The following is a 44,259-nucleotide window of genomic DNA, read 5'->3' on the forward strand; positions in this document are numbered from 1 at the left end:
AAACAAGCTATGAAATTAAACGACAAAAGCGGCCAACTTAATTGACGCGCATAGGACAAGCTAGTTGACGTCTAACACTAACTTAGCTTGATATAGATGAATCTGAAAATTCGACTTCTTATCACTATAGCTTTGTCATAATCGAATAACAGTGCTCTAACACGTTAGTGGACAAAAGCGAGCTAGATTTCTAGTTTTAATTCGTGAGTTTCAGATTAAAATTTTTATGGATTAACATCTAAAGCTGGTGCGCCGTAGATGTCATCTGGATTTTTTGTTAGTTTTTTTACCTAGACGTCTAGATTTAAGGTTGTCTCGTACAGTCTTAAGCATTTCTCGCCTAGATTCTGTTACCCATGATTCTTGAGATGAGTCATATTTGAGAAAATAATCTGTGAGGCCACCCTTTATTAATGTGAATTGATCTCTATAATTATCAAATTCATCAGGAATATCACTCCTATATGGGTCATAAACTACAATGGTTCGAGACTCGCATTCCAGCCATTGTTTTAGCGCATCATTGATATGCTCATCTCCGAAGCTGTAACCTATAACTGTTAGCTGATCTATGAGGTTGAGTTGTTGCTTGAAAAATTGTAATAGTGATACAGGAATTATTTGATCGAATAGACCTTTGAACTTATGAGCACCAGACAGTAATGACCGTCTTAAAAATTGAAGTTCCCCTGAACGGTCATGAACACACAACTCATTTGTAGTTCTAACACCATCTCTTTGAAGTATCTCGAGATTTCTATCTTCTACCTTTCTTATCTCAGCATAGTTTGAACCGACGAAACTAGTCTCACCATATGACTTTAAGAAGAGATTTTGATCTTCAGCAGCAAATACATCTAATGAACCATGTAGTTTAATGAGGTTTATACCACACTCATTAGGTTTGAAAAAATCTAGGTCTCCATTTTCCAACTCAAATGATGTAACTGCTTTAAATTTAGCGATATGATTGTAATTAGTTTCTCTTTTATAAAATCCATCTTTATACGGAATTTTGTAAAAATCTAGAATTTCTTCAAAAACTATATCGTGATTTAGGGAGAAGATATTTAAAACCCTTTCTTGATTTATTAAAGATTTTATTCCGTAATAGTCTTTTATTTTCTCAGATAAAAATTTAAGTGTGTTAGATTGCTCTTCCAATAGCAACAACTGTATACATTCTATTAGTTGAACAATTACTCCGTGTATTCTTTGGTTATTAGCTCGAGCTTCAATGTGTTTTTTTTCGAGCAAACCGACAATTTGCTCATAATGGAGATCTTCATTGCTCAAGATTTCAATAAAAAATGACTTTAATTCATCATCCGTTTCAAAGTTAAAGAGCTTAGAGTCAAGTCGTTTAAGAATATTTTCTCTAAGAGTCTGAGTAAATTCCCATACTAAAGGCATTCCTACTTCATACGAAGCTCCTGCTCCTATAAACACACCTCTCATCATCTGACGTTTACTCCGATTTATCTTAAAACTTAACGCCCGCGTCACGGGCCGATATAACAGTCGGACTTTTGTAACAGCAATAAGGGTGAAAGTTGCCGAAGGTCATGTGTACGCGCTTGTATACGCCCAGCATGGGCATGAACTAAGGAGGCGAAAGTCCTCTTCTGGAAGGTCACCGTTTAAATAACAATATGTTATTTAATATTAAATACTAGCGAATGGCAAGGGCTTATCCGCGAGGATTGGTCTGAAGGAAGCCGCTAGCAAATTTGCGAGTTGATGAACAAGAACTTCATATGAGGCGTGGGCTAGAGGTGAGTTGGCACAAGACGAAATCACCAAAAGATGGGACATATATAACTTCTCGGCTGAAAGTAGCTACACCACATTAGTTTTTCTATAGATAAAGCTTTATTCGCACTATTTCCCTTTTGAACTGCGAAACACACTTTGGGGCATAAATGAGTCAATCCCTTAGCCCGTTTCTGGACAAAAACTTGTCAACTACACTGCTAATTTAGCTCAAATTAGTTAATAGAATAATGGCAAAACCTATAATTGATTGTCCAGTAAATGTCATCCACTACACTCCGCGCAAACTAGCCAAGACTGGCGATATTGTTGCTTCTTCTATTTGGCTAAACACATCATGTTTGTGTTTAGTATGAAAAAAATACTTTTCTTTAAAGTCATCAAATGACCATGCTGGCTGCATATTACCTCCAAATTCTTACGCTTGGCATAAGGTGCTCTATGCCACACTCACCAAGACAGTTGAACTCCAAACCAAAACCGCCGAGAGTAAAGCGTTACCTTAATGCCTTTGTTATCTCTCTTTTTCTTTAGATGAAAATTCAAGTTCTTCGTACAAGCTTTGTAAGCATTTATCGATGTTAAGCATTGCAGCCTCATACATAGGAATTGTACTTTTCACTAGTTCCAAATCATCCTGATTCCCACAAATTGCAAGCTCCATACTACACATCATTGAACAGTTACTATGTAACTCAATAAGTATCGCCATCAAGTATTAGTGAAATATCAAAGCATACTCACTAATAAAGAATGTAACTTTCGGTTATTTTTAAGATTGAAAGAGGAGTGACGCCCTTCTTTCAAGTCATAAATAACCACCTAAGTTTCGTCTTACCTAGTAACGGCTACTAGATTGGATGCTGTAGCAAGCTATTGATACAAATGGAAGCATGTTTACCACCGTATACACCTACCCTTTTGGGATAGACTAGAAATGCAGGCTATTATAGCCTCCCAACTTACTAGACCGTCACTAGGCATTTAAGCATAACTCCAGTTTTTGTTAGATTTATTGCTTTAACCGCACAATGGGAAGCGCGCGATCTGCCCCGTCACCCGAATATTTTGAGAACATAACCTTTTCACCAATAATAGGTTTTTTCCCATACATACTATCAATATGATAAAAAACATCACTTTGATCTGGAACGGTAATAAACCCCCATTTTCTATAATTAATATCTTTTATGGTGCCAATATAACGTTGGCTGACTTGGTAACAAAGAAAACTACATTTATCAACTAATTGATCAGCTGTAGGCCGCTCACTTACATTAACTATTAAGCAGGATTTAATGAGGGATATTAACTCTGTTGATAGATAACTGAACTGTGGGTTAGATGTTAAAAATGCAGGAAAAGGATCATATTTACCCTCAACTATATGCCTAACAGCACGAAGTCCAGAACCAAAAGGTTTTTGCCCTGTTAATAGTTCATACATCATTGCACCTAATGACCAAACATCAGCCTTTAAACCAACTTCTCTTGGAGTTTCAATTGCTTCTGGTGCCATATAAGGTAATGCACCAACCGCAGTAGCAGATGTACTATTCGTAATATCTCCGCCCTCTACGGCTTCAACGATTTCTTCTTCTGCCATCTTAGCTATACCAAAATCGGTAATTTTTAAAGCTGTTAATTGATAACTTCCACTAACCATAATATTAGTGGGTTTTAAATCTCTATGTATAACTCCAGCATGATGTGATGCTGCCAACCCTTTAGATAAATGATGAAAAATTCGAGCAACTAAAAATGGGTCTAAATAGTCAAGATTCTGCAAAATTGCTTTAGATAAATCTAAGCCATCAACTAATTCTTCAACTAAATATGGCCGATCATTCTGCTCTAAATAATCCAATGTTTTCGCGATATTAGGGTGATTTACTTTAGCAGAGACAATTGCACTTCGATGAAAACGTTTTTCCGCAGTTGAGTCTTTAGGAGTTTTCAACGCTACATATCGGTCAAGTATTACATCATGAGCTTTATACACAAATTGCATCCCGCCTTCGCCAACGAAGTCAGTAATATGGTATCTTGAAGCTATCCAATCTCCTGCATTATGTGGTCCATTCATAGTGCAACCTCCGGATTAGAAACATCAAATGTAATAAAACTTCGCTCGCTATAATGACGATGTCTCGCGCCTATACCAACAACACAAGCTCCAGGTATTTTTATATCCTCTGTTACATATCGATTATTCACGTACACTTCACCCAACACATTTTTTAATAGAAAATCAAAGCCATCGTAGTAAAGTTCAAAGGAACCAATTTTACCTAGCCCTAACTTAGCTGTTCGAGCCTTAAAATTAAGGATATGGGGAACACCATTTATTACGGCAAGAGCTTGATGTTTATCAAAAAGAAGATATTTACTTATCTCATCCCTAACATCTTTCATTGTTGGTCTATTGGCTGGCTCTGTAGATAAACACTTTTCAAAAAGTATAATCAATTGTGGGTAATCGTTAAGTAATTCGCAATTAAAAGCATTATCGGGTAAGGGTAAGGGTGGAATTTTAGCTTTCAATTCTTTGGGTAAATCTTGCGTTGCTAAATATAGTGCTGTTGCACCAAAAGCATATACATCAATAGCGGATGTAAATGAGACCTCATCAATTTTAAACTGTTCTGGAGCTGAAAAGCCTATAGTGCCTTTAAACCCAACAGTTCTGGCTTCTCTACCTATATTGCGCGCCAAACCAAAATCAAAAATCTTCAGAATACCTTCAGCATCCAATTTCATATTGTTAGGCTTGATATCTCTATGAATCAGCCCTGCAGAATGAATATCTGTAATACCTGAGGCCACCTGCCATAATATTTTCAATAAATCTAAAGAATTTAGACTTTTAAAATTGATATCAAATAAATCACACCCGTCGATATATTCCATAACTATAGCGAATGAGACATCTATATTTTCAATAATATCAAAAGCCTGTACTACATGCTTTGAACGTAATTTCATTAATGCCGATATTTCGTCTTTAAGCCTATCTAATTCAGTTAAATCTTTAATCGTTTTTATAGCTATTTTTCGCTGTAAGTGGGTGTCATGGCAAAAAAACACATCACTAAAACCACCGCTACCACTGCTACCATCAGGAATATATCGAGGAGGAAGAACAGGTATTGAACTGCTAGTCATTAAAATCAATCCTTAATTGAGGCTTTTTCTTTGGAGAATTATCTTTCTCTGCCTTTTTACTTTTCCGTTTTTGTTTTACTGAAGCTTTAACAAGTACATCCTCAGGCGTACTATTATCACTAACTAAATCAACGTCAATATCAGATTCATTCAATTCTTCATTAGTTACTAAAGAAGGAGGGTCAACTTGCTGACTCTTTTCTATACCTATAAACTGTACATCACCATATGGATCCCAGAGTTGCACTGTTCCCGTCTTAACATTGTCAGATGAAGATGAAATTGAAGAAATATCAGACAAAGTTATAACAGTAGAATTATCGTGCCCACCACACCATTTTGCTACATGAATGAATCGCTTTGACAATTCTAAGGAAGACGCATTTTGAACTAACATTGACTTCAATGTATTATCATTCAAGTAATGGACACCATCACTTGTGATAATCATTTTTGCTATTGTATTAGGTGATGGCATATCGAGTAAGTGAGGTTCAATATCTCTTCCTATACCAACAAATTGTAATAGTTTATTACTTAACTGCGATGATGGCTCTTGTTGGTTTAATTGACCCGCGATGGTGTCATCAACAGACACCTGATGCATGTCATGGTTGTCACTTACATAAATACGGCTATCACCGACGTTTATTGCCTCAAAATGCCCATCACTATCCATGATAAAAGCAGATAAAGTTGCACCACCTTTACCACTATACTCTTGAAAAACATCTCCATTAGCCAATTCGACCGCTTTAACTAAACGTTCTTTTACGGGTATTTTTCTATTTCTAATGCAACTAGATATAAAAGAAGCAACAGCCAGAGATGCACACCCCCCCCCTTCAACCATTCCGCCCATACCATCACATAAAACACCGACTAGAAAAAATTTATTCGTAGAAACTTGAGCTCTTAATATAACAGCTCTATCCTGATTTTCTTTTCGAACATTCCCAATATCAGAACCAATAGCAACAGGTAAACCTATGACATCTCTTACGCCAACCGCCGGTACCCTTCTGGAAAGCCAGTCTCTTATTTGTAGCTTAATTGCATCTTGTTCCATCAGTTAATATCAACCATGCTGTGTAAAGTCAGTTTTATCGTCTTAATATACAGTATGAGACTACACTTTAAAATTGATACTACAAGTAGTTAAATCAATTAAGACAATGATTTTTAACTCACTAAAACATAGATAACAATCGAACATCATGGCCGAGACATAACTATAATCAATTTGATTTCTCTCCATGTCCAAATCAACGGCCTTACGGTCAAAGGTTCTAAATTTTCTACTTTATTAACGTACGACAAAAGAAAAAGGCTACGATAATCCGTAGTCTTTGTTGTATTTATAAGTTCAATCGCCGTTCTAATTCATCTAAATTTGCTGTGGTCAAATAACGGTTCATATTCAAACTCAGAAAAGTGCTGTAGCAGTAAACGTAGGAGCTTTGGGGCATAAGCGAGCTAGCCGCTCATCTAAACGCCTACAAACCAACTGATTGACAACGGCTCTCGACCACTGTATTTGCATTCCCCTGAAGGTTTTCAATACGTTTTGACCGCTTACACTCCCACTTAGAAACTGGATCTTGTTTGTCCCAAACTTTCATTAATTGACTTTGTTGTTTACTCATTTTGTACTTAGGATATGTCTGTTCCATATACATGTGTGTTCGAGCTATAACGCCACGAGCAGCTATCGGTGGTTGTGCCTTACGATCATCGATACGCATATCACAACTACCAAAGTCAGACACCGCTGAGGGCAGCATAGTAAAGTTGTAGTTGCTGCGTAGTGCGTTTACTGCACCGATGGCAGGGAAAAGATTGTGCATATCGGCTTGCATATATCGATACTCTGTATTCATCTTCTCAGCACACTTACGTCCCTTAAACGACTTACCTTTGTTATCGACACAACTCTTGTGACCATCACGCCACTCACTGAAGGCTCTGCCAAAGTTCTCCGCCGGAACTACATGTTCCCACTCAACCCGTTTTGCCCGTTTAATGTATTTAGAAGTAACAAAACCTGTAGGTGCTTCGATGTTCTTTTTAGCGTCAAATTTAGCACCACAGTAGATGGTTACGCGGTGATCTTGATAGACCTCCCGCTCGAGCATCTTTTTTGCTTTGTTGAATGAATCATTAGATGTATTTCCTGCTGCAATGGCTGTAGAGCTGAGAGCCAGTAGAAAGAGTGGTAGACCAATTTTGAGGAGGTTCATTGAGAACTTCAAGCTAAGGAACAGTGACTAGATAATGCCTGATTTATCTAGTCAGACCAAGCATATGAGTAATACTAACAGTGAAAACATTAATCAAAGCAAAAACCTAGTTAGCACTTAATGCTGGGTACACTTAGCCACTTGTGCTCTATTCCTTGTCGTATTGCATTTAAGTGGTTGAATTAGAGGTTATGGATTTCATGCCGACCTTAAGCAAATGATATTTGTATATTTATCAATTCTGTTTTAAATTACGTTCAAGTTTTTATATGTAATGGAGTACATAAAACATGAATAAGTTAAAGGAATACCCACGCCCATCTAGACCATCAAACCCTTCATCTCTTGAAATGGCTGTTTACAATTTTGAGTTGTTAGCTAAAAAATATTTCGATAAGAAAGCGACTTCGAATCCAAGTGAAGCTTTACTTGAACAACTAAATAATGATTTTCGCCACCTTCAAAGAGAAAAGGATCGCATTAGTTCCATATCAATAGCTCAGGCTGCTTTAGCTGAATACAGAGATCAAGCTAGTAAAGCGACAATAGAAAAATTGACTAATGAAGAGCATCACCCTACAGATAAACTAGCTCAATTTTTAAGGGCTATTGGTGAACCTAAGCCAACGGTTAATCATGAAGCTCATCATATAATTCCTGGTGTCGGTAGGTTTAATCAATTTGCAATTTTAAGTGCTAGATTGAATTTCCATTTAGTAGGGTTTGGTATCAATGACCCAATTAATGGCACATGGTTAATAAACTTTATGAAAAACAAAAGTATAAACTGGGCAACTGAGAGTGCGCCAGTACACCGAAAGCTTCATCGCTATAACTACGAATCTTGGATAGGTATAAATCTTGGCGGGCAGAGAGTACCAAATAAAGAACAGTTTTCTAGAAGGTTAAGTAGTATGAAAACTCATATAAAAACAGGCACGTTACCAAGTACTATATTTGATGCCAAAGATGAACAGTGGAAAGGACTATGAGCGCATACTATTTGAAAAAGCCTAATGGCTCATATGATTTAGTTGATTTAAATACTGTAACAATGACTAATCAAATAGTAAGTAATACTGACCTCACCTTCGAGGTCGTGGTAAGAAAACTAATGGCATTACCCTATGATAATTCCAATATAGCGGACTTGTGGGATGGTGAGTTTGACTGCAATTTTATTCCACAAGCACGAAAGCAAAATTTTGACATAAATGTACTTGGAAATTTTCTATTATTGACTCAATCAGCATATCTATTTCTCGGCGATAAAATCCATCCCTATGGTGAATTTGTAAAGGTCAATGCTGATGGAGAGTCTTTAATGTTATTTAATCCTCAAGTTTTTGCGAATGAAGATCCAACTTTATGTGAAATGAACTATATAGATGGCTTTGAAGACGGTCTTAAGTCATTAGCTTTTTTGAATGAAGATATTCAAAATAAGCTACTTTTTAAGTCAAAATTACAAGGCGGCTATTCTATATATTGCAATGAGGCTTTTAAGAGATTATTTATTAATTCAGAGCTTGAAGGCTTAAACTTTGATAGCGATTTATTAAATCCGTTCTAGTATTTGTTTGTTTTATATAATGACTAACAGTATTGAGCAAAGTTCTTTCGGGTAAAACCTCGTTAACACTTAATGCTGGGTACACTGAGCCATTTGGTTGTGTATTGAGGCGTTAGCAGGTCACGGCGCATTGACCACTTGTGCTCTATGCCTTGAGCTGCTAGAAACATCGTATCACTGCCATAGCGTTGGTTAATGTCATCTAGCGTATGCATCAAAGCTGGATTAGCTTTAGGAGGGTTAAACAAATCGAATTGGTTATGCTTTTCGCTGGCTAAATCGATAAGCCCTATACCGATTTTGTAATAATGTATGCCTTCACGAAAAAGCTTTGGGGCGGCTTCACTCATAGCTTTGGTTAGCTCAACAGTGCAGTTAGTTGGACATGGGAAATGCACAATAGCTTTGTAGCTTACTGGTCGTTCATCATGGGGTGAATTACTGGCAAAAATCAGCATAGTCTTACAGTTTGAGCCTTGCTTACGTGCTTTACTCGATGCGATAGCAACATGCTTACTCAATGCTTGCTGTAACGACTCAAAATCAGTGATGCGCTCACCTACGCTTCTAGTCGAAAATATCTGCTTTTTATCTGCCCTCACCTCATCCCATACTTTACAGGCTTGGCCGTTAAGCTCACGAACGGTACGTTCTATTTCAATACTAAATTGCTTTCTTGCCAGTGTCGGCGGCATAGACGCGAGTTGAAACGCTGTACGGATATTCATTAGCTCAAGCTTCTTACTTATTCGACGTCCTATGCCCCAAACATCCCCTACAGCAAGCTGCTTTAAAATAGCTATACGCTCTTGCTCATTACTAATGAAACAAACCCCTTTATAGCCCTCAATCTTCTTAGCTGCATGGTTGGCGATTTTAGCAAGAGTAAGTGTTTCACCAATACCCACACAGACTGCTAGCCGCGCTTCTTTCCACACAGCACGGCGGATTAACTGGCCTTGCGTAAGGAGGCATTTGATAGCTGGATAACAGTTCTTAAAAGAGAGGAAGCTTTCATCAATAGAGTAAACATGTTGCTCAGGGGCAAAGCGGCCAATGATGTCCATCATTTTGCTAGATAAGTCAGCATAGAGTTCATAATTTGAGGAACAGACAATAACTCCACGTTGAGCGCATAAGGCTTTAACTTGAAAGTAAGGTAGAAACTTCCCAATGCCAGCTTCTTTAGCTTGACGATTAGCAGCAACAATCATCCCATCGTTGTTACTTAGCACAATAACTGGCTTACCGCGCCAATCTGGACGAAACACTTGTTCGGCACTGCAATAGAAGCTATTAGCGTCAACTAGAGCAAACATCTAATTACCACACAACAGAGGGCTTTGACGGTGGCAACGAATAGAACGTGTGACTACGCCTTCAATACTAAAATCATCGTATTCATGAATAATGACAGGTTGGTATTGCTGATTAGAAGAAAGGAGAACACGCCGCTTGGTATCTAGAATCTTACAGACAAACTCGCCATTAAAATTGGCAACGATGACATCGCCGTTTCGAGCAGTCTCATGACGATCAACAATGATCATATCACCATCAAAGATGCCGACGTCTTGCATCGACTCGCCTTGAGCAATACCTATAAAGGTTGAGCTTGGATGCTCAATCAGTAAATCATCCAAGCTCATGCCTAGCTGACTGTATTCAGCTGCTGGACTTTCAAAACCTGTAATGCCTGCTCTTGCAGGTATAGGGATAACGCGCATAGCTAACACCACTGTATATAATTACAGTTATTTTAGCAGTAAAAATTAAAGGTACAAGTATAAAGAATTTATCCCTCTAAAATGGCAGATTTAACATCATTAGAATCGTAACAGATCAAAATTCTAGTGAGTTTGGTAAAGCTATATAATAATTAACAACTAAGATTCTATAACCTGAGTAAATTCATCTGGTAAGTTAAGAAAGATGCTCTTACTCTGTCTCTTTGAAGTCTTTTCGTCAAGTTCATATATTTTTGATCCGGTTGCACAAACAAGTATAGTCAATGCTATTTTTGATCGAGTAAAAGCAACGTAGGTATTACGCAATTCTTCTTTATATGTAGAAAGTTTCTTTTTACTAAAAAGGGGATCAAATACATAGCAATTCTCAGCCTCCAGACTTTTAGAAGAATGATAAGTTAATATTGGTATAGAGTAATTTTCTGAGACTTGTATTACATATTTTTTCGAAACCTCATATCCTGCATCGATCATTGCTGTTTTTATAATCTCAATTTGTTCATTATAGCGGCACAAGATTAGTTGTTGAGCATAAAGCTCACTCGAATTCTTTATGTTCTTGATTAGCCATACAACAGCATCATTTAACTCATCGCAGTACTTAACTTGAGCAAGCTCGTCACTTACCTCATTATCTTTAGATACGCTTACAGAGCCGATAAATGTCTTATTAATCTGAAATCTCAGTGCATTTGATAACTTAACAAGGGACTTTGTAGTCCTATAGTTTCGCGTCAGTTGAAACTTACTACCTTTAAATAGTTGTCCAAATTTAGCAAGATACTGACTATCAGCACCACGAAAGCCGAAGATAGATTGGGCAGGGTCACCTACACAAAAAAGTTTAACCTTATGAATATACATTGTTTTGATGATATCCCATTGAACTAGATTTGTGTCTTGAATCTCGTCAATTATCATGTGTTCATATCGACTAGTTGTTTTTTCAAGGAAGTCAGGCTTGCTCAAGCCTTCTCTCATTTGAACAAGCATGTCATTGTAATCACGATACTTTCCTTTTTTATATTCATCATAAATCTTAAAAATTGCTTCAATATCTGAAGTATAATCAACCAAGTAAGGATCAATTTTCTTGATAGAAAGGATAATGTCGGGATTATTAAAATTCGCCATATGATTGAATAGTGCGATACAACGCTTCACAGTAATGGATTTATTATCTCTTTCGGCAGATTTATTATACTTTTTGATACATGACTGAATGGCATTACGAGCTTGCTCATCTATAAGCGCTGGGAGCATATTCTCTTCGTTAAGAAGGGTGTTACACCAACCACTAAAAGTACTGACAATCATGCCATCTGAATACAGCTTTTGCTCTTTAAGTCGGTATGTAAACTCATGAGCTGCAATTTTAGTAAAAGCAAGCACACAGATAGAACTTGGGTTAACACCTTGAGCAAGTAAATGTCTCACGCGGTCTACTATCAGCCGTGTTTTACCAGCACCAGGGCAACCTTCAACATAAATAGCCGACTTTTTAGATCTAATGATTTTTTCTACTGAATCGCAATCTAATTGCTGTTTCTCGATAATCGGCTTTAATATCTCACGAGCACTTTTAACTGCTTGTTGGTAATTACCTTTAGGCTTGCTATCAAGAACTTTATTAGGGCTTAAAATTGCACCTAATAGAGTATTTAGGCGACAATTGAATGCAGCATCAAGCTGAGCCTTATCAAAAGAGAAATAGAGTTTGTTATCATTAACTTTCCTAAACTTCTTATCCAATATTTTAGCTAACGGCTGTATCGATTTATCTTTTACTAACCGTTTTAACTGTTTATCGGTGAGATCGTCGAGGTATTGAGGTTTTAATAACTGAACGGTTGCGAGTAATGATTCAACCGATGGCATATTCAGCAGAGCAATAGGTGATTTGCTAAAGTTTTGGCGTGACTCAAGTCTGAAATTACATCTTTGTGAAAGGAACCACTCATAGATGCCTTCTAGCTCGCCAGCGACTCGTTCAAATGAGCCAACAAGTCCTTTAATGGCACGTTCTACGAACTTCTTATTCTCTTTGAGAGTTTTATCATAGCCAATAAGATGATGGCTATATCTATCACCTATATAGGTGGTTTCTGTCGCCCAATGACTATTAAATGGGTAGCAAAGACTCTTTTTAACTTTATTGTTATTTGTCATCATAAAAGCGAATAATTGAGATACGCCATGCATGATATATCCAGTATGTAGTTCCAATAACAAAGCATGCTTGAATAACTGCTCATATCGACGGCCTAATACCGACTTAAACTGATACAACATAAAAGAAATAAGCGAGAGACTTAACCGTGTAGGAATAAACTCAATTTCACAGTTATAAACTAAATCTCGGCCATTATTACGCTCATATTCGGGATTAGCGATAAAAACATCAATGTTCCTATAACTATCATTGTCTGCAAAAAACTTAAATCTGGATGTAAAGAACGGCTTTGTATCACCAGTCTTAAACCCTTTATTAACATTACCAACGTTAACTTTCTTTGCTATTAATCTAGCGCTTCTTTCTGATGTTTTTACACAGGCTAAACCACTACTCTCATTTAACAACTTATTTATATCTGTTGATGTCAAAGATAGGCCTATACGTATGTAGTCAATATCAACATTTTCGGCACAAACATTCTTAATGTGATCAGCCATTAATTTTTGTTGATACTTGACTACATGGCTTTTTCTTAATAACTTTAATATTTTATTAACTTTTGTTTTATACTTTAATGTTCTAGGATTAGTTAAAATAGCCATTTCACGATTAAGTTCTGGCTGAACTAAAGGGTATTTATCTGTTTTTGATATATTAAAAATTTTACTCGGCACTACTTTTTTAAAGAATGATGATTGCTTAAAACCATTGGTATGCGACTTAGATTTACTCTTAGATAGCTTAGAACTACTCATACTCTAATACCTATACAATTGTATATTAATCTGACATTTAAGTGTAAGCAGGCTTTCCAGCTGCGAGCTCGCAGTTAGAAAACCACATGTTTACACAACAATTTATTATTAAGTATCGATTCCTTTTAAAAAATCGAACTCCTGTTCACAATCTATAGAGCTGCCTAGTTGAGCATCATATAAAAGAGGAAATATACTTTAGTATCGTTTAGCTCTTCTATATTCAACTCATCTGCTATTGCCATTAAAATTGCTGTTGTATTATTAACGCACATTCATATCGTATATAGACATGATGTGCACTCTCATTAGTTAAACAATGGAATTGATATGTAAAGTTGTCTCAAGTTGAGACAACTTTTGATTCTCGCAAAGACAATATCTGCTCAACACACTCATTAAGCGCCATTAATTCAATTGGATGTAATTTAACTATAAGATTAATAGCTTCTCCTAGTTTAGATGTGTACACACCACCATAAGCTTTATAATTAATATCAGTCATTACTGATTGAATAATACAATCAAGTTCTGAGTAGTCTTTTTCATCATCGGATTCATCATCGGATTCATCATCGGATTCATCATCGGATTCATCATCGGATTCATCATCGGATTCATTATCGGATTCATCATCGAGTTCATCATCGGATTCATCATCAGATTCATCATCGTATTCATCATCGTATTCATCATCAGATTCATCATCGTATTCATCATCGAGTTCATCATCGGATTCATGATTTTCGTCTCCGTAAGGTAAATAATCCTTATCAGGATAAATAGAACCATCCTCACCAAATTTACTTTCAAAACTCTGAATACTTTGTGGTTTAATATGATTAGGTACTTTTAGTTCACTTTTATGTGTTTCATTGCCTGAAAGGCATTTAAACCTCCCATAATGAAAAATTTGTTGCTCTACAATTTTAGCCGTCATAGGCTTATCTAGTTTACAATTTAACTTCAACCAGAAATCTTTGAGTTGGTTCAAACCTTGAGTAACTAAAACACGATTAAGCTTCTGGCAAATATTGGAATTGATTTTTGGAGAACGCCAGTTATAACTACCATATATAGAGTAATTAATACTAATTTCGACAATCACTCGATAAACCGTTGCACGTGAAATAGTTAAATGCTTCCCCACAAATTCATTTATTGATTTACAGTTATAAGGAGGATACTTATACATTTCATGGATGTATATTAGAAATAGCCAATACTTAAATTCTGCAAATGTATTGGAAAGATTTACAATTGTGTCATTTACCTCTTCCTGAGTTGGCTTATACTTGGGATTACCAAGCCCGATAGACTTTTGTTCACCAGTAATAATTTCAGGAATATCGCTTTCACCAACTTTAGGAGCACTTGTTCCATCACTTAAATCTTGCCTCCCTTCACCTGCAACCTGATTGACGTCCAGTAAAATACTCTTATTAGCTTGTTCCATTTGATGCTCCTCAGTTCAATTGTTTATACAAAATCTTCGATGTAGAGTGGAAATCACTCTACATAGGTATCAATAATAAGGATTATCAATAGGTTGTATTCCCTCTAACTAATGTATTTTTTTCTGATCAGAAGTAATGAAAAAAAAGTTGGAGTACATTTAAAAAAAACCAAAAAAACCAAAAAAACACCATATTTCATAAGGTTAAGTATGAGTAATTCTAGTGCTGATATCAGATAAAAAAAACTAATACACTAGAGCTTAATGGATTCGGCTAAAAATTAGATGGAATTGAGATGGAGCGCAGACTATATTGGATGGACACCTTGCTTTAACCATTATTTTTTTTAATTTGAGATGTAATAAAACACAAAATCGAATAAAAATAACCTTCAAAATCAAATGGATAAATAGATGGAAGATATTTATAAAACTCAGGGCCTTATTGGAACGGAAAACAATCCCATCTTATTGGAAAAACGCTTGTCCGACCGCAGACTACTTAAGGAACACATGCCGTCTGTCGAATCAGCTGATTTAGCTAGGTACGCCAAAGCAAGCATAAAAAATGCTCAACATGTTATGAACTTGATATCAACACCGACATTGGATATTGATGAGCTAAAAGTGGCCTTGTTCCTGTTCGAACACTGGGTAAACCAAGAGAATTGGATTGATCAACAAGTTTTCTCCATAAAAAATCAATTTAAGACCGACAATTTCGGAAGTAATGGTGGAATATATTTTAGCCAATCAAGCTCTGGCCTGCATCCACAACAATTTAAAAAACCCAAATACAATCTCTTACAACTACTCAACAAACAAAATATAAGCCTCAAAAAAAACTGTGATTTATTGAAAATCCTAACTAAGTTACATGACTTCGCTTTGTTAACGTTAACTCAAGTAAATATTAATTTTTGCCTTAATAAAAGCCTGCCCGCCCCAAATAGCATCACAACTGAATACGTTCATATAGTTTTAAATATTGGAGTTGTTAACTCTAAATTAAACTTAAAATGGGGAAAACCCAAAAGAACTACAGTGAAACATAAAGAAGAACAGAGCCCCTCACCTAAATTAGGAGAAAAAAGTGAAGTATCCAAACTAATGAAACAGTTAAAAAATACAAATAAGAAATAGTTTATGCTTCCTAACCGTGTCAAAAACAGCCACTGAAATCCAGTCCGAAAAGTGATATTATGAACGTGTTTCTAGTATCACTTTTCTCTTATCATTCAACCCTCTAAACACAAATCAAACTATTTACCCTACTGGAGTTCTCTATGACTACAGCGACCCCCTATGCGTTGTATTTGAGCCGCCTGTCTGTTAACAGTCAACGCTCTATCAGCTCACAGATGCGCAGCATTGCACGGCTAATGCAGTGGCAAGATTCTATGCTCGACGACAAGCTATGCCAGATTGACTATCAACAAGCCTTACAAATACGTGCTGTCATGACACATGCTAAGTGGTCTCCACGTTCTATTAACCGCGCCATGATATCGATTAAGAATATCGTTAAAGTTGCTGCATTAATGGATAAAGCGGAGTTATCACAAGTCGCCAACTTACAGACCATTAACCAAGTTAAACACGGGGAACATTTAGGTACGCCGTTAAGTACAGAACAAGTGACGGCGGTATTCACGTATTTCAAGTCTCAAAGAAGCACGTTAGCTATGCGTAACCTTGCCATTTTCAGCTTGTTTCTGGGTACGGGATTACGTCGCAGTGAGCTGTCAGCGCTGATGTTACATGACTACGATAACGTAACTCATTCACTGGTAGTCGCAGCTGGGAAAGGCAATAAAAGCCGCACCTTGTTTTTGCCTGTGTGGGTAGAGGAAAATCTGCAGGCATGGGTCAAAGTGCGTAGCCGTCAACATGGTTATCTACTGTGTAAATCAACACTCACTGGTAAGTTAACGCTTGGCGTACCAACAAGCCCAACCTCACTCTATCGCTTAGTGAAAGACACCTTGTATGAACTAGGGGTAGATAACGTGTCGCCCCATGATTTACGCCGAACCTTTATTACTCGTTTACTTGAGCAAAATGTGGATATCAATACCGTGCGTCAAATGGCAGGTCATGCCGATATCAGCACAACAACCATTTATGACAAACGCGACAATGCCTTTATGAAACAGGCCGCATCCGTGTTGGATTACACACCACCACTCAAGCAGACCAAACGGGGACGCTGACGCCAATGATAAAGCCCAAGTTAAACGTTAAGCGTGCCAATCATTGTTACTATCTATCTACTCAGGTTGCCGAAACCTTACTGACAACAGCAATGCGCTATGGCTTTGAATATGTTCCCTCGCAAGTTGTAGCGGCCTTGGTGGGTATCAAGCTTCAGCACGGCATTAATTACGATATAGAAAGTACCCTAGAAGAGTTCCCAGTAAAGGATACACACCCTACCATCACCCAGACAGTGCACCATAACGCCGAGTTTATCTGCGATTTGTTTAAGCTAGATTTAAAGATGAAATCGGTGATAACACTCATTATCTTAATGAATGCCAACCTTGGTCTAAATGAGCTTCTTAGTCTGTTATCTGACCATGATTCAGACATTCTGATCCATACGCTTGAGCAAGAGACTGAGCTGGACCGTTACGCCATTGAACAACAACTTCAGCCTTTAGTTGAGAATAACCTTATTGAAGATGGGTTATTACATTTACCTTACCGTTTGACACTACCAACTCCATACAAAAGAATATTGGTCACTCAGAAATTGACTAGCCGTGAGGCATTTATTGAGCCCATTATAAAACGCAGTCCAGCAGCAAAGTTCACCCTTAAGCAGTTTGAACATGTTAATGCCGACTTAGTGTGTCGGTACCTCAAAGCTGCAACCAAGCAGAGCCTAACAGGGGTTAACATTTTACTTTATGGTCCAGCAGGTACGGGTAAGACCGAGCTTTCACGTACCTTGGCAAAGTCACTAAAGCGTAGCCTACTAGAAGTACAAAGTGTGCAGTTTGAAGATGGCAATATAACGAATGAGTTCTTGAGTAAACAGCCTACTAGCCAGCGGATTAGTTACCTTAACCTGATGCAAAGTTTGTTGAATGGTACAGATGGAAGCCTCTTACTGGTTGATGAGTGTGAAAGCGTGTTTAAGCATGCCGACGAGCATTACTCCAAAGAGGGGTTAATGCGTTTACTTGAAACAAACCCCGTACCGACCATTTGGATAACCAATCATATATCGATATTGGAGCCCAGTTATATCAGGCGATTTAAGTTGGTGATGGACATCCCCGTCCCTGATGAATCCTTTGCTTATTCGATGAGTAAAGCCATGCTCAAGCAACTTAAGGTATCTGATGCCTTTCGCTTAGAGCTGGCTTATAAAACAAAAGCCGCGCCAGCCTTTATTGCTAATGCGGCTCATGTTGCCAATGCGTTGGCCTTAACAGGTGAACACGCTGAAACTGTGGTATTGGAAGTCGTGGATGCCATGCTTGAAGCTTGTGGTGAAGAGCAACCACTACCGCAATACGAGGGGCAGCTGGATTTTGACCCAAGTTGCTTAAACCTTACCACCACAAATGGGCAAGATGCTGAAACCATCATTAGTGATATCGATGACGCGATTGAAAATGGTCTGCCGTTAAGGGTGTTATTAAGTGGTCCAGCAGGTACAGGGAAAACAGGCTGGGTTCATCATTTAGCTGAAACGCATGGATTGGACATCATGCACATCAAGTGCTCTGACGTTCTGAGTAAGTACGTTGGTGAGAGTGAACAGAACATTGCAGCGCTATTTAAAGAAGCACATAGAGAAAACAAGCTAATGCTATTTGATGAAGTCGATAGCTTACTGAGCAAGCGTGAGAGCGCTCAAGCACAGTATGAAGTACAACTTATCAATGAGCTGTTATCTCAACTTGAATGCAACAGCGTTCCTGTGTTTGCAGCAACTAACGCACTCGCATCAATCGACAGTGCTGTGATGCGACGCTTTGACTTCAAGTTAGTGTGTGACTACCTCACCGAAGCACAGAGACATACGATGTACCGACAGGTACTTGGTATTACTAAGTTGACTCATTCAGAGAAAGACCAACTTCACACGCTAAACCAGTTAACCCCAGGTGACTTCGCTATCTTAGCAAGGCGCATGCTATTTCAACCCAACCACAACCATAGAACGACGGCCATTACGTTACTGGCTGAAGAAAACAACCGTAAACAAGCAAAAGGCCACATCGGCTTTATTCGCTAACCCCCACCTATAAAGGAACATCCTATGACCACATTATTGAGTTCGCTCAAGGTAATCGCTCGCCCTGAAATTGTGACCAAGCCACCCGTTGTGAGTAAACGCATACGCTTATTAGAAAAGCTTAAGCAGCAATTAGAAATGGCCGAATGCTTCGTTGAAGGTAAAGAGTTTGAAGCCTACCGTGAAAAGAGCATCAAAGACCCTGAAACAGGTGAACGTAAGCAAATACGCCGCCGTTATAACGTGCGTCCTTGGTTCTATGACAGTGAGGAACATTACTATCTTGAAGTCCGTATTAGCGGTAAGCCAATAGAGTTGGTTAAGGATAAACCCGCCATTGATGTAGGTGATAAAGCCAAACTACCAGACACCATTAAAGTCATTATCGATGCGGTAGAAAAAGGCGAGCTAGATACATTCTTACTTGCACCACCTCCTAAGTTCCCAAGTAAGAAAGATAGCGGGAATAAGCCACCAAAGGCTGAACCAAGCAAAGCGAAGTAACCCCGATTGAGGATTACCCTTATTTGTAAGGGTGAGAATGGCCTGAATAACCGAAGCTAACCCTGAATATAAACGGTAGACACTGTGACTATCGGCTTAAACCGCTTTACCTATTCACGCCAAACTCAACCCTTGCTGTTCTAAACTCTGTGAGATAACAAAATGAATATCATCAATAAGGAACTGGCTTTGCCTGTTTCCGATAGCTTACTGCTGCCGTTAACCGAGCTAATTAGTAACACTACACATCAGGCCTTAACCATTAACTTTAGAGATCCAAACTACAGCTCAGAACATGGTGGGTTTCGTCCAGTTGAAATCAGGCTAGAAAAGATGGCTGAACATTGGAACCTGTGTTACATCACCGAGTTCTGTTTTGTCGGTCACGGTGGCTATGCCGAACTCGTAAAGGCGTTGGACTTTGATTTTAACTTTGGCGTGTTTCAAAGCATTAATGGTGAAATATTACTGGATGCCGCAATGGAGTTTTACCCTATATGGGAACAAAACTTTGTGTGCTATTGGCAGGATTTAGAAATGTTTGAAGTCAGTATCTCAACCGATTAACGAAGCGATCCTGCAGTGAAAGTAAACATGTCAATTTATCTACTAAAGGATGCAAAAGCTTGTTGACGCATTAAAGTAACAATCTTGTATTTTTACCATTGATTTATAAGCATAAAAAAAGCCCCGTTCGATTAAGAACAGGGCTTTAAATAATGGTACCTGAGGTCGGACTCGAACCGACACGCCGCGAAGCAGGGGATTTTGAATCCCCCATGTATACCAATTTCATCACTCAGGCAAAGGCTTTGAAGCTATATTTAGCTTTGCAAAGTTATCTAAAAAAGACCAAATATCTTTGCAAAACCAAACCAATTTCATCGTACCTACTTTATGTGTTTTTAACCCTGTTGGTAACTAATGTTATTGAACAGGCACATAATTATCAATCTAAAAAACTTTGCAAATCTTTGCAAGGGTTTTGAACGTTAATAAATATCTATTAACTAAGTCAATCAACAACTTACTGAGTTATGTTGAGTACACGCTGCGAATTTTGAATCCCCCATGTATACCAATTTCATCACTCAGGCAAAGATTTTAAGCTATTTTAGCTTTGCAAAGTAATCTGATTAGTCCAAATATCTTTGCAAAACAATTTTAGTGAATTGACTCTTTATGACCAACACTCAAGTATTATACTTACTCAAATATCGATACTCAATGCGATTATATTTATCTGAGTATAGCCATGTCTTTAGGCTGCTACTGAGTTACTGTGCAACTCAAACCACGTATCAACAAAGTTTGTCACAATTAAGTGTTGGCGATTATACCTTTGCATTTAATAATCGCAAGCCCTTTACCTATTCTTTTCTATAAAAAACACTCAACTGCTCAAAAGTCATTCATAGTCCTAACTGAGATGAAATAGAGGTGTTTTGTGAGTTAAGAAGCAATTTTACAAAAAAATAACATCACGACGACTAAAAATTGATCAAGATCAGTATTGCGGTGTAATTTTGACTTTATGATGATCATGATTTCATATTCCGAGGATAAATATCATGGCATTTTGGTTAGATTTAATGTTTGGTAACGCTATAGGATTTCTTTCTATGATGGTGATCTTCTGTACCTTCGGAATAATGTCTTATCTAATGTGGATGTTTGTTGTGAAGTCTGCACCGACTAAGTGAGTAGCTTACTAGGCTAAGTTTTTTACTGCTTATTATTCATAATCATTATGGATACTTCCTTGCGAATGATAAATTGGCGACAAAACACATGAAGTGTTTTTATGCCAGATTGGGGGCTTTATAGGCCCCCATTTTTTTATCCACTCAGACCGACTTCTAACCGCAACTAACCACAACTAACCACGATATTAGGCTGCATGCTTGCGCGATTGAACCAAGCCATTAATAAAATGTGGTCGCGTTTTGATCAGATAATTCATTTCATCTGCACTCGGCTCACCAGCAGGTAAACGTAATACATCACGATTTAAATAATTACGTGCTTGCATAGAAATTTTGTATTCCGCCGTTGGGCCTTGTATAGCATAGTGACGTTCATTGCCTAGCATTTCGAGTATGCTAGTGTTAACTAAATTTTTAACCGCCAACTCATTTTGCGGCAAGGTTAAAATAGTCTGCCCTTGTAAAAAAAATTCACGTAGCAAGGCTCTTTCTGCAGGATCAAGTAGTTTTACTTTTACTTCAATAGTCTCTACTGTACGTTTTTGACGTAAATATACGATGGACTCATCGACAACAAAGGCAAAAATTTGGCTTAAAAAATAGGCCACACCAATAATTAAGCCTAAGCCAATAAACTGACCATATTCGCTAACGAGTTTGTCTAACGATAAACTCGCCAATAAATATTTAGGCGCAAACAGTAAGCTGGTGCAGGTTACGATAATCCAAGACATTACACTTACGAACAAACGTTTACTGTTCAACATCTTAATTGTTCCTGTTTTCATTTTCATCAGTGATCACCCGCAGTGTCATATTTTTGAACTTATAGAGTTAAAGCAAAATATATGCCATAAATTAGTAGGTAGCCTGGTATTTATGTATGTTTTCCACACTAGATTTGGCCTATCCGACTACGCTTTGAGTAAAAGTATCCCATTGAAATTAACACCATCGAAATTCACTGTAAAATCAGTATTTTGGCAGGTAAATCATCTCCATGATTTTTCATATTGAAGAAAATAGACTGATCGTTATACGATAATGAAGACAAAGCTCTATGACGCGAAAATTAACGCTTTCTATCGTATATTGAGTTGTTTTATGACTATGGTGACAACGGCTTATTAGCTCGGGAGTGATGAGTAAAGTGACCTAGGCGGAATGGACCGGGAGTTTTGGATATAGAAGTAGTACATATAGACCTGCTAGTAGTCGGTATATATGTCATTGATGAACGTTTTTATCAACACCCAACGCCATAGATTAAGCCAATAAGCACACATAACCTACATGTCTATCCGTGATGATAGTAATCAAGAATGGCACTTTGATGAATATAAGAAAACGGCCATCATCGAGAGGCCATTGCCCTCAATTTATACCAATAATGAAAATATTCCTGTTGCAACGCTCATCGAACAAGCCGATCTCAATGTCATTTACGATCATTTGGAGAATAAAGCACGCAAACACTCTTTTTACTCTTCGTTATTCTACTCTTCGTCATTCAATACCTGCCATTACTGACGCCCTAATTTGGCCTAAACGATAGTGATATTTCTACCACTATATGTCGAAGTAACCATAAATGTTGATCAGGGGTTACCGTTATACCCGTTTGCTCACCCAAGCGATCAGTAACCTTATATCAATGTGTATTCTCGTGCTGTTAAACATGCTGCGCACGCGAAAACTCACATTAATGTGGTGACTGAACCCGATAGTATTCATCTGAAAATTTAAACGTAATAGCGCCGTCATTGCCAATGATATCGCCAAAGATATTTTTGAACACATCTTCACTGCCGCTTGGCGGACTAATGTTGGTGGTTAGCGACCTACTGATATTGGTAGAAACTGAAATAGAAGCCTTAAAGGTTTAATAAGCATATTAAGCGGACTTAGCGGCTAATTTAGTCAGCACACGACTAACAGCAACAAAGGCAAACGTTCCCGTTACCATGGTTATGGCGCCAAAACCAGAAGCGCAGTCCATTCGCATACTGCCTTCGGCATTTGCCTTAGTATTGCAAACCGTACCATCAGCTTGGGGATAGACTAAATGTTGGCTCGAAAATACCGCATCAACAGCAAAACGACGTTGGAGGTTTTTAGTAAAATTATAATCTCGGCGTAACAAATTACGCACTTTGGCCAATAAAGGGTCTTGTACTGTCTTAGCGAGATCGGTCACTTGTATGAGCGTCGGATCCGTTTGTCCACCCGCCCCACCGATGGTCACTAAAGGTATTTTATTGCGCTTACACCAAGCAATTAAACCTGCTTTGGGTTTGACGGCATCAATACAGTCAACCACATAATCAATATTGCCCTCTTGTGAGGCGGGCTTAAAATACTCAGCGAGATTTTCTAAACTAATAAAGTCTTCTACTTCATTAACCACACACTCTGGGTTAATTTCACGAATGCGCTTTGCCATAACCTCAACCTTTGACTGGCCAATAGTCGAGGTTAATGCGTGTATTTGACGGTTGGTATTAGTGACACAAATATCATCTAAATCAATGAGGGTGATCTGTCCTATACCACTTCTTGCTAACGCTTCTGCGACCCAGGTTCCGACACCACCGATACCCACAACGACTACATGAGCTTTCGAAAAAGTCGTCAGTGCTGCTTGGCCATATAAACGGCCGACACCCGCAAAACGATGAGTATAAGATTCTGACAACATGAGTTACGCCCTAATTAACAACTATTTTTCGCGGCCAATTTTATACGATTTATCCTCAAAGCTAAATGCTTGTCACGATTAGCTCAATATTAATCTTGTTATTGTCAGTTTGGGCTCCATGAAGAACACCAAATAGTCACATTTTTGAATAATCGATATTGATGATAAAAAATGATTAACTAAAATCTCCAAGTAAAAATCATTTATCAAAAAAAGTTTTAAACCCGTTCAATTAATGATCCGATTAAAATCAATATGTAAAATTTATGATTAAATATTCATAATATGTAAATTAATACGCCAAAAAATTACACTCTCGCAACCTTTGCGGTTGAGCGACAGCCTGTTTATAACCCAATAGAAAATCTCTTAAAGATCTAGATTAAAACAATTCAGTGACTTACATATACCAATGCCCGTGGTGGTCACAGATTTACATACCTATTTTCATCTGGTGCCAGTTTTTTGATCCAGGCCACACTTTGAAAGGAGTAAATCTGAAAAAATGTGCCCCAGATTGTTACAGAGTATAATCTGCAACAAACTTCACTAACTAAAACCATGAAAAATGGATATAGAACATAACGTTCTAGGGAGCATGAATGATGAAAAAGACTTTAATCTCTGCATCGGTAGCATCTGTACTTACATTAGTTTCTTTCGCTACACTTGCTGAAGGCCCAAGTTTCTATGGTCGTTTAGATTTGGCTGTGAGCAACTCTGATCAAGGCGCGACAACTCAAAACACTAAAGAAGGCACTGTATTAGAAAGCAACTTTTCTAACTTAGGTGTTAAAGGTAGTGAGCGCATCAATAACGATATTGAATTGTTATACAAAATGGAATTCCAAGTTGAAAACACTACTCAAACTAAAGACAAGAGTGGTGATAATGTTGTATTTAAAGCGCGTAATACCTATTTAGGTCTTAAAACTAATGCTGGTACAGTGTTAGTCGGCCGTAACGACACCGTATTCAAACAGATTGAAGGTGGTTTCGATGCATTTGGTAACACAAATGCCGATATTGATCGCATGATTGACGATCAAGATCGTGTCGCCGATGCTATTTGGTATTATTCTCCAATGATCGGTGGTTTAGTCACATTAAATGCAACCTATTTAATGGAAGACAACTACACCGATGACGCCGGTAAAGATTCTTATGATGACCAGTATGCATTGAGTGCTACTGTTGGTGATAAGAAATTCAAAGCACACCATTTCTACTTAGCTGCTGGGTATAACACGATTAACGGAACTGATTCTTACCGTGGTGTGGCCCAAGTTAAATTAGGCGACTTTAAAGTTGGTGGTTTATTTCAAAATACAGAAAGCCAAACAAATGACCAAGAAGGTGATTCATTCTTAGTTAATGTCTCTTACAACCTAAACGGCGTAAATCTAAAAGCTGAATACGGTCAAGACGATGCAGGTTATGGTAAATACTTCAAAAACAGCGTTTCTAATGCTGGATCGGTTACTGGCACTGACATTAATGTAACCCAAATAACTGTGGGTGCAGATTATCGTGTATCTAAGTCAACTTTGCTTTATGGTCACTATGCAATGTATGAAGGCGATCATAAAGTTGCCTTAGCAAAAATTGATTTAGAAGATGACAACATCTTTACTGTTGGCGTACGTTACGACTTCTAATCATTCTGGTACTAGCTTCGGCTTAACACCTAAATGAGTTAAAAAATGCCAGTCTGTGAAGACTGGCATTTTTGTGTATGCAATATTGGTGTTTGCAATACCGTTTTGGCAATCTCAACTGATTGTCGATGTTAAACGGGGATAATAAACTGCGCAGTAAAAGAGTCCGGTTAAGCGATCACTTGATTAAACACTTCAACATGATGTGACTCAACCAGTTCTGGCATTACATGGTGAAAATAATGTTGAATAGCCTCTTTGGCGCAATGTTGATCAAATGCTGCACGATCAACAAACTTTTCAACAAAGGCGACTTTATTGTCGTCATCAATACTGACATTCAGTTCATAACGAATACAGCCTACCTCACGTCGAGTATCAGGCACTAAACTCGCCAATGCCGCCACTAAGGCGTCACGTTTGCCCGCTTTAGCCACAAATTGGGCCACACAAACAATTTGCTGGGTGTTAATTGCGTAATCTGACATTATTTTTCCTTACATTAATAAATTAATAACATATCAAGATGCTCAATGCCGTCTTCAAGGTACACATCTGAATTCACAACAAAACCATGTTGTTGATAAAAATGACGTAAATAATCTTGCGCCCCAATCTGGATATTGTCATTGGGCCAATGTTGTTTTGCAATGGCAATAGCAGCTTGCATTAATTGATTAGCGGCGCCATGGCCTCGTGCCGATTTAGCGACAGCAACACGGCCGATACTGGCCTGAGGATAACTGATGCTAGGCGCTAACACGCGGCTATAAGCCACTATATTGCCGAGTTCATCTTGCCCCAGTAAGTGCCTTGTTTGCGGATGTTTATCTTTACCGTCTAACTCAGGATAAGGGCAATTTTGTTCCACCACAAACACATCGACTCGTAATTGTAATAAGCCGTAAAGCTGTTCAAGCGTCAATTCAGAAAAACCAAGGTCTAACCATTCTAATGTCATCACAAACCTTATTTATCTCTGCTCTACTCTCGTCATACTCGCACGCCATATTAGCATGATTAAAGCACCTCGCTGGGCTCATCTGACTGGCTTTTTTCTGGTGGTTTACGGATAAATAGTACGGCTAATACGGCGATAAAAAGAAAACATGCCATAATAAAAAACACATCATTATAGGCTTGAATATACGCTTGTTGTGACATGTTTTTAGCAAGCAAAGCATAAGCCTGTGAATTAGCGCTCACCACATCAGACCCCGCCGTTTGCAGTATCGAACTGGTATGGGCTATATAGTTATAGGCTTGCGCGCTGACGGCAGGTAACGTCTCTTTAATATGCGCTAAATGAACCCTTGCGAGGTTATCGGTTAAGGTTGCTACCAACGCAATACCAAACGCCCCGCCTAAGTTACGCATCACATTGAGCACCGTCGATGCCGAGGCATTTTCATGTGCTTGAAGATGCATTGTCGCCAAAATACTAATAGGTACCAAAATAAACGGTTGGCCTATAGCTCGCACTATTTGCGAGGCAATCATCTGATCGCCAGCATAATCAATAGTCATATGGCTATTCATATAATAACTGGTCGCAAATAAAGCAAACCCAAACGCCGCTAAATAACGCGGATCAAATTTTTGCATTCATTTTGGCACTAATGGCAGCACCAACAGCTGTGGGAAGCCCATCCACATAATCACTTCACCTATTTCTAACGGGGTGTAATCATGAATTTGTGATAGATACAGGGGGATCATGTAAATCGCCCCAAATAGCGCCATACCCAGTAGAAAGTACGCCACAGTCGATAAGGCAAAGTCTCGCTGAGCAAGAAGACGAATATTAACTAATGGTTGCGCTTTACGCAGCTGGATCCAAATAAATAAACTGATATTAACCGCTGCAATAATAGCGAGATTACGAATAAGATCAGATCCAAACCAGTCTTTACGATTGCCTTCTTCTAAAACAACTTCTAGGCAGCCCATACCCAATGCCATGGTCACAATGCCAGCATAATCTGCGTTTTTTAACTTATCCCAAATAATCGGTTTTCGCTCTAAACCATAAGCTAACATCGCCATCACTAATAAACCTGGCGGGACATTGATATAGAATAAATAATGCCAGCTAAATTGTTCAGTTAACCAACCACCCAACGTCGGCCCGATGGAGGGCGCAAATGTGGCTGTCACCCCAAATAGCGCCATGCCTATAGCACGCTTATTATCGGGTAAATACTCAAGAATGAGTCGAAATGCTAACGGAATTAATGCCCCGCCAAAAAAGCCCTGTAAAGCGCGAAAAGCAATCATAGCTTCGAGGTTCCAAGAGAAGGAACATAATATAGAAGCGACAATAAACGCAGCGGTAGTCCACAGTAAATAGCGACGAGTCGATAACCCAGTGCTCAGCCAACCCGACAGCGGAATGGCGATCATCTCCGCCACTAAATAAGCGGTAGCAATCCAGCTACCTTCCTCTAAAGTGGCCCCTAAACTGCCTTGAATTTCTTTCATCGACGCATTGGTGATTTGAATATCCAAAATCGCCATAAATGCGCCAATTAATCCACCAGCAACGGCCACCCAAGATCGCAAACTACCACGCTGATAACCTATCGGTTTGTTATCCACTGTACTCACAGGACTGACTTCAGAAGTATTGACCTCAAAAGCTGATTGGCTCATATCAATGCCCTGCAGTCGCAGATATAGCTTGGCCAACCAGCGCCTTAGCAAGTGCATGTGATTGTGCTGCAGACTCTGTATCGACTTCAACCACCGCACTCAAACCAGGTAGAATACGCCCTATAGCGAATGACGGTTGATCATGCTCAAGACGAATGCGCACCGAAATACGCTGGACAATCTTAGTAAAATTACCGGTAGCATTTTCAGTGGGTAACAAGCTAAATTTAGAACCCGATGCGGGTGCCAAACTGTCGATGAATCCGCTGAACTCATCATCAGGATAGGCATCTAAACTTACCTTAACGGTTTGTCCTGCTTGCATGTGCTCAATTTGAGTTTCTTTAAAGTTAGCCGTTATCCATACTTGGGTATCTGGCACTAAGCTAAACAATGCTTGACCAGGCTGAACATACTGACCGACCATTGCACCGCGCTTACCTATAATCCCTGAAAATGGCGCAGTAACGCGCGTATCGACCAGTTGAATATTAGCTAACTCGACACTGGCCATAGCCTGTTCTACATCCGCTTGCACTTGCAATAACTGAGCATTCAACACCGATAACTCACGTTGTTTAGCGACTAACGCAGCTTGCGCTTCATCAACATGCGCCGATGCAGAGTCGAAACCCGCCTGCAGTTGGTCAACATCATTTTGTGAACTGTAATTACTGACTTTTAATTTCTGTGAACGTTGTAATTGTTGCTGGGCAATTAATTGCTCAGATTGTGAGGCCACTACAGCAGCCTTAGCTTGATTAATTAACGCTTGCTGCAAGTCAACTTTCGCCGCTAAGGTTTGTAGGTTAGCTTGCGAGCTGGCTAACACCGCCTTACCTTGGGCTAGCTTGGCCACAAATTGGCTGTCTTCAAGTTGAGCCAGTAGCTCACCTTTGCTGACATGTTGATTGTCAACCACCGCAGACTGGACAATATAACCTGGCACTTTGACACTAATATTAGAAATATCCGCCTCAACATAGGCATTATCCGTTGACTCGATAAATCGAACTTGTAACCACCAATAAACACCTGCGACAACTAACACAGCGATAATACTTGGCACTAACACTAACCGCTTATTGATAGACATGTTTGACTCCTAATTTATTCTGCTCTAGTTTACTACTGTTTCCTTTAGTTTATTAGATAGTAAAAATTCAACCCACTGTTTCACAGGTGTAACAATATGGACCTCAATCGCGTTCAAATTTTCTCCCAAGTAGTAGAACAAGGCAGTTTTACCGGTGCAGCCAAAGCCCTGGGAATAACCAAAGCCACTGTGAGTCGCAAGGTTGCTGAACTTGAAGTTGATGCCGGGGTGCAACTACTGTTTCGCACCACAAGATCATTAAAACTGACTGAAGCAGGTTCGAGTTATTACCATCGCATCAGTAAAATTCTGCAAGATTTACAAAATGCCGAAGATCTCCTCAGCGCCAGCCAGCAAGAGATTAAAGGCAACTTAAAAGTGATTTGCCCTATCGAGCTCGGTCAATTATATCTAGGTCGTATTCTTGCGCAGTTTCTGGCGACTTATCCTAGTATCACCATTGATGCAGAACTCACTAATCGGAAAGTGGATGTGATAGAAGAAGGCGTCGATTTTCTCTTTCAAATTACCGAACAGCACGACCCTAAGCTGCAAAGTTACGCACTCGTCACCGCCAGTAGACTCTTAATGGCAAGCCCAAATTATCTCAAGCGTCATGGCACACCACAACAACCGCAAGATTTAATGAACCACACCGCGATTAAATTACAGTCTGCCCACATTGATGGTAGTTGGCGGATTTTTGATGGTAACCAATGGGTCTAACTCGATCCTCCAGCACAGCTAAAGGTTAATAATGTCACCTTTGCCCGCGAAGCGGCAATTGAAGGCTTAGGGATCACTGCAGTGCCGGTTTTTATTGCGCAAGAAGCCATCGATAGTCAACAACTGATCCCGATATTAGAAGATTTCCCGATGATGCAAACCAAGGTCACACTCAGCTTCCCACAGCGTGTTTATCTGCCGCGTAAATACCGCGTTTTCGTTGAATTTTTATATGCGGCCTTATTTGAACGCTGGGGTGAGGGTGTACTTGAAATTCCCGATTTTGTCCTGCAAAACAATCATAATTAAAGATGGCATTTTTAGCACAAAATAATCTATAGGATATATAGCTATTTTTAACTGGCTAGGTGCTAATATCAACTTACTAGGTGATTAATTTCGATTATAGAGGTAAGTTCTTTCACACAATTATTTGCAATATCAATGTTAAGTTTGGTTCAGTAAATTGTTAAAAGGCTAAGTGAGTATCTGGTGACTGATTAATAGGCACATTCGATACTGGCACAGAAATTACTATTTATTAGTCACGCATGATGCGTACTAGGAGTCATACCAATGAGCAAAGAACGTAATAATTCAAAAGAAGCGAAGAAAAAACCGGCATTGTCATTAAAAGAAAAACGCGCGGTTAAGCACGCTAAAAATGAACCTGAAAATTTTGCCAGTAAAATCAAATAACCTGTAACTGGTTTTACGTGTAAATAGCGGTTGTTACAGGCTATTTTGCGAGTCGCTTTTTTATAATCCCTATTTGCTTATAAAAAGCTTCATGTACAAATATTATCAGCAACATAAAAATACCGAACCAATGGCTCGGTATTTTTGTTAGTAGCTTATGTTAGTAGCTTATTTCACCGACATTAACACTTGTACTTCACTGCCACTTTAAACTGCCAAACAGATTTGTTGATGTCATAAGTATGGAAACTATAGGTCTCGATACTATCTTGCCCAAATGGAATAGAATAAATCCCTCCCCCCTTCGTAGCATGGTCGCATCGTAGTCATTAGCCACTACCTGAGCGCTGTTAAATCGTCGAGATTCAATTCCCCCCACATTGTTAGGTTAAGGTTCGCTCACTAAAAAAGCCAGTGACGTTATCACTGGCTTTCTGATTTTGGTTAACTCATGTTGGCAAACCGATTGAGATTAACTGATTATGAACAACAGCTTTTCTCTTTATTGCCTTTAGGGATCTTATCCCACAACACTTTTGCCATTAACACCGCAAGTACAATCCCAGCCACAGCGACAACACCTTCTGGTAATAAAGCGTGTTCTTCACCAATTTGCGGCATAACTTCAAAGCCAAAGGTGGCAACAAGATAATTAACGAGTACTCCAAATACCAAAGAGACGCCAATCACCCCGCCTAAATAGCCAAATAATGCCCGTTTACCTAACTCCTTGGTTACCACACCTAAGGTCGCAATATTAGTTGCCGGCCCTGCCATCATAAACACCAATACGGCACCTGGAGACACCCCTGCTAATAGTAGACCAGCAGCAATAGGTGTTGAGGCGGTGGCGCAGATATACATTGGGATCGACACTAATACCATCACTAGCATGGCTAAAATACCATCGCCCCATTTAACTAAAAAGTCAGCAGGCACGTAAGTCTGTACTAGCGCCGCAAAAAATAATCCCACCAGTAACCACAAGGTAGTGTCTCTGACTAAATCGGTGGCCGCATAATGCAGCCCAGACAAGACTCGACTGAACACGCTATTTTGCTTCAACTGCGTTGCTATGTCTTGAGTCGATGCGCAGCAGCTGGCTTCATCGGCGCTTTCGCTAGGTGGTTGGCTTGCTGTTGATGCGCAACAACTGCTTGCTGGTGCAGTGTCAACTTGTGACACGGTTTTACTACTGCAACAGCTTGATTTAATAGTTTCAACACTCGGTTCAGCTTTTTGTTTAGTGCTGCAACACGTTCCAGCAGGTTTAGGTTCTGCGGCCTGGTCAGCGGCTTTACTACCGCAACAACTACTTTGCTTTGCTCCTGTCACATTGCCAGCAAGTGGACGAGCTGGCGCCATTGGAGTCAAGAGCGACTTTGGCATAACTGCTTCGGATTTAATCGCAGTCATTTTTACACTGGCATTTTGCATTGTGCTAGTGGTTGTTTTAGATGGTGATGTTGATTCAGATGTAGTTGGTGATTTAGATCCACAGCATGACGAAACAGGCTTGGCACTAGCAGGTGAATCATTGGATGCTGTTCCGTTAGATGAAGCTGACGCGGCAATACCATCATCGTCATCACGACCCACTAATAAACCGGCCACAATTGCACTGGTAATGGCTGCAATAGGTCGCACAATGGCCATAAAAGGCCCAAGTAGCACATAAGATACGGTTATCGAATCAACCCCGGTTTCTGGGGTTGACACTAAAAAAGAGGTGGTCGCGGCTTTTGAAGCGCCAGAACGACGCAAACCCACCGCTGCGGGAATGACGCCACACGAACACAAAGGTAAAGGCGCACCTAATAATGCTGCTTTTACAACGGTTTTAATCCCGTGTCCACCAAGTTGCTTTTGCATCCATGCCATTGGCACAAATACCTTTAACAACCCAGCAAGCACCAAACCAAGTAACAACCAAGGCGCTGATTCTAAAAATAAGTGGATAAAATTGGTCAATAACATTGTTAATCCTTACGACCTGATTGGGCAAAGTGATGATGTTCTTTTTCAGCAATAATGTCTTTATCAGAGGACTCTAACGCTTCGAGTATTGAGCAATGTTCGGCACTATCATGGCCACCACAGCAAGTATTTGATAAACTTTTTAGTGAGGTTGCAAAATGCTGTAACTCGGCTAATTTGGCTTCCACTTGCTCAAGCTTGGTATCCACTAAGCCTTTAACATCAGCACAAGCGCGGTTGGTTTTATCGACTTCGATAGACAATAATTCTGCAATGTCATTGAGCGAAAAACCGACGGCTTTGGCTCGTAAAATAAATTTAAGTTGCTCGGAATCGCTATGGTTATACAATCGATATCCAGCATCAGACCGGCTTGATGGCGACAGCAAACCGTGCTTTTCGTAAAACCGTAATGTGTCAGCCTTAATGTCATACAAGGCAGAAAGTTCGCCTATTCGATACATAATATGTTCAGCCATTGATTGCATAATTAACGTAAGTATAAACCTTAGAGTTTAATCCAAGGTCAAGGGTTTTTGAATGATTATTCTTACGTATCTTTGTTCTTATTTCAATATTGTGAAATTACACAGAAAAAACACCTAATAGAAGCTCTTTACGATAAAATACGCCCGCCTGATCACGATACAGATAACCTAGAAGGTGTAACCACAATAAGAATTCACGGTGAGGGACTTTGGTAAAGCAGACTTTTTGATGATTCTATTTTACGAAAGATCCTTTAAATCAAACTAGTGGACCCTGTACCTAAATGAATAATGTCAGACCAATTCGTCGCGCGCTATTAAGCGTATCAGATAAAACTGGGATCCTTGAGTTTGCACAAGCGCTGCATGCACAAGGTGTTGAACTCCTGTCTACGGGTGGTACTGCAAAATTACTTGCGGCCAATAACATTCCGGTCATTGAAGTTTCTGACTACACAGGTCACCCAGAAATTATGGATGGTCGTGTTAAAACACTGCACCCAAAAATTCACGGCGGCATTTTAGCCCGTCGCGGCATTGACGAAATCGTCATGGAACAAAACGCTATTAAGCCTATTGATTTAGTTGTGGTTAACTTATACCCATTCGCAGAAACCGTTGATAAGCCAGGTTGCACCTTAGCGGACGCGGTCGAAAACATCGACATTGGCGGCCCAACAATGGTTCGCTCAACCGCTAAAAACCACAAAGACACCACCATAGTGGTCAATGCCAAAGATTACCCCCGTGTGATCACTGAAATGCAAGCTAACAATGGCAGCACAACATTAGCAACGCGTTTTGACTTAGCCATTGCCGCCTTTGAACACACCGCCGCTTATGACGGTATGATAGCCAATTACTTCGGCACTATGGTTCCCGCACACAGCACCGATGAATGCCATGATGATTCAACGTTTCCACGCACGTTTAATTCTCAGTTTGTTAAGAAGCAAGACTTACGTTACGGTGAAAATAGTCACCAGAAAGCAGCTTTTTATGTAAACACCAATATAGATGAAGCCTCTGTTGCTAGCGCAATTCAGTTACAAGGTAAGGCACTGTCTTACAATAATATTGCTGACACAGATTCTGCCCTTGAATGCGTAAAAGAGTTTGAAGGCCCTGCGTGCGTTATCGTTAAACATGCTAACCCTTGTGGTGTAGCATTAGGTGCTAACCTGTTAGAAGCCTATGATCGTGCATTTAAAACCGACCCAACCTCAGCGTTTGGTGGCATCATCGCCTTTAACCAAGAATTAGACGCAGACACAGCGCAAGCCATTGTTGACCGTCAGTTTGTTGAAGTGATCATCGCCCCTAAAGTGAGCCAAGCCGCGCGCGACATCATTGCCGCTAAAGCTAATGTGCGATTACTTGAATGTGGCCAGTGGAATACTAAGACCACCAGCTTAGACTACAAGCGCGTTAACGGTGGATTGTTAGTGCAAGACCGCGACCAAGGCATGGTGAACTTAGCCGACGTTAAAGTGGTGTCTAAGCGTCAACCGACTGCAAGCGAACTAAAAGACTTAATGTTCTGCTGGAAAGTGGCCAAGTTTGTTAAATCTAACGCCATTGTTTACGCCAAAGACGGTATGACCATAGGTGTGGGCGCAGGCCAAATGAGCCGCGTTTACTCAGCCAAAATAGCGGGTATTAAAGCCGCAGATGAAGGCCTAGTGGTTGAAAATTCAGTAATGGCATCTGATGCCTTCTTCCCCTTCCGTGATGGTATCGATGCAGCCGCGGCTGCAGGTATTAGCTGTATCATCCAACCAGGTGGCTCAATTCGTGATGAAGAAATCATCGCTGCTGCCGACGAGCATGGTATGGCGATGGTATTGACTGGCATGCGTCACTTCCGTCATTAATAAACTCTGATATCAAATATGGGTATCGCTTTTCTATCGTGCTTTTAGCTAAATGATGTTTGCCAAAGAGATGACAAGCGATACTGTTTACATTTTGTGTTAAACGAATTAGAGCATAGCCATTTTTTCTGGTTCAATGAAAGCACATGCAGCTTATCAGTATAGGTGAGCATGCTTGAAGCAGAAATTGACACAATAACGCAGCGATAAAAGGATTAAAAATGAGAGTACTTGTTATTGGCGGCGGCGGACGTGAACATGCGTTGGCGTGGAAAGCAGCCCAATCAGCACAAGTTGACACTGTATTTGTTGCTCCAGGTAATGCCGGCATAGCCTTAGAACCCAAATTAGAAAACCTTGCCATTGATGTTGAACAAATTGACGAATTGGTTGCATTTGCCAAAGACAATGCCATTGCGATTACGATTGTCGGCCCTGAAGTGCCATTAGCGTTAGGCGTAGTCGATGCCTTTAATGCGGCTGGTTTAGCTATTTTTGGTCCAACAAAAGGCGCGGCGCAGCTTGAATCTTCAAAAGCGTTCACTAAAGATTTTTTAGCTCGTCATCATATTCCAACGGCAGCGTATTCAAACTTCACTGATATTGCGCCAGCAAAAGCTTACGTTACTGAACTCACGACTAAAACCGGTTTTCCTATCGTCATTAAAGCCGACGGTTTAGCGGCTGGTAAAGGGGTGATCATCGCAGCTGACCAAACCCAAGCCAATGAAGCCATTGACGATATGCTTGCGGGCAATAAGTTTGGCGATGCCGGTTCACGCGTAGTGATTGAAGAGTTTTTAACCGGCGAAGAAGCCAGTTTTATCGTCATGGTAGACGGCAAAAACATTCTTGCTATGGCCACCAGCCAAGACCATAAAGCCCGCGATAATGCTGACCAAGGCCCGAATACTGGCGGAATGGGCGCATACTCTCCCGCGCCTGTCGTCACCCAAGCCGTTCACGATTGGACTATCGCCAATGTGATCCGCCCAACGGTAGATGGCATGGCAGCAGAAGGTAATGTTTACACCGGTTTCTTATACGCTGGGCTGATGATTTCGCCTGATGGTAGCGCTAAAGTACTTGAATATAACTGCCGTTTTGGTGACCCAGAAACCCAACCGATCATGATGCGTTTACAGTCTGATATTGTTGAGCTTTGCTTAGCCGCGACCCGTGGTGAATTAGACCAAGTCACCGCAGAGTTTGACCCTCGCGCTGCAGTCGGTGTCGTCATGGCAGCCGGTGGGTATCCTGACGCTTATAACAAAGGCGATGTGATTGACGGGTTAAGCCTTGGCGATACTCACGCTAAAGTATTCCATGCTGGTACTCGCATCAAAGATGGCCATGTTGTCACTAACGGTGGCCGCGTTTTATGTGCCACCGCATTAGGAAACACAGTGACAGAAGCGCAACAAGCGGCTTATGCGTTAGTCGATACCATCCATTGGGATGATGTGTACTTTCGCACCGATATTGCCTATCGCGCAATAGCACGTGAAAACGCATAAACTGATAAGCGCTCATCTGCAATACCCCAAATCAGCCCTGTGAACAACGCAGGGTTTTTTATTGATGTCCCATAAATGAGTCATTAATACAAAGTGGTTCATACTTTCAAATAAAGGCTTATTAATCTCAACAGGGATAAGAGAAGCTGCAATCGATTCCATTAACGCTAACGCGTAAATTGATTGAGTTTTGTCTGATACCAAATAACGTGCCATTATAATTATAGATGCTTCATTAGTATTCAATAATCAATTATTTTGTGATGCACATCACAAAAGCACCTTCATCCATGGTGCATCCTATAATCAATAGTCACTGCGATCAAATATGATGGCTGAGGCTAACATGATGTAAAAAATGATTATTTTTGGAGGATGAAATGAAATACTCTACCAGCGACCTGATTTATGAAGGTGAAAAGTCAGGGGTTCATAATTGGAACACGGTATCAGGTACCTCTTTCTATTGGCATCCTGATTGGTTACATATCGCAGAAGATATGACCGGCCATAATGCTATGGCTCATATTACCCCAAGCAAAGATAAAGCTGATAAGTCAGATGCGGAAAACGCTATTGTAAAACATTTAAATAATACCACGCCAAAGTAAGCACTTTGCGGGAGCCTTGCTGTTATAAGGCTTGGTGTAGACCTAAAACATCAAGGATCTCGCGAGCATCAGTTTTAATCTGAATAATCCTATGTTCAATTCTCAGGAATTCTTTAGCCAAAAAGATAATCAAGCCCATCGCCTTCAAGCCTAGTTTTATTACCTTGTCTCTTGTCTATAATCATACACATCAAGATCAAGCATTTGACCTTGATATATCTTTTCTACCAATCCGTTGGCAGCGGGCCTGTGCGGTCTATTTTTTTGCGTTCTTGGCGGTCAACTATCATGCTTACTTTGTTTTTATTCATTTGCCCTTAGGCTTAAAAAGTGGGTAACGCTATAGCAGGTGTCATAAACCCTCATCATCAATAACTTTTCAACGATATAACTTAAATGACAGTATGGAAAAACTAGCAGACTTAGTCTCAACTTGATGATGGTATTGTAATAAGGGAATGGTGATAGAAAGGAGCTTGAGTGGCCCAATAGGCCAACAAATGTCAGTCGATAATGATTTTTTCTGTTGAGATAATCACAGAAATAACATCAAAAAATGCAGTAAAGATAAAAGTAGATGTTAGTATCACCAGACAACAAACTCAAATACTTATGCAAACCCTAACAACCAATTAGCATATTTAGCCACATAAAGTAATTAACCAAGCACACCGCTCAATAACGGCAACAATATCTCTCGCAAAAAAATATTACTCAAGCCTAACAATGTTCGACTTGTGGCGGGTTTTTATGTCAGGATATAACCTTGTTACAAATAAGTTGCTAACTTATTACAATAACACTTAGCCAGCTCACACGAATGAGATATTGGTCAAAAATAATAACAACAAAGGAAGTAATATGTCTCAAGCGGCGCCATCTAACCCGTCTCCTCCCGAGCACAAGCAACCCAGCTTGCTTGATGCTCTTATCCCCGTTTTTTCCCTTATTATTATGCTTGCAGCGGCGGTTTATCTATTTTCGTCAGACAGCTCATCTGGCGCGAACCAAATCGCATTAGTGTTAGCGGCGTGTATTGCGATGATTATCGGTTATAAAAATGGTTATAGCTGGAACCAAATGGAACGCGGTATAGTCAAAAGTATTGGGGTTGCCACTGGCGCATTATTAATTTTATTTAGTGTGGGTTCACTGATTGGTACGTGGATTTTAGCCGGTACAGTGCCGACGATGATTTATTACGGTATGCAAATTCTTAACCCAGACTATTTTTATGCCGCTTGCTGCTTATTATGTGCAGTTGTCGCACTTAGTATTGGTAGCTCTTGGACGGTGGCCGGTACATTGGGTATTGCCTTAGTGGGTATTTCCTCTGCCATGGGGTTAGACGTCAATATCACCGCGGGCGCTATCATCAGTGGCGCTTATTTTGGTGACAAAATGTCGCCAATGTCTGATACCACCAACCTTGCACCCGCAGTCGCGGGCACTGATATTTTTAGCCATATCCGCCACATGACCTGGACCACGGTACCGAGCATTATTATTGCCCTCATTGGATTTATCTTTTTAGGTCTTACCGCAGACGCTGCGCCCATTGAAAATCAACTCGTAGATACTTTGGCTTTATTGGATAAGACCTACAATCCAGGAATACATTTGCTGATCCCGTTGTTAGTGGTGTTGTATTTAGCCAATCGCAGAATGCCAGCATTCCCAACGGTAATACTAGGCACCTTGGCTGGCGCAGTTTGCGCGGCATTATTTCAGTTTGATAACGTCATTGATTTTGTCCATGACGACACCCTATTGCCGATGGTGGCGTTGGTAAAAGGCTTATGGATTGCCATGTTTGACGGTTATGTGGCCAATACCGGTGATGAAGTATTAGATAATTTATTAAGCCGCGGCGGCATGAGCAGCATGGTGACCACTGTGTGGCTAATTCTTTGTGCAATGGCCTTTGGCGGCGTGATGGAAGTCACTGGGTTATTAAACCGTATTTTAGAAAGTATTCTTACCGTGGTGACAGGGACCACCAGCTTGATCATTACCACCCTTGGGGTATGTATTGGCGCTAATATTATTACTGCCGATCAATATATTGCCATCGTGCTGCCCGGTAGAATGCTAAAAGTAGAGTACACTCGCCGTAAGTTGGCGGCGGTTAATTTAAGCCGCACCTTAGAAGACTCAGCCACAGTGACTAGTCCACTGGTTCCGTGGAATACCTGTGGTGCCTTTATGGCCAGTACGCTTGGCGTCGCTACAATAGCTTACCTGCCGTACGCCTTCTTTAACTTAGTCTGTCCTCTTATCAGTGCCTCTTATGCCTATTTTAATTTTAAAATTGAGCCATTAGACGAAACTAGGATCAGCACTGGCGAAGTAGTCGGTTAACTAAAAAGTAGTCGGTTAACTAAGAAGTGGTCGGTTAACTAAGAAGTGGTCGGTTAACCAAAGCGGTCTTTTAACCAACCATAATGATAGTAACCCCATTGCCCAAGGCGCCTTGCTTGGGTAAAGGGAAATTGGGGTAGCGGTTGTTGATATAAAGGCAGGTTAGGTAAGGTTTCACCGGCAATACTTTGCGCTAAACGAAACGCCGCTTGGCTACTAAAAGACACTCCAGCACCGCAATATCCTAAGCTATAACCCACGCCCCCTTTGCTGTACACATGAGGCATATCATCCATTGCCGCAGCAATCCATCCGGTCCAGTTATAGGCAATCGCTTTACTCGTTAAGCTGGGGAAACACTTATTTAACGCCATCTTTAAGCGCTCAGCGTAAATAGGCTTATCTGCATCTTTACCCCATACCGCGCCGCGACCACCAAACAACAAGCGGTTGTCGGGTAATAATCGGTAATAGTATTTTAAAATGCGGGTATCCATGGTCACCTGATGAGTATGCAAACCGGCTGCCACGCTTTCTTGCTCACTCAATGGTTCAGTTACAATGACATTGCTTAATATCGGTAAAAACTTATCGTCTACACCTTGATTAAAACGTTTGGGGGTATAAGCGTTACCCGCCATAATCACCTTGTTGGCAGTCAGCTCGCCTTTATCGGTGATTAAACGGTGCTTGCCGCCCTCCTCAATCCAATCTACTACACACGATTGCTCAGAAATCGTCACGCCTTGGTTTTGTACCATCGACTTATAACCCAGTAGTAATTTAAGCGGATTTAAGCCAAAGCCATCTTTTAAGCGCAGAGCACCATAGGCTTGATGATGATCTAAATACTGCGCCCGAAAGTCTTGGCTTGAGATAAATTCAGCACCTGAGTCTTGGCTGTCGGCTAAATGTTGTTGAATATAGTTAGCGGCGTTTTGCAGTGACACCAGCGCCTTGGGATTATGCGCCACTTTTAAATATCCCGTTTCTTGAGGCTCACAGGCGATATTATGTTGTTTGATTAACCCATCAACTCGGGCGACCGCTTGGGTGAATTCATCAAAAATACCTTTGGTGGTGGCTAAGTCCCAGCGCTGAGTCATGGCCGCATAACCTAAACGACCCGAACCTTTTAACACAAAACCGGCATTGCGAGCGCTAGCACCAAACCCCACCTGATTAGCCTCTAACACCTGACAATCAATATTAAACTCGGTGGCTAAATAGTATGCGGTTAACAAGCCGGTGTAGCCACCGCCGACAATAGCCACATCGGTTTGTTGGCGGCCAGACAATGCAGCTGTTGGTGCGGGTAATGCTTGGGTGCTCGCCCAATAGCTAGGAGCAAACGTTTGATTGTTGGGATGGGTGTTAATCAGCGGATCGTACATATTCATCTTCTTGTTATTATTGATTATTAGGGTCTGTTGATCTTTCAAGGTTGGTTTTGCAGCGAATTGTTGTTCATTTGTACAAGGCAGAGACTTTGTGGTGTAGTTATTCTACACAAAAAGTCGATAACGCAGTAAAAATGACCAACAAACGCTGCCCGTAGGGTTCGGCTAAAAACATTTTACTCTTTGTTGAGTCACTCTTCGTTAAGTAAAAGTAGCTTAGATTGCTAGGCAGCAATCCACTCGCCTCGATTAAAACGTTTTTATCTCGAACAAAATTCAACCAGCAAAGATCAACAGACCCTAGAATGTCGTTAAAAAACCAGTAGCATTTCACAGGCAACACAGTGGCAATCTTCACCACACAATACACAGATATAATCTTCGCCCATATAACGTTGATGCCAGCGCTGTGGGTGTTGCGCAATTAACTGCCCGCCCGCCTTAGTAAAATAGCGTACCGCGGCATTGTTAGGGCTTTGCTGCCATAAATGGCTCACGCCAGCCTTAGCACCCTGAGCAATAACTGCCGCTTTAGACGCCGCTAATAATTTACCACCAAGCCCTTGGCCTCGGCCAGATTCAGCAATAGTGTTTGATTTGAAATAACACACATCGTCAAAATCAACACCCCACTTATCCACCGAACACCATTGGTCTTGCGGCCATTGTCCTGCAGCATAGGTTAACCGAAAGCCGATAAGTTGCTCATTTTCAAGCGCGACAAAATTGGCATTAATGCCATTTTTAATGCCTTTGTGATAAATAGCTGTCAGTTCAGCGATATCCATATAACCACTGCCGTGAACTATTTCCCCCAAGGCTATCACTGCATCAAAGTCGGCGGCAGTCAGTTGTCTAATCATTGTTAACCTATTTTCTTCAGCTGTTAACGCCACGCTTAACATTAGTGGATATGAGCTATTGTTGGTTTTAGCACACCATATCACACGTCATTATCGGTAAGTTAACGATGTTAACCTTTTGTGATAATTTGGCGATAAGTAGGTGAGATCCTTTGTTCATACTGGTTGCAATTAAACAAAGGAGCTCGGTTATGAAACGTACACTAGTGACTGCAAGTCTTATGGCTGCTGGATTATTCAGCCTACCCACGTTCGCTGCTGACATTGAAGTTAGCGTGACAAACTTAACTCACGGAAATCACTTCACCCCACTGTTAATTGCAGCCCACGACGCTGACAGCCATTTGTTTCAAGTCGGTACCCAAGCCTCTGCAGCATTACAAAAAATGGCTGAAGGCGGTGATATTGGCGACTTAGATGCTGCTGTAACCGGTAATGCAGGTGTGACATCAGCTAACCCGGCAATGGGTTTGCTTGCTGCTGGCGCCAATGTCAGTGACGTAATGCTTGATACTGGCGACAACACCCATTTATCTATCGTAGCCATGGTGTTGCCCACTAACGATGCCTTTATGGGCTTAGATGCTTGGGAAATCCCTACCGAAGCGGGTACGTACACTATGTATGTCAATGCTTATGATGCGGGCACAGAAGCCAATGATGAAATCATTAATGGCGGCGGCATGTCAGGCGTACCGGGTATTCCTGCGGCACCTAGTGGTGACGGTGGAGCCAATGGCACTGGCGTGATGGACAATTCTGACAACATCAATGTGCATACTCACCCTGGCATTTTAGGTGACATGGACCCTGCTGGCGGTATGAGTGACCTAGACAGTCGCGTTCATCGCTGGTTGAACCCTGTAGCCAAAGTTGTGGTGACAGTAAAATAAGGAGGTAGCCCATGAAACGCACTGACTTTACACTTAAGCCCAGCTTAATCGCCATGCTGGCTGCTGCAACACTGCTTACTGCCTGTGGTGATGACGATGATGATACTGTTGTTGTCACCCCGCCAGCTCCAGTGATGCAAACCTTCACTGTGACCGTGACTAACCTGACGGCTAACCAACCAATGTCGCCGGTTATTCTGGCCTCTCATGCTAGTGATGCCATGTTATGGAACGCCGGTGAAATGGCTAGCGAAGCACTCGAGAAAATGGCTGAAGCTGGTGATACTGCCGACATAGCTGCACTAAGCGTGATCGAAAGCAGCGTTAACGGCACCGGTTTATTAATGCCTGGCATGTCAGAAACGCTGACGCTGACTTTAGATGAAGCCGACGTAGCGAGCATTAGTTTGGCCACCATGTTGGTTAACACTAACGATGCCTTTACCGGTATTAATAATTACACCATTGCCGGTATGGAAGTGGATGCAACAACCGCGATGAAGTTTATGGCTTATGATGCTGGCACTGAAGCCAACAGTGAAGCCAAAGGCACTATGCCAGGTCCTGCTGATGGCGGCGAAGGTTTTAACGCCAGCCGTGATGATGTCGACTTTGTCCATATTCATCCTGGTGTTATTTCAATGTACGATGGCTTAGCCGATTCAGTACTGGGGGCATCGCATCGTTTTGATAACCCGGTATTAGCCGTCACCATTATGCGTACTGAATAATCTTAATCGGTCGTATCGACTGAATGAATTTCAACCACATTGAAATTTATTCTCCTCAAAGCGGGTCTAAGTATTAATGCAATTACTGGATTTGCTTTGAGGAAGTCACCATGAATGGAACCGCGAAACATAATGGCCATGTTTGTCCGCAACATATTTTGTTAGTAGAAGACGAACAAGACTTGGCTAAGTTAATCATACTTAACCTCAAAACACTCAACTACAGCGTCGATCACGCCACCACCTTGAAGCAAGCCATGCACATTATCGAACATAAAAAACTCGACCTCATTTTAATGGATCGCATGCTCCCCGATGGTGATGGCATTATATTGTGTGAGCAACTACGCCAAGCCGGTAAGGAAGTCCCGTTGATGCTATTAACCGCCAAAGATTCAGAAGCAGATGTGGTACTGGGCCTTGAAGCAGGAGCAGATGATTACCTGGTCAAACCCTTTAGCGTATTAGAGCTGCGGGCACGGGTAAAAGCACTATTAAGACGCGGTAAAGCCCAACATGAACAAACCCAACAAATTGAATTTAACAGTGTAACCATTAACGCCAGTACCCGTGAAGTCACCGCGTTTAATAAGTAAGCGCTCAATTAACCGCACATACCAATAACCTTCAAATGTGACATGATTATTTCCTAACTAAATCTAGGAAA

At 40.5% G+C, this 44,259-nt stretch carries 37 protein-coding genes, 1 tRNA gene and 2 pseudogenes; 19 read left to right on the forward strand and 21 right to left on the reverse strand.

Features of this window, described 5'->3' with window-relative positions:
* Positions 1 to 261: 261 nt before the first annotated feature.
* From AAEZ02_RS14920 to AAEZ02_RS14945, 6 genes are all read right to left on the reverse strand, one after another.
* On the reverse strand, positions 262 to 1,461 hold the full coding sequence (locus AAEZ02_RS14920; protein WP_350997958.1) for a hypothetical protein: 1,200 nt from the start codon (positions 1,459 to 1,461) through the stop codon (positions 262 to 264).
* Positions 1,462 to 2,044: 583 nt separating this feature from the next.
* Positions 2,045 to 2,176 carry a hypothetical protein gene (locus AAEZ02_RS14925; protein ID WP_350997960.1) on the reverse strand — a complete coding sequence of 44 codons (132 nt, stop codon included), beginning with the start codon at positions 2,174 to 2,176 and terminating at the stop codon, positions 2,045 to 2,047.
* Positions 2,177 to 2,785: 609 nt separating this feature from the next.
* Positions 2,786 to 3,859, reverse strand: a complete 1,074-nt coding sequence (locus tag AAEZ02_RS14930; protein ID WP_350997966.1) for a serine/threonine-protein kinase — start codon at positions 3,857 to 3,859, stop codon at positions 2,786 to 2,788.
* The gene (locus AAEZ02_RS14935; protein WP_350997969.1) at positions 3,856 to 4,938 is read right to left on the reverse strand and encodes a serine/threonine-protein kinase; all 1,083 of its coding nucleotides are present in this window, start codon (positions 4,936 to 4,938) and stop codon (positions 3,856 to 3,858) included. Before AAEZ02_RS14935 ends, AAEZ02_RS14930 begins: the two co-directional genes overlap by 4 nt.
* Entirely contained in the window at positions 4,931 to 6,007 is a 1,077-nt protein-coding gene (locus tag AAEZ02_RS14940) for a PP2C family protein-serine/threonine phosphatase (protein WP_350997972.1), read from the reverse strand. The genes AAEZ02_RS14935 and AAEZ02_RS14940 overlap by 8 nt, the downstream gene beginning before the upstream one ends.
* Before the next feature lie 427 nt (positions 6,008 to 6,434).
* Positions 6,435 to 7,178 (reverse strand): endonuclease, encoded by a 744-nt coding sequence (locus AAEZ02_RS14945; protein WP_350997975.1) that lies wholly within the window; start codon positions 7,176 to 7,178, stop codon positions 6,435 to 6,437.
* Positions 7,179 to 7,468: 290 nt separating this feature from the next.
* Between AAEZ02_RS14945 and AAEZ02_RS14950 the strand changes: the two genes are divergently transcribed.
* Positions 7,469 to 8,170 (forward strand): AHH domain-containing protein, encoded by a 702-nt coding sequence (locus AAEZ02_RS14950; RefSeq protein ID WP_350997978.1) that lies wholly within the window; start codon positions 7,469 to 7,471, stop codon positions 8,168 to 8,170.
* Positions 8,167 to 8,751 carry a hypothetical protein gene (locus AAEZ02_RS14955; RefSeq protein WP_350997981.1) on the forward strand — a complete coding sequence of 195 codons (585 nt, stop codon included), beginning with the start codon at positions 8,167 to 8,169 and terminating at the stop codon, positions 8,749 to 8,751. Before AAEZ02_RS14950 ends, AAEZ02_RS14955 begins: the two co-directional genes overlap by 4 nt.
* 62 nt (positions 8,752 to 8,813) lie before the next feature.
* Here AAEZ02_RS14955 and AAEZ02_RS14960 read toward each other — a convergent pair whose 3' ends face one another.
* From AAEZ02_RS14960 to AAEZ02_RS14975, 4 genes are all read right to left on the reverse strand, one after another.
* Positions 8,814 to 10,070 carry a Y-family DNA polymerase gene (locus tag AAEZ02_RS14960; protein ID WP_350997984.1) on the reverse strand — a complete coding sequence of 419 codons (1,257 nt, stop codon included), beginning with the start codon at positions 10,068 to 10,070 and terminating at the stop codon, positions 8,814 to 8,816.
* Positions 10,071 to 10,478, reverse strand: a complete 408-nt coding sequence (locus AAEZ02_RS14965) for a LexA family protein (protein ID WP_192114302.1) — start codon at positions 10,476 to 10,478, stop codon at positions 10,071 to 10,073.
* Positions 10,479 to 10,637: 159 nt separating this feature from the next.
* Complete coding sequence (locus tag AAEZ02_RS14970; RefSeq protein WP_351123826.1) at positions 10,638 to 13,430, reverse strand: UvrD-helicase domain-containing protein; 2,793 nt, start codon at positions 13,428 to 13,430, stop codon at positions 10,638 to 10,640.
* Positions 13,431 to 13,773: 343 nt separating this feature from the next.
* On the reverse strand, positions 13,774 to 14,886 hold the full coding sequence (locus AAEZ02_RS14975) for a hypothetical protein (protein ID WP_351123829.1): 1,113 nt from the start codon (positions 14,884 to 14,886) through the stop codon (positions 13,774 to 13,776).
* 414 nt (positions 14,887 to 15,300) lie between these two features.
* Here AAEZ02_RS14975 and AAEZ02_RS14980 point away from each other — a divergent pair, with 414 nt between their 5' ends.
* The 5 genes from AAEZ02_RS14980 (at position 15,301) to AAEZ02_RS15000 (ending at position 20,209) form a co-directional block, all read left to right on the forward strand.
* Entirely contained in the window at positions 15,301 to 16,029 is a 729-nt protein-coding gene (locus tag AAEZ02_RS14980; protein ID WP_351000171.1) for a hypothetical protein, read from the forward strand.
* Positions 16,030 to 16,172: 143 nt separating this feature from the next.
* A complete protein-coding gene (locus AAEZ02_RS14985) occupies positions 16,173 to 17,099 on the forward strand; it encodes a tyrosine-type recombinase/integrase (protein WP_351000174.1) in 927 nt (308 codons plus the stop codon).
* A 5-nt stretch (positions 17,100 to 17,104) separates the two neighbouring features.
* A complete protein-coding gene (locus tag AAEZ02_RS14990; RefSeq protein WP_351123832.1) occupies positions 17,105 to 19,138 on the forward strand; it encodes an AAA family ATPase in 2,034 nt (677 codons plus the stop codon).
* A gap of 24 nt (positions 19,139 to 19,162) precedes the next feature.
* Positions 19,163 to 19,642 (forward strand): DUF6641 family protein, encoded by a 480-nt coding sequence (locus AAEZ02_RS14995; protein WP_351123835.1) that lies wholly within the window; start codon positions 19,163 to 19,165, stop codon positions 19,640 to 19,642.
* A 162-nt stretch (positions 19,643 to 19,804) separates the two neighbouring features.
* Positions 19,805 to 20,209, forward strand: coding sequence for a DUF2787 family protein (locus tag AAEZ02_RS15000; RefSeq protein ID WP_351123838.1), 405 nt, complete (start codon positions 19,805 to 19,807; stop codon positions 20,207 to 20,209).
* 153 nt (positions 20,210 to 20,362) lie between these two features.
* Here the strand turns inward: AAEZ02_RS15000 and AAEZ02_RS15005 are convergent.
* Positions 20,363 to 20,447, reverse strand: a tRNA-Leu gene (locus AAEZ02_RS15005).
* A 766-nt stretch (positions 20,448 to 21,213) separates the two neighbouring features.
* On the opposite strand from AAEZ02_RS15005, the gene AAEZ02_RS15010 reads away from it, so the two are divergent.
* Positions 21,214 to 21,345, forward strand: coding sequence for a DUF3149 domain-containing protein (locus tag AAEZ02_RS15010; protein ID WP_124014266.1), 132 nt, complete (start codon positions 21,214 to 21,216; stop codon positions 21,343 to 21,345).
* 188 nt (positions 21,346 to 21,533) lie between these two features.
* Here AAEZ02_RS15010 and AAEZ02_RS15015 read toward each other — a convergent pair whose 3' ends face one another.
* Positions 21,534 to 22,115 (reverse strand): superinfection exclusion B family protein, encoded by a 582-nt coding sequence (locus AAEZ02_RS15015; RefSeq protein ID WP_372491511.1) that lies wholly within the window; start codon positions 22,113 to 22,115, stop codon positions 21,534 to 21,536.
* Positions 22,116 to 22,641: 526 nt separating this feature from the next.
* On the opposite strand from AAEZ02_RS15015, the gene AAEZ02_RS15020 reads away from it, so the two are divergent.
* Positions 22,642 to 22,878 carry a hypothetical protein gene (locus AAEZ02_RS15020; RefSeq protein ID WP_351123840.1) on the forward strand — a complete coding sequence of 79 codons (237 nt, stop codon included), beginning with the start codon at positions 22,642 to 22,644 and terminating at the stop codon, positions 22,876 to 22,878.
* A gap of 364 nt (positions 22,879 to 23,242) precedes the next feature.
* Here the strand turns inward: AAEZ02_RS15020 and tcdA are convergent, their stop codons facing one another.
* Positions 23,243 to 24,046, reverse strand: coding sequence for a tRNA cyclic N6-threonylcarbamoyladenosine(37) synthase TcdA (gene tcdA / locus AAEZ02_RS15025; RefSeq protein WP_198554758.1), 804 nt, complete (start codon positions 24,044 to 24,046; stop codon positions 23,243 to 23,245).
* Between the two features lie 605 nt (positions 24,047 to 24,651).
* On the opposite strand from tcdA, the gene AAEZ02_RS15030 reads away from it, so the two are divergent.
* The gene (locus tag AAEZ02_RS15030; protein WP_101034755.1) at positions 24,652 to 25,704 is read left to right on the forward strand and encodes a porin; all 1,053 of its coding nucleotides are present in this window, start codon (positions 24,652 to 24,654) and stop codon (positions 25,702 to 25,704) included.
* Between the two features lie 170 nt (positions 25,705 to 25,874).
* Here the strand turns inward: AAEZ02_RS15030 and AAEZ02_RS15035 are convergent, their stop codons facing one another.
* The 4 genes and pseudogenes from AAEZ02_RS15035 to AAEZ02_RS15050 form a co-directional block, all read right to left on the reverse strand.
* On the reverse strand, positions 25,875 to 26,192 hold the full coding sequence (locus tag AAEZ02_RS15035; RefSeq protein WP_101032933.1) for a putative quinol monooxygenase: 318 nt from the start codon (positions 26,190 to 26,192) through the stop codon (positions 25,875 to 25,877).
* Between the two features lie 14 nt (positions 26,193 to 26,206).
* On the reverse strand, positions 26,207 to 26,665 hold the full coding sequence (locus AAEZ02_RS15040; RefSeq protein WP_124014249.1) for a GNAT family N-acetyltransferase: 459 nt from the start codon (positions 26,663 to 26,665) through the stop codon (positions 26,207 to 26,209).
* A gap of 59 nt (positions 26,666 to 26,724) precedes the next feature.
* Positions 26,725 to 28,356: pseudogene (locus AAEZ02_RS15045) on the reverse strand (DHA2 family efflux MFS transporter permease subunit).
* A gap of 1 nt (position 28,357) precedes the next feature.
* Positions 28,358 to 29,452, reverse strand: coding sequence for an HlyD family secretion protein (locus tag AAEZ02_RS15050; RefSeq protein ID WP_351075644.1), 1,095 nt, complete (start codon positions 29,450 to 29,452; stop codon positions 28,358 to 28,360).
* A 96-nt stretch (positions 29,453 to 29,548) separates the two neighbouring features.
* Between AAEZ02_RS15050 and AAEZ02_RS15055 the strand changes: the two are divergent.
* Positions 29,549 to 30,487: pseudogene (locus AAEZ02_RS15055) on the forward strand (LysR family transcriptional regulator).
* Positions 30,488 to 30,754: 267 nt separating this feature from the next.
* Complete coding sequence (locus AAEZ02_RS15060; protein WP_267898631.1) at positions 30,755 to 30,877, forward strand: hypothetical protein; 123 nt, start codon at positions 30,755 to 30,757, stop codon at positions 30,875 to 30,877.
* A 480-nt stretch (positions 30,878 to 31,357) separates the two neighbouring features.
* Here AAEZ02_RS15060 and AAEZ02_RS15065 read toward each other — a convergent pair whose 3' ends face one another.
* Positions 31,358 to 32,854 (reverse strand): SO_0444 family Cu/Zn efflux transporter, encoded by a 1,497-nt coding sequence (locus tag AAEZ02_RS15065; protein WP_124014245.1) that lies wholly within the window; start codon positions 32,852 to 32,854, stop codon positions 31,358 to 31,360.
* Positions 32,855 to 32,856: 2 nt separating this feature from the next.
* Entirely contained in the window at positions 32,857 to 33,318 is a 462-nt protein-coding gene (zntR, locus tag AAEZ02_RS15070; RefSeq protein WP_101034756.1) for a Zn(2+)-responsive transcriptional regulator, read from the reverse strand.
* 308 nt (positions 33,319 to 33,626) lie between these two features.
* Between zntR and purH the strand changes: the two genes are divergently transcribed.
* The 4 genes from purH (at position 33,627) to nhaC (ending at position 39,705) form a co-directional block, all read left to right on the forward strand.
* Positions 33,627 to 35,216 (forward strand): bifunctional phosphoribosylaminoimidazolecarboxamide formyltransferase/IMP cyclohydrolase, encoded by a 1,590-nt coding sequence (purH, locus tag AAEZ02_RS15075; protein WP_351123842.1) that lies wholly within the window; start codon positions 33,627 to 33,629, stop codon positions 35,214 to 35,216.
* A gap of 221 nt (positions 35,217 to 35,437) precedes the next feature.
* Positions 35,438 to 36,733: a phosphoribosylamine--glycine ligase gene (gene purD, locus AAEZ02_RS15080; protein WP_351123844.1), complete on the forward strand. Its 1,296-nt coding sequence runs from the start codon at positions 35,438 to 35,440 to the stop codon at positions 36,731 to 36,733.
* Positions 36,734 to 37,113: 380 nt separating this feature from the next.
* A complete protein-coding gene (locus AAEZ02_RS15085) occupies positions 37,114 to 37,344 on the forward strand; it encodes a hypothetical protein (RefSeq protein WP_124014243.1) in 231 nt (76 codons plus the stop codon).
* An 861-nt stretch (positions 37,345 to 38,205) separates the two neighbouring features.
* Positions 38,206 to 39,705, forward strand: a complete 1,500-nt coding sequence (gene nhaC, locus AAEZ02_RS15090) for a Na+/H+ antiporter NhaC (RefSeq protein WP_101032939.1) — start codon at positions 38,206 to 38,208, stop codon at positions 39,703 to 39,705.
* A gap of 53 nt (positions 39,706 to 39,758) precedes the next feature.
* On the opposite strand, the gene AAEZ02_RS15095 is transcribed toward nhaC, so the two are convergent.
* The gene (locus tag AAEZ02_RS15095; protein WP_124014242.1) at positions 39,759 to 41,099 is read right to left on the reverse strand and encodes an NAD(P)/FAD-dependent oxidoreductase; all 1,341 of its coding nucleotides are present in this window, start codon (positions 41,097 to 41,099) and stop codon (positions 39,759 to 39,761) included.
* A gap of 317 nt (positions 41,100 to 41,416) precedes the next feature.
* Positions 41,417 to 41,968, reverse strand: coding sequence for a GNAT family N-acetyltransferase (locus tag AAEZ02_RS15100; protein ID WP_124014241.1), 552 nt, complete (start codon positions 41,966 to 41,968; stop codon positions 41,417 to 41,419).
* Positions 41,969 to 42,159: 191 nt separating this feature from the next.
* Between AAEZ02_RS15100 and AAEZ02_RS15105 the strand changes: the two genes are divergently transcribed.
* From AAEZ02_RS15105 to AAEZ02_RS15115, 3 genes are all read left to right on the forward strand, one after another.
* Positions 42,160 to 42,861, forward strand: coding sequence for a spondin domain-containing protein (locus AAEZ02_RS15105; protein ID WP_124014240.1), 702 nt, complete (start codon positions 42,160 to 42,162; stop codon positions 42,859 to 42,861).
* 11 nt (positions 42,862 to 42,872) lie between these two features.
* On the forward strand, positions 42,873 to 43,592 hold the full coding sequence (locus tag AAEZ02_RS15110) for a spondin domain-containing protein (protein WP_351075654.1): 720 nt from the start codon (positions 42,873 to 42,875) through the stop codon (positions 43,590 to 43,592).
* A 110-nt stretch (positions 43,593 to 43,702) separates the two neighbouring features.
* Entirely contained in the window at positions 43,703 to 44,188 is a 486-nt protein-coding gene (locus AAEZ02_RS15115) for a response regulator transcription factor (RefSeq protein WP_351123846.1), read from the forward strand.
* Positions 44,189 to 44,259: the final 71 nt, after the last annotated feature.

Source organism: Shewanella sp. T24-MNA-CIBAN-0130 (assembly GCF_040310185.1).
Classification (GTDB): domain Bacteria; phylum Pseudomonadota; class Gammaproteobacteria; order Enterobacterales; family Shewanellaceae; genus Shewanella; species Shewanella psychromarinicola.

Coding starts and splice junctions, on each gene's coding strand:
- AAEZ02_RS14990 (WP_351123832.1), top strand. CDS start 17,105: ATGATAAAGCCCAAGTTAAACGTTAAGCGTGCCAATCATTGTTACTAT.
- purH (WP_351123842.1), top strand. CDS start 33,627: ATGAATAATGTCAGACCAATTCGTCGCGCGCTATTAAGCGTATCAGAT.
- AAEZ02_RS15015 (WP_372491511.1), bottom strand. CDS start 22,115: ATGTTGAACAGTAAACGTTTGTTCGTAAGTGTAATGTCTTGGATTATC.
- AAEZ02_RS15040 (WP_124014249.1), bottom strand. CDS start 26,665: ATGACATTAGAATGGTTAGACCTTGGTTTTTCTGAATTGACGCTTGAA.
- AAEZ02_RS14920 (WP_350997958.1), bottom strand. CDS start 1,461: ATGATGAGAGGTGTGTTTATAGGAGCAGGAGCTTCGTATGAAGTAGGA.
- AAEZ02_RS14985 (WP_351000174.1), top strand. CDS start 16,173: ATGACTACAGCGACCCCCTATGCGTTGTATTTGAGCCGCCTGTCTGTT.
- AAEZ02_RS14960 (WP_350997984.1), bottom strand. CDS start 10,070: ATGTTTGCTCTAGTTGACGCTAATAGCTTCTATTGCAGTGCCGAACAA.
- AAEZ02_RS15095 (WP_124014242.1), bottom strand. CDS start 41,099: ATGTACGATCCGCTGATTAACACCCATCCCAACAATCAAACGTTTGCT.
- AAEZ02_RS15050 (WP_351075644.1), bottom strand. CDS start 29,452: ATGTCTATCAATAAGCGGTTAGTGTTAGTGCCAAGTATTATCGCTGTG.
- AAEZ02_RS15100 (WP_124014241.1), bottom strand. CDS start 41,968: ATGATTAGACAACTGACTGCCGCCGACTTTGATGCAGTGATAGCCTTG.
- AAEZ02_RS15035 (WP_101032933.1), bottom strand. CDS start 26,192: ATGTCAGATTACGCAATTAACACCCAGCAAATTGTTTGTGTGGCCCAA.
- AAEZ02_RS15060 (WP_267898631.1), top strand. CDS start 30,755: ATGAGCAAAGAACGTAATAATTCAAAAGAAGCGAAGAAAAAACCGGCA.
- AAEZ02_RS14925 (WP_350997960.1), bottom strand. CDS start 2,176: ATGCAGCCAGCATGGTCATTTGATGACTTTAAAGAAAAGTATTTTTTT.
- AAEZ02_RS15110 (WP_351075654.1), top strand. CDS start 42,873: ATGAAACGCACTGACTTTACACTTAAGCCCAGCTTAATCGCCATGCTG.
- AAEZ02_RS15065 (WP_124014245.1), bottom strand. CDS start 32,854: ATGTTATTGACCAATTTTATCCACTTATTTTTAGAATCAGCGCCTTGG.
- AAEZ02_RS14950 (WP_350997978.1), top strand. CDS start 7,469: ATGAATAAGTTAAAGGAATACCCACGCCCATCTAGACCATCAAACCCT.
- AAEZ02_RS15000 (WP_351123838.1), top strand. CDS start 19,805: ATGAATATCATCAATAAGGAACTGGCTTTGCCTGTTTCCGATAGCTTA.
- AAEZ02_RS15105 (WP_124014240.1), top strand. CDS start 42,160: ATGAAACGTACACTAGTGACTGCAAGTCTTATGGCTGCTGGATTATTC.
- zntR (WP_101034756.1), bottom strand. CDS start 33,318: ATGTATCGAATAGGCGAACTTTCTGCCTTGTATGACATTAAGGCTGAC.
- AAEZ02_RS14995 (WP_351123835.1), top strand. CDS start 19,163: ATGACCACATTATTGAGTTCGCTCAAGGTAATCGCTCGCCCTGAAATT.
- AAEZ02_RS14930 (WP_350997966.1), bottom strand. CDS start 3,859: ATGAATGGACCACATAATGCAGGAGATTGGATAGCTTCAAGATACCAT.
- AAEZ02_RS15020 (WP_351123840.1), top strand. CDS start 22,642: ATGTCTATCCGTGATGATAGTAATCAAGAATGGCACTTTGATGAATAT.
- AAEZ02_RS15085 (WP_124014243.1), top strand. CDS start 37,114: ATGAAATACTCTACCAGCGACCTGATTTATGAAGGTGAAAAGTCAGGG.
- AAEZ02_RS14955 (WP_350997981.1), top strand. CDS start 8,167: ATGAGCGCATACTATTTGAAAAAGCCTAATGGCTCATATGATTTAGTT.
- purD (WP_351123844.1), top strand. CDS start 35,438: ATGAGAGTACTTGTTATTGGCGGCGGCGGACGTGAACATGCGTTGGCG.
- nhaC (WP_101032939.1), top strand. CDS start 38,206: ATGTCTCAAGCGGCGCCATCTAACCCGTCTCCTCCCGAGCACAAGCAA.
- AAEZ02_RS14975 (WP_351123829.1), bottom strand. CDS start 14,886: ATGGAACAAGCTAATAAGAGTATTTTACTGGACGTCAATCAGGTTGCA.
- AAEZ02_RS15010 (WP_124014266.1), top strand. CDS start 21,214: ATGGCATTTTGGTTAGATTTAATGTTTGGTAACGCTATAGGATTTCTT.
- AAEZ02_RS14970 (WP_351123826.1), bottom strand. CDS start 13,430: ATGAGTAGTTCTAAGCTATCTAAGAGTAAATCTAAGTCGCATACCAAT.
- AAEZ02_RS14965 (WP_192114302.1), bottom strand. CDS start 10,478: ATGCGCGTTATCCCTATACCTGCAAGAGCAGGCATTACAGGTTTTGAA.
- AAEZ02_RS14940 (WP_350997972.1), bottom strand. CDS start 6,007: ATGGAACAAGATGCAATTAAGCTACAAATAAGAGACTGGCTTTCCAGA.
- AAEZ02_RS14935 (WP_350997969.1), bottom strand. CDS start 4,938: ATGACTAGCAGTTCAATACCTGTTCTTCCTCCTCGATATATTCCTGAT.
- tcdA (WP_198554758.1), bottom strand. CDS start 24,046: ATGTTGTCAGAATCTTATACTCATCGTTTTGCGGGTGTCGGCCGTTTA.
- AAEZ02_RS14945 (WP_350997975.1), bottom strand. CDS start 7,178: ATGAACCTCCTCAAAATTGGTCTACCACTCTTTCTACTGGCTCTCAGC.
- AAEZ02_RS14980 (WP_351000171.1), top strand. CDS start 15,301: ATGGAAGATATTTATAAAACTCAGGGCCTTATTGGAACGGAAAACAAT.
- AAEZ02_RS15030 (WP_101034755.1), top strand. CDS start 24,652: ATGAAAAAGACTTTAATCTCTGCATCGGTAGCATCTGTACTTACATTA.
- AAEZ02_RS15115 (WP_351123846.1), top strand. CDS start 43,703: ATGAATGGAACCGCGAAACATAATGGCCATGTTTGTCCGCAACATATT.